We start from the raw sequence: 55,586 nt of genomic DNA on the forward strand, positions 1-55,586 counted from the left end.
GACTCGTAGAAGCTCGGCCACCCGCAGTGCGAGTCGAACTTGGTGCCGCTCTGGAACAGCTCGGCGCCGCAGGCGGCGCACGTGTAGAGGCCGGCGCGGCTCTCGTCCAGGAGCTCACCGGTCCACGCGCGCTCGGTCCCCGCCTGGCGCAGCACCGCGTACTGCTCGGGCGAGAGCTCCTCGCGCCACTGGTCGTCGGACTTTTCGACGGCATAAGTCATTGGAAGGTCCCCTTCTTTCGCGTCCTATTCTCTCGTGCCGGACGCCGATCAGGTCGGCGAGAGAGAATTCTCGGATGCATCAGGATGCCGCGACCTCCGTCGTCGATCGCTACCGCCGTTTCGCGCGCGACGAGGCTCCCGGCCGGTCGGTGTTGTACACGATCTGGGCGGAGCGCGTCATCGCCGACGCCGAGGTGACCGAGGTCGTGGCGCGCATCGCGGAGACGCACCGCCAGCCGCCGCTCGTGTTCGCCGTGATGCGACTCCTCGGTGCACCGGACGGGGTCGACGCCTGGGCGGACTGGGTGGTCGCTCACGCGGACGCCCTCGTCGCGGAGTGCGATCGTCGGAGCGTGCAGACGAACGAACCCCAGCGCTGCTCGGCGTTGCTGCCGGCGCTCTCGCTCATCGAGGGGCCGATCGCGCTCCTCGAGGTCGGCGCGAGCGCGGGTCTGTGTCTGTACCCCGATCGCTACTCCTACCGCTATCGCCGTGGCACGGAGGTGGTCTCTCTCGATCCCGTCGACGGACAGAGCCCGGTCGTGCTCGACTGCGCCCTCGACGGTGCCCCGGCCCTGCGGATGCCCGAGATCGTCTGGCGCGCGGGCATCGACCTGAACCCCCTCGACGCCCGCGACGCGGAGGACCGGGCGTGGCTCACGGGACTGGTGTGGCCGGGGGAGGAGGGGCGGCGCGAGCGTATCGTCGCCGCGCTCGACATCGCGGCATCCGATCCTCCGCTCCTCGTCGAAGGTGACGGCGCCGCCGCGCTACCGGCGCTCGCCGCGGACGCGCCCCGAGAGGCGACGCTCGTCGTCACGACGCCCGGCGTCCTCGCGCACGTTCCTCGCGCGCGGCGCGGCGACGTGATCGCCGCCGCACAGCGGGCCGGACGCTGGATCACCCTCGACGCACCGGGACTCCACGACGGGTGGACGAGCCCGCCGGACGTGCGCTCGGACGGCTTCGCGCTCGCGCTCGACGGCGAGGTGCTCGGGGGCGTGGATCCTCTCGGTGCGTGGGTGGCGTGGCATCCGGAGATCGGCTCCGCCGCGCAGTAGCGTGGCGCCGTGCCTCTCTCCGACCGCGACCGCGAGATCCTCGCCTTCGAGGGTGAATGGCGTCGGCACGGGGGTGCGAAGGAGGAGGCGATCCGCAGCGCCTTCGACATGCCACCCGCGCGCTACTACCAGCTGCTCGGGCGACTGATCGACCGCCCCGAGGCCCTCGCGCACGACCCGATGCTCGTTCGTCGTCTGCGGCGTCTGCGCGACGGCGACCCGCGCACGCGGCTCGATCGCGCCGCCACCCTGTGACGGGGCGCAAAGGCAACGACCGGTAGCATCGTCCAATGGCCAGATCGACCTTCCCTCGGGATCGCTTCGACGACCTCCCCGCCGAATCCGGCCGCGTCGGTGCGCACCGCGCTGAGAACCCGCATCTCCGGGGTTGGGTCGTGTTCCTGTGGGCCGCGGTGGCCACCGTGGTCCTCATCGCCGTCGGCATCTTCGGAACGCTCGTGGTCTCGGGGCGCATCTCGTTCGGCTCCGAGCCCGTCGCGACGCCGACGATCGCCCCCACGACCCCGGCGGTGATCGACCCCTCTTACTCGGTCGTGGTGCTCAACGGCACGTCCGACGAAGGTCTCGCCGGCAACCTGCGCGATCAGATCATCGCGGCGGGGTGGGCGGCGGACACGGTCCAGACCGGCGATTCCGACACGACCGACTTCGCGACGACGACCATCTACTACCTGCGCCCCGAGGACGAGCAGGCCGCCCGCGGGCTCGCCGACGCCATCGGAGGGGCCGAGGTCGCGCAGAGCGACTTCCTCCAGCCCACCGATGACCCGAACACGCCCGACGACGAGAGTGCCGAGAAGCGATTGATCGTCGTGATCGGTCTCGATCGCGCGGCGGCCCAGCCCACCCCCTGAGGCCCCCGCGGCCCGCGTGTTTCCGCGGCGTAAAAAGTTGGGTGCACGCACGTCAACAATGCCGCTGACGGCCGATTTCGCGTGTCACCGCGTGCTTACGTTGACCTCGTCATCCAGCAGCACAGGAGATTCGCATGACGCAGGGCACCGTCAAATGGTTCAACGCCGAGAAGGGTTACGGCTTCATCACCGTGACGGACGGCCAGGACGTTTTCGTTCACTACTCGAACATCGAGATGTCGGGCTTCCGTGTTCTCGAGGAGGGGCAGGCGGTCGAGTTCACCGTCGGTTCCGGCCAGAAGGGCCCGCAGGCCGAGTCGGTGCGCCTGATGGCGTAACACGACGTTTCACACGCCGTGGCATCCGTTGGACGGATGCCACGGCGTCGTGCTGTGCGGCGCGGCTCGCGGCTTGCACTCCCTAGGGGCGAGTGCCAGAATGAGTTAGCACTCGCTTTCGTCGAGTGCCAAAATCTGGAAGTCACCCGTCCGGGAGGGACGACACACTTATGGCAAAGATCATCGCTTTCGACGAGGAGGCCCGCCGCGGCCTCGAGCGCGGCCTCAACACGCTGGCCGACGCCGTCAAGGTGACGCTCGGCCCCCGCGGTCGCAACGTCGTGCTCGAGAAGAAGTGGGGCGCCCCCACGATCACGAACGACGGCGTCTCGATCGCCAAGGAGATCGAGCTCGACGACCCGTACGAGAAGATCGGCGCTGAGCTGGTCAAGGAGGTCGCCAAGAAGACCGACGACGTCGCGGGTGACGGCACCACCACCGCTACCGTCCTCGCTCAGGCGCTCGTTCGCGAGGGCCTGCGCAACGTCGCCGCCGGCGCCGACCCCATCTCGCTCAAGAAGGGCATCGAGAAGGCCGTCAAGGCCGTCACCGACGAGCTTCTCGCCTCGGCGAAGGAGGTCGAGTCGAAGGAGCAGATCGCCGCGACCGCCTCCATCTCGGCCGCCGACCCCGCGATCGGCGAGCTCATCGCCGAGGCCATCGACAAGGTGGGCAAGGAAGGCGTCGTCACCGTCGAGGAGTCGAACACCTTCGGCACCGAGCTCGAGCTCACCGAGGGCATGCGCTTCGACAAGGGTTACATCAACCCGTACTTCGTCACCGACCCCGAGCGTCAGGAAGCGGTCTTCGAAGACCCGTACATCCTGATCGCGAACCAGAAGATCTCGAACATCAAGGACCTTCTGCCCATCGTCGACAAGGTGATCCAGGAGGGCAAGGAGCTCCTCATCATCGCCGAGGACGTCGAGGGCGAAGCTCTCGCGACGCTCGTGCTCAACAAGATCCGCGGCATCTTCAAGTCGGCGGCCGTCAAGGCTCCCGGCTTCGGCGACCGTCGCAAGGCGCAGCTCCAGGACATCGCGATCCTCACCGGCGGCCAGGTCATCACCGAAGAGGTGGGCCTCAAGCTCGAGAACGCGACCGTCGACCTGCTCGGCCGTGCCCGCAAGGTCATCATCACCAAGGACGAGACCACGATCGTCGAGGGTGCCGGTGAGTCGGAGCTGATCGAGGGTCGCGTGACCCAGATTCGCCGCGAGATCGAGAACACCGACAGCGACTACGACCGCGAGAAGCTCCAGGAGCGCCTCGCGAAGCTCGCCGGTGGCGTCGCCGTCATCAAGGCCGGCGCGGCCACGGAGGTCGAGCTCAAGGAGCGCAAGCACCGCATCGAGGACGCCGTCCGCAACGCGAAGGCCGCCGTCGAAGAGGGTGTCGTCGCCGGTGGTGGCGTCGCGCTCATCCAGGCGGGCAAGACGGCGTTCGCGTCGCTCGAGCTCTCGGGTGACGAGGCCACCGGTGCGAACATCGTCAAGGTCGCCATCGAGGCCCCGCTCAAGCAGATCGCGCTGAACGCCGGTCTCGAGCCCGGTGTCGTCGCGAACAAGGTCGCGGAGCTCGAGGTCGGTCACGGCCTCAACGCCGCAACCGGCGAGTACGGCGACCTCTTCGCGCAGGGCATCATCGACCCCGCGAAGGTGACCCGTTCGGCCCTGCAGAACGCCGCGTCGATCGCCGGTCTGTTCCTCACGACCGAGGTCGTCGTCGCCGACAAGCCCGAGAAGGTCGCCGCTCCCGCGGGCGACCCGACGGGTGGCATGGACTTCTGATCCACGCCTGACGCGTCATGAGAACGCCCCCTCCTTCGGGAGGGGGCGTTCTTTCGTTCTCGAACAGAACGCTCCCGCCCGCGAGCCAGACCCCCGTGCTCTTCCGCCGGACGCCGCGTGCGCGTCCCACCGGGCCTGGAGCGCGCGCGGGACGCGGAAGGGTTACGCGGTGGGTGGCTCGGGCCGGTAGTCCTCGGGGAGGCGCTCGAGAGGCTGCGTCTCGATCAGGGCGTGTTCCTGCGCGTCGCGTCGATCGGCGAGGGGGAGAGAGACCCGGAAGGTCGCTCCTCCGCCGGGGGTGTCGACGACCTCGACCTTCCCGTGCAGGAGATCGACGATGGATGCCACGATCGACAGGCCGAGGCCCGACCCACCCGTCTCCCGCGTGCGCGAGGTGTCCGCCCGCCAGAAACGCTGGAAGATCTGGTCGCGAATCTGCTCGGGAACCCCTTCGCCGTGGTCGATGATCTCGATCCACCCCATGTCGGCGTCGGCATCCACTCCCACGCGCAGTCCGATGGGGGAGTCGTCGGGGGTGAACCGCCGCGCGTTGCCCAGGAGGTTCGTCACGACCTGTCGCACCTTGTTCTCGTCTCCCAGCACGATCGGCGCGAGGCGGGGCGACGGACGAACGGGGCTCGCCGGGCTCGCGGCGGAGGGCGAGGTCTCGGCTGCGGGCTCGACGACCGGGCCGTCGCCGGTGTCCTTGGCTCGACGCCTCAGACGCGACAGCGTCGCACCCGCGATCGCCATCGCCGAGGTCGTCGGAGCGACTCTGCGACGACCGTTCGCGCCCGTGGCATCCGTCTCCGTCGTGGGCGGCACGTCGAGGCTCATGACGGGCAGCACGATCTCGTTGCGGCTGGTCGTGTCGTCGACCGTGACCTCGCGCTGCGGTGAGGTCACGCGGAGGTCGAGGGCGGCGTCGCGAGCGATGGGCCGCAGGTCGATCGCGGTGATGCTGACATCGCGCCGCTCATCCAGCCGTGCCAGTGCAAGGAGGTCCTCGACGAGGGCGCCCATGCGGATCGCCTCCTTCTCGATCCGCTCCATCGACTGGGCGACGTCTTCGTCGGAGCGGATGGCACCCATCCGGTACAGCTCGGCGTAACCGCGCATCGTGACGAGGGGAGTGCGCAGCTCGTGGCTCGCATCGCCGATGAACCGACGCATCTGCCGCACGGTGGCATCCCGCTGTCCAAGGGCTCCGTCGATCCGCGCGAGCATCGCGTTGATCGCCGTCTTCAGGCGACCGACCTCGGTGTCGGGGACGATGTCGGTGAGACGTTGGCTGAAGTCGCCGGCGGCGATGTCCATCGCGGTGGTCTCGACCTGATTCAGACTCCGGAACGTCAGGGTCACGAGCCAGCGGGTCAGCAGCGCACTGGCGATGAGGATGAGCAGGGCGACGAAGCCGTAGATGCCGACGTAGGCCGCGACGATCCGATCCGTCGGACCGAGCGGCTGGATCACCATCTGGGTGTACGAGCCGCTGTTGGGCACTTCGAAAAGACCCACGCGCGCGATGAAATGCTGCCCCGTGACCGGGTCATCCAGGTCGATGCGCTTGTCGAGCTGCGTGTAGGTCTGCGGCGTCGTGAAGGTGTCGGGCAGCTGCGGCGTGGCCTTGGTCGATGTGCCGTTGAAGAAGGCCTCCCGCTGGCCCTCGGCGTTGTAGACGACGACCATCGACCCGATCTGCGGGGCGTTCTCGACCGGCGTGAACACCATCCGACCGTCTTCGTTGGTCGTCGTGAAGATGGTGTTGGCGATGTTGCCCGCCGCCTGCTGTGCCAGCTGCTCGTCGAGGTTGTTCACGAGCGTGGTGCGCAGGAAGACCATCGTGCCGATGCCGGCGGCGAACAGCCCGACCGCGAGGAGCGTGACAGTGACGCCGGTGACCTTGGCCCGCAGGCTCAGTCGGCGCCACCAGCGCGTCACGGCATCGTCGGAGTGCAGGAGGAGGCTCCGCTCAGACGGTCTTGCCCGACTTCAGCATGTAGCCGAAGCCGCGCTTGGTCTGGATGAGCGGCTCCGAGGAGTGCGGGTCGATCTTGCGACGGAGGTAGGAGATGTAGCTCTCGACGATGCCGGCGTCGCCGTTGAAGTCGTACTCCCAGACGTGGTCGAGGATCTGCGCCTTCGACAGCACACGGTTGGGGTTGAGCATGAGGTAACGCAGGAGCTTGAACTCCGTGGGGCTGAGGTCGATCGAGACGTCGCCGACGCTGACGTCGTGCGTGTCCTGGTCCATCGTGAGCTCACCCGTGCGGATGATCGACTCCTCGTCGGCCTGCATCGTGCGGCGGAGGATCGCCTGGATGCGCGCGACGATCTCGTCGAGGCTGAACGGCTTGGTGACGTAGTCATCGCCTCCGGCGTTCAGCCCCATGATCTTGTCTTCGGTCTCGTCTTTGGCCGTGAGGAAGAGGATCGGAGCGGTGTAGCCGGCGCCGCGGAGACGCTTGGTGACACTGAACCCGTTCATGTCCGGCAGCATCACGTCGAGCACGATGAGGTCGGGTTCTTCTTCGAGCACGGCCGAGATCGTCTGCGCGCCGTTGGCCACGGCTCGCACCTGGAAACCGGCGAAGCGCAGGCTCGTGATGAGCAGATCGCGGATGTTCGGTTCGTCGTCCACGACGAGGATGCGAGGAGCTGTCATGCCCTCATTATCGTGACTGCACCCAGCAAAGTGCTGGATATGGAACGGAAAGCCGCACCCTGGTATGTCTCAGGCGGCCGCGGCGTCGATTCCGTCGGCATCCAGAATCGTGTACGCGTACCCCTGCTCGGCGAGGAAACGCTGGCGGTTCTGCGCGAAATCCTGGTCGACCGTGTCGCGCGCGATGAGCGTGTAGAAGCTCGCCGTGTGGTTCGACTGCTTGGGTCGGAGCAGGCGGCCGAGGCGCTGTGCCTCCTCTTGCCGTGAGCCGAACGACCCCGATACCTGGATCGCGACGGATGCCTCGGGGAGGTCCACCGAGAAGTTGGCGACCTTCGACACGATGAGCAGCGAGATGTCGCCGACACGGAAGGCCTGGAACAGCTCCTCGCGCTCGGCGACCGGAGTCGCGCCCGTGATCTTCGGGGCGTCGAGCGCCTCGGAAAGTTCGTCGATCTGGTCGAGGTACTGACCGATCACGAGGATGCGCTCGTCCGGGTGCCGTTCGACCAGACGCCGGACGACGTCGATCTTCGCGGGAGCCGTCGCGGCGAGCCGGTAGCGGTCTTCGTCGGCGGCGGCGGCGTATTCGAGCCGCTCGCCGGCGGGCAGGTCGATGCGCACCTCGTAGCACGCGGCCGGCGAGATGAAGCCCTGCGCCTCGATCTCTTTCCACGGTGCGTCGAAACGCTTGGGGCCGATCAGGCTGAAGACGTCGCCCTCGCGCCCGTCCTCGCGCACGAGCGTGGCGGTCAGTCCCAGGCGCCGCCGCGCCTGCAGGTCGGCGGTGAGCTTGAAGACCGGGGCGGGGAGCAGGTGCACCTCGTCGTACAGCACGAGGCCCCAGTCGAGCGCGTCGAGCAGGGCGAGGTGGGCGTACTCTCCCTTCCGCTTCGCGGTGAGGATCTGGTACGTCGCGATCGTGACGGGCTTGATCTCTTTGACCTGGCCCGAGTACTCGCCGATCTCGTCGGGGGTGAGAGTCGTGCGGCGCAGGAGCTCGTCGCGCCACTGTCGGGCGCTCACGGTGTTCGTCACCAGGATGAGGGTCGTCGTGCGGGTGTCGGCCATGGCGCCCGCTCCGACGAGGGTCTTGCCCGCTCCGCACGGGAGGACCACGACACCCGAACCGCCCTCGGAGAAGGAGTCGACGGCCTGCCGCTGATAGGGGCGCAGACTCCATCCGTCTTCGGCGAGATCGATCGGGTGCGGGGTGCCGGGTGTGTAGCCGGCGAGGTCTTCGGCGGGCCAGCCGATCTTCAGGAGCTCCTGTTTGATGTGGCCTCGCGCCCACGCGTCGATCAGGTAGGTGTCGGGCGTGGGGTGCCCGATGAGCAGGGGCGAGATGCGCTTGTTGCGCGAGACCTCGCCGAGCACCGCCGGGTCGGTCGAGCGGAGGACGAGCTCGTTCTCGTCGTTGCGCTCGATGACCAGGCGGCCGTAGCGGTTGACGGTCTCGCGGATGTCGGTGCTCACCGAAGCCGGGACCGGGAAGCGCGACCAGCGGTCGAGGGTCTCGAGCATCGCGTCGGCGTCGTGGCCGGCCGCCCGGGCGTTCCAGAGCCCCAGCCGGGTGATCCGATAGGTGTGGATGTGCTCGGGTGCGCGCTCGAGCTCGGCGAAGACCGCGAGCTCATGCCGCGCCGTCTCCGCCTCGGGGTGTGCGACCTCGAGGAGGACGGTGCGGTCGCTCTGCACTATCAAGGGGCCGTCAGCCATAGCGTTCGAGTCTACCGGGGTCGCGGCGGTCGGGCTTCACGCGGCGTCACTCGACGGGAGCGATCCCGTCGATGTGCGAGAGCGGGAGGGTGCGCTCGACGTCGGCACCCCGGTCACGGCCGCGGAGACGTCCGCCGCCCAGTCCCGTCGCCTCCAGTCGGAACACGCGCGTCGAGCCGTCGGGCAGGCGAACGGTCACGTCGATGACCGCGCGGGCACGCACCGCCTGGTCGAGCTCGCGTTCGAGCCAGGCGGCATCCGAGTCCTCCCCACCCGCGCGCACGCGCCCGATGAGCGGCGCGTAGGTCTCCAGGGGATCCGTCGATGGGGTGTCGGCGGCCAGCCGGGCGCGCTCCAGCGTCCTCGGGGCGCCGGACTCGTCGACGGCGACGGCGGGGTAGTGCGCGTCGGTCAGCGCCCAGAAGACGACGTCGGCGGCGACGTGCGACTCGAGGGCGTCGTCGGCGCGGGACAGGGCGACGGATCGCAAGGACTGGTCGACCTCCATCGCCTGGAGGAGAGTCGGGTCGGTCGTCGTGACCCGCGTCAGCCGTGTCTCCGGGTCGCTCGAGACACGGACGCGACCGTGCTGCGCCGAGGTCCGCTCAATCACGTAGGCCAGGGGCTGCGGCAGCCCGGTGAGCGACAGGTCGGTGAGGAAATCGCGCAGGGACTCGGCGGTCTCGCCGCCGGTGATCGCCGCGCCGATCGTCGCGGCACTGAACCGGTAGCTCGACGCCTGCGCCCGGGATTCTCGCGTCGCCATGCTTCGCAGACGCACATCGAGGTGCGGAGCGAGCGGACCCGGGGCGATCGCCGTGAGGTCGTTCTGGAGGTACACGCGGTCGACCTCGGGTGGAAGGAGGTCGCGGAGGGCGGAGACGTCGACCTCGTCGCCCGCCGCGAGTCCGGAACTCCAGGGCGGAGTCTGGTCGGCGGCGTCGATGAGGCCCCACGCCGAGAAACGCTCGCGCCACAGCGCAGCCCGCTCCGCGCCGGACGGGTCGAAGGGCAGCGCGTCCGGCCAGCTCGCGCTCGAGATCCAGCCGCCCTCGGCCGTGCGATACGCCCGGGGCAGGACGTCGCGCAGGGTCTTCGCGGTCTCCTGCCATCGATCGAGGGTGGGCAGGCGCAGCCACGCCTTGCCGGCGGGGGTGACCAGCCATGCGCGGCCCGTGCTGCCCAACAGACCGACGGATGCCGCGATCCCGACGAGCAGATCCGCGTCCTCGGGTGTCTCCACGGCTCCCGCATCCACGAGACGCCGCCGCTCGGTGGCGCCGAGCGATCCCGAGCCGATGCGTCCGAGCGGTGCGTCGAGAGTCAGGAGGAGGACGTCGGCCAGGGCTGCGGCGTTGGTGAACGCGGCTTCGGCGGCGGCATCGGATGCCGCGGCTCGGTCGGGGCGGGAGGGCTCGGCATCCGGGATCCCGTCGGGGAACCTCTCGCCGACGATCGCGGCGACCGCTGCGTAGGCGACGCCGTCGTCGCGCACGAGAGCTCGCGCGACGAGCGCGGCGCGCACCTCGGCGGGTACGGGCGATCCCGTCGAGACGGCCGAGACGAGGGCTTCGGCCTCGATCCGGGTCAGCGGAGGGAGTGCCCGCGAGATCGAGGACGGATCGAGCAGCGCATCCGCCGCGTCGAAGGTGTCGCGCCACGTCGCCGAGGGCGAGACGTCGCGGTCGAGGAAGAGCTGAGCGAGGTCTTCGTCGGCCCGCGCGCTCAACGAGACCGCCAGTGCGCGTTGGTCGGAGGTCTCGGGCACGGTCAACGCCCCTTGTTCGCGCGTGCCCTTCGCACGAAGCTCATGATGAGCACGGCCACCAGGCACGCGAACGCGACCGGGGGTGCGATGTAGAGCAGAACGCCCACCGTCGGCCAGATGCCTGTGCTCATGTCTGCCTTGGCCGTCGACGCGATGATGATCGCGAAGAAGCTCACGACGGACAGGATGAGCAATCCGAGCGACATGAATGCCAGGATGCGATCGACGCGGCGGATCGGGACGTCGCCGTCGGGGGTGCGTGTGCTCATCGCGCTCAGCCTACTGCCTGGCACGGGTGGCGTAGGCTGAAGGGCCGGGATCCGTTCGGGTCCCGGGTTCCACCGCGCGTTCGCGCATGTCTTTCAGCGAGGTTTCCATGCCCACCGGCAAGGTCAGGTTCTACGACGAAGAGAAGGGCTTCGGCTTCATCGCCACCGATGACGGCCAGGACGTGTTCCTGCACGCCACCGCCCTGCCCGCCGGAACCCCCGCGCCCAAGGCCGGCACGCGCCTCGAGTTCGGCGTCGCCGACGGTAAGCGTGGTCTGCAGGCCCTGTCGGTGCGCGTCCTCGAAGCGCCCGTGAGCATGGCGAAGCGCTCGCGCAAGCCCGCCGATGACATGGCGATCATCGTCGAGGACCTCGTCAAGCTCCTCGACGGCATCGGCGGCGATCTGCGTCGTGGCCGCTACCCGAGCGGTGCGCACGCCAGCAAGATCGCCGCGGTTTTGCGCAAGGTCGCCGATGACTTCGAAGCCTGAGCAGCCTGTCGACGACCGACTGCTCCACGCCCACGACCTCGCGCTGAGCGCGCTGCACGAGATCACGCCTGCCGACACGGTGGGGCCGCCGGCGGACTACCTCCTCGAGGACGACGGTGTCGTTTCGCTGCGTTTTCACACGCGCCTGCTCGGGTACCCCGGGTGGTACTGGACGGTGAGCGTGGCCGTCGTCGACGACGCCGAGCCGACGGTTCTCGAGGCGGAGTTGATGCCCGGCGAGGGCGCTCTCCTGGCGCCCGAGTGGGTTCCCTGGGCGACGCGCCTGGCGGATTACCAGGCGGCGCAGGCCGCCGCGGCGGAGAGCGACGAGTCGGATGACGACGTCGACGACGATGATGACGATGATGACGATGACGATCTCGACGGCGAGGACGATGACGCCGAAGACGACGACGAGTCCGAGGATGAACCGAAGGCGCGGTTCCACGCCGGTGACCTCGACGGCGTCGACATCGATGAGTTCGACGAGCCGGGTGACGACGAGCCGGGTGACGAGGAGCCGGGTGACGACGAGCCGGAGTCCGAGGACGACTCGGAAGGCGACGAAGGCGAAAACGAAGAAGACGACGACGAGGACGAGCACGAACGCAGCTACTGATCCCATGAACGACGAAGGCCGTCCCGCGCGTGTGCGGGACGGCCTTCGTCGTTCGATCAGGCGCCGGGCAGCCGTTCGATCGTGTAGTCGATCGCGCCGATGAGGCGGCGGACGTCGTCGGGCTCGATCGACACGAAGGTCGCGACGCGCAGCTGGTTACGCCCGAGCTTGCGGTAGGGCTCGGTGTCGACGATCCCGTTCGCGCGCAGACTCTTGGCGATCGCGGCGGCGTCGATGCTCTCGTCGAAGTCGATCGTGACGACGACGGGGGAGCGGTCGGCCGGGTCGGTGACGAACGGCGTCGCCACCGCGCTGGCATCCGCCCACTCGTAGAGTGCCGACGACGACTCCGCGGTGCGGGCGCCGGCCCATGCCAGGCCGCCGTTGTCGAGGATCCAGCCGAGCTGGTCGTCGAGGAGCAGGAGGGTCGCGAGTGCCGGGGTGTTGAGCGTCTGCTGCAGTCGCGAGTTGTCGAGCGCGTTCTTCAGGCTGAGGAATTCGGGGATGTACCGATCGGATGCCGCGATGCTCTCGATGCGCTCGATCGCCGCCGGTGACACGACGGCGTACCAGAGTCCGCCATCGGAGCCGAGGTTCTTCTGCGGCGCGAAGTAGTACACGTCCGCCTGGGTCACGTCGAAGTCGATGCCGGCCGCGGCGCTCGTGGCGTCGATCACGGTGAGCGCACCGGCGTCTCCATGGACGCGTTCGACGGGGGCGGCGACACCCGTCGAGGTCTCGTTGTGCGGCCAGGCGTACACGTCGACGCCCTCGACGGCCTCGGCGACGGTGCGCGTGCCCGGTGCGGCCTTGCGCACATCGGGGGCCTGCAGCCACGGGGCGGCCGCGGCCGAGGCGAACTTGCCGCCGAACTCGCCGAAGACCAGATTCTGGCTGCGGTTCTCGATCAGGCCGAAGGCGGCGGCATCCCAGAAGGCGGTCGATCCGCCGTTGCCCAGGATGATCTCGTAGCCCTCGGGCAGGCGGAACAGCTCGGCGAGCCGCTCGCGCGTGCTGGCGACGAGGTTCTTCACGGGGGCTTGGCGGTGCGAGGTGCCCAGGATGCTCGCGCCACGGGTGACGAGAGACTCGAGCTGCGCTCCGCGCACCTTCGAGGGGCCGCATCCGAAGCGGCCGTCGGCGGGCAGGAGGTCGGTGGGGAGGTCCACGTGCGGCATGGGCTCGATTCTAGGGCGCGGGGCTGCGGCATCCGGAGTCTGTGTCGGACGGGGTCGGTAGGCTGTCCTTACCAGCCGCGCGACGCCGAGGACTCCTGAATGACCGATCTCATCGACACCACCGAGATGTACCTGCGCACGATCCTCGAACTCGAGGAAGAGAACATCGTTCCCCTCCGGGCCCGCATCTCCGAGCGTCTCGGGCACTCCGGCCCCACCGTTTCGCAGACCGTCGGTCGTATGGAGCGCGACGGTCTCGTGGTCGTCTCGGAGGATCGCCGCCTCGAGCTCACCGGCGACGGGCGTCAGAAGGCCGTCGACGTCATGCGCAAGCACCGCTTGGCGGAGCGCCTGCTCAGCGACGTGATCGGTCTCGACTGGGCCTACGTGCACGACGAGGCCTGCCGCTGGGAGCACGTCATGAGCGAGCAGGTCGAGCGCCGCCTCGTCGAGCTTCTCGGACACCCCACCGAATCGCCCTACGGCAACCCGATCCCCGGTCTCGATCAGCTCGGCGACGTCGCCAGTTCGACGTTCGAAGAGGGTGTCGTCGGCCTGGTCCGCAAGCTCAACGACGCGGGCGGGCCCATCACCGGCACGGTGCGCCGCCTCGCCGAACCCGCCCAGGTCGACCCCGAGCTGCTCCAGCAGCTCAAGGCGGCGGGGGTCATGCCCGGTGCGCGAGGCGACTACCGGTTCAACGAGGGATACGTCCTCGTGCAGATGGAGGGCGCCGACGAGGGACTCGAACTCCCCGTCGAGGTGGCGTCGCACATCTTCCTCGTCGACGAGGCCTGACGCCGTTCCCGCAGCTCCGATTTGTCGCATGACGTCCCACGATGTCGTCGCGCGGCCGGGCGGGCGCGGCTCGGCCGAGCATCTCCTGTACGCGATGTCCTTTGCGTGACTTGTTCGTTATCTTCGGGTAGCCTCTGAGGGTCCACAGGCGAGAAGCCCGCCGTCGGACCCCTCGCGGTTTGCCTCCCCGGCTCGTCGTCCGCAGAGGGTGAAGCCCGCACATCGTGCCCCCAATATCGAGTGCTGACGAGCCAGCGTCTTCACGGACGCAGAGGCGCCGGAGGAAATTTGGCTGAACACACCGATCCTGTCGACGACCGACCCGAGGTCTCCTCGACGGGGCTGACCCGAAAGAGCGCGCGCGCAGCGGCTACCCGACCCTCGCGTGGCACCATTCGACCCACCGCTCCCGCGGCATCCCCGGTTCCCCGGACCGCGCCGCCCGCCCGTTCGCTTCCCGCGGCTCGCCGCGTCGGAAAGCCCCTGCGCAGCGCCGTCATCCTGTCGATGGTGGCCGGTCTGGTCGCCACGGTCGCGATCCCGGCCTATGCGGCGACGGTGCCGCCCTCGAACACGGTGACCCTGGGTGAGATGTCCGCTCCCGACAACCAGTCGATGGTCGTCGCCTCGGACGTCGCCAGCGAGACCCTCGATCGCAGCAGCTACTCGGCGACCACCGCCGACGAGATCCAGAAGAAGAAGGATCAGGAAGCCGCCGCTGCCGCCGCCGCGGAGCGCGCGCGTCAGCTGGCCGCCAGTGCCGGCGCGTCGCTGTCGAACATCGACCTCAACATGACCGCTCCCGGTTCGGGAGAGGTGCGCTGGCCGCTGACGAGCTACGTGCTCGGTCGTGGTCTGTGGGACTCCGGATACCACCAGGGCGTCGACCTGCTCGCTCCGGGCGGACAGCCGATCTTCGCCGCCGCCGCGGGCGTGGTGAGCACCTCGTCCGAGAGCTTCGGCGGCTACGGCGTGGGTATCGTCATCGAGCACGTGATCAACGGTCAGAAGGTCTCGACCACCTACGGCCACATGACGTACGGCAGTCGTCAGGTCCAGGCGGGCGACACCGTCGCCGCGGGCCAGCTCATCGGTCTCGTCGGTTCGACCGGAAGCTCGACCGCCAACCACCTGCACTTCGAGGTGCACATCAACGGCCAGGTCGTCGACCCCTACGCCTGGTTGCAGCAGAACGCGGGCTGACCGCTTCCTGCTCGACAGCTCGACCTCGACACGGCGTGTCGGAGACTCCTGTTCTCCGACACGCCGTTTCTTGTTTCCCGATCTCACGGACCCGGGCGTGTCGGTCGTGGGTTAGCCTGTCAGCGACGTCGGGAAGAACCGAAGGGAAAAGCCGATGAACGCCAGGCCACGCATCCGCACCATGGATGCGCTCGGGCTGCTCGTTCTTCGGCATCGTCTGTTCGGATGCCACGGTCTCACCGTGACTCCTCGGGCGCTGTCTGTCTAGACAGCGCCTTTTTTCATACGCCTGCGCACCTTCCTCTCGTCGCGAGTCGAACATCCGAGAAGCCGTCTCGGCCATTCGAGAGGAGACCTCATGCGTACTCTGGTGCTGAACGCGGGCTACGAACCGCTCGCCGTCGTGTCGTTCAAACGAGCGCTCGTGCTCGTGATGAACGAGAAGGCCACCGTCGTCGAGCGCGTCGACGAAGATCCGGTCTGGGCGGCGGGAGGGACCTACGATCGCCCGGCCGTGATCATCCTCACGCGGTATATCCGGGTGCCGGGTGCGCGCCAGGTGCCGGTCACCCGGCGCGGGGTGCTCCGCCGCGATGCCCACCGGTGCGGGTACTGCGGCAAGACGGCCTCGACCATCGACCACATCCTGCCGCGTTCGCGCGGGGGGAAGGACACGTGGGAGAACCTCGTGGCCTGCTGCCTGCGATGCAACAACGTCAAGGGCGACCGCACGCCGCAGGAGATGTCGTGGGAGCTGCGGGTGATCCCCGCCCCGCCGCGGGGGTCGTCGTGGACGGTGCGCGGTGTCGACAAGAGCGACCCGCGGTGGGAGCCGTATCTCGCACTCGCAGCGTGATGGCGCTCGTGCATCGGTGATCGTCCGTCTCCCGCAGCCCCGGTGTCGGCGCTCGGTGATGGAATGGGGCCATGACACGTGCTCTGGTCGTCATCGACATGCAACGGGGTTTCGACGACCTCGCGTTCTGGGGCCCCACGGCCAATCCCGACTGTGAGGCGAACGTCGCCGCCCTCATCGAGAGGTGGGGCCGCAAGGGTGAGCCGATCGTGATCGTGCGTCACGATTCCCCGAAGGAAGGCTTGCCGTTGCACCCCGCGGCGCCGGGGAACGCCCTCGTCCCGGCGGTGGCCGCCGTCGAGCCCGACGTGCTGGTGAGCAAGAGCGTGAACTCGGCGTTCTACGGCGACCCCGACCTGCGGGTATGGCTCGACGAGCGTGGCATCCGGGATCTGGTGATCTGCGGCATTCAGACGAACATGTGCGTCGAGACGACCGCGCGGATGGCCGGGAACCTCGGGTACGGCGTCACCGTCGCTCTGGATGCCACGCGCACCTTCGATCTGGCGGGCGAGGTCGCGGGGCTCGGGACGGTCAGTCGTACGGCGGCGGAGTTGATGGCCGACACCGCTCTGGTGCTCCAGCAGGGCGGGTTCGCGCGGATCGTACGGACGGCCGAGCTGCTCTGAGCGGCGACGATCGTCGCGTCGACGGCGATGTCGGAGGTAGATCGTATCTTCGAACCACAGGGATTGAGAGTGTAGAACACATGTTCTAACCTGTGGGAGTGAGGGCGATCGTGCGAGACCAGGTGCAGGCGGTGCCTGACATCCACGCGCTGCGAGACCGTCTCGAGCGCATGCAGGGCCGGCGGATGGACGCCCCCGTGCTGCCGACGCACCCGGCTTTCACCTCTCTCCTTCCCGGCGGGGGGCTGCGGTCGGGCTCGGCCTATGCGATCGCCCGGTCTTCGTCGCTGCTGCTCGCCCTCATGGCGCGCCCGTCGCAGGACGGCGCCTGGTGCGGAGTCATCGGCATGCCCGAACTGGGGGCGGAGGCCGCCGAAAAGTACGGGCTCGATCTCGACCGTCTCGTTTTCATCCCCGACCCCGGGCCGCGCTGGTTGGCGGTCACCGCGACGATCACGGAGGTGCTTCCCGTCGTCGCCGTGCGTCCTCCCCAGGGCTCGAACGCGGCACGCGGTGGGGCCGAGGCCACGCGGTTGGCCGCGCGTCTGCGTGACCGGGGGACCGTTCTGCTGGTGCAGGGATCGTGGCCGCAGGCGGAGGCCGTCATCGATGTGACCGACCCGCGTTGGACGGGACTGGGGCAGGGGAACGGATACCTGGCCGGTCGCGAGCTGACGGTGTCGGTGAGCAGCCGACGCTCTCCGAACGCCCGCCGGGCGCGCATGCTGCTGCCCGCGGCCGACGGCACGATCGAGATGCTCGGCGCTCCGACCGAGCGTCTCGTCCCGCGCACGCGCGAGACGTCCCCCGTGCGGGCGGTGGGCTGATGCAGGCGCCCACGCGCAGCCTCGTGCTGTGGTTTCCCGACTGGCCGATCACGGCGTTCGCCCGCGAAGCATCGTCGCCCCCGCGCGATGACGCCCCCGTGGCGGTGTTCGCGAACAACGTCGTCGTCGCCTGTTCGGCCGTCGCCCGTGCTCACGGAGTGCGGCGCGGGCAGCGTCGACGCGACGCGCAGGCGCTCTGCCCTACCTTGGTGGTGATCGCCGCCGACCCGGTCCGTGACGCGCGGGTCTTCGGTCCCGTCGTCGCACGCATCGAGGACCATGCTCCGGGGGTTCAGGTCGTCCGGCCCGGGCTCTGCGCCCTGCGCGCCCGCGGCCCCGCGCGGTACTACGGCGGCGAAGCCGAGGCGGCGCGCACGCTCATCGACCTCCTCACCGCCGACGGCTTCTTCGGGGTGCGCGCGAGCGTCGCTGACGGGATCTTCACCGCCGGCCATGCGGCCCGCGCGGCGTCTTCCGATGAACCCGTGCGGGTGGTTCCTCCCGGCGACGCCGCGTCCTTCCTCGCTCCGCTGTCGGTGGCGGCCCTCGACGACGACGAGATGGCGAGTCTGCTCGCGCGACTGGGAGTCCACACCCTCGGCGCTTTCGCCGCGATGCCCGTCGAGCGGGTGCTCGAGAGGTTCGGGCCGCGTGGAGCCCGACTTCATGCACTGGCCGGTGGGCGCGACTCCCGACCCGTCGAACCGCGTGTCCCTCCTCCCGAACTCCACCGCGACGTCGCGTTTGAACCCCCGCTCGATCTCGCCGACCAGGTCGCCTTCGGCGTCCGCGTGGCGGCCGAGGAGTTCATCGCCCGCCTCGGTGCCCAGAATCTCGTCTGCACCGAGCTGCGCGTCGTGCTCTCCGGAGAACGGGGAGAGCGCAGCGAGCGTGTATGGCTGCATCCGGGGTCTTTCGACGCGGCGGCCGTCGTCGACCGCGTACGCTGGCAGCTCGCCGAAGACGGTCAGGGCATCTTCGGCAGCGGGGTCGCCGGAGTGCACATCGCACCCGAGGCCGTCGACGACGCCGCGCACCACAGCAAGGGGCTCTTCGGCGCCGGGCCCGACGAACGGGTGCATCACGCGCTCTCGCGTGTCCAGGCCATGCTCGGCCATCGCGGGGTGGTGACGCCGACGATCGGCGGGGGCCGGTGGCTCGCGGAGCGCCAGGTGCTGGTCCCGTGGGGCGATCGCGCGGTGACGGCCAAGGATCGCACCCGCCCCTGGCCGGGCAGTCTGCCGGATCCTCTGCCGGCGACCGTCTATCCCGAGCCGCGGCTGGTGGAGGTCACCGACATCGCCGGGGCACCCGTGACGGTGGGGGAGCGCGATGCGTTGAGCGCCCCGCCCGCCGTGCTCGTCACGGGCGAGCAGCGCCGCCGCATCCTCGAGTGGGCGGGACCGTGGCCCATCAGCGAACGGGGATGGGACCCTCTGCGTCGTCGCCGGGCGCACCGGTTCCAGGTCGTCGACGCCGACGGGGGTGCGTGGCTGCTCGTGGTCGAAGAGGGGGAGTGGCGAGCGGAGGGGCGTTATGACTGAGTGCGTGGCCCCGCGGGTCGCCGCCCCGCCCATCGAGTGTCCAGAACACGCCGTAACGCGGGGCGGGGATACGGCGTTTCTCGGACACTCGACGGCGCTGGCGGGGGCCGGGCGGTGCGTGCGGGCGGGGGCACCCTGATGGGGTGGAACAACCCACCGGTGAAGTGGTCGGAGCTCGAGCGCCTGCTGAGCGATGCGCGGCGTCCGACCGGGGCTCCGCCGAACGGTGACGGGGGCGACAGCCCGGCGTGGTCGCACAAGCGCGGAGCCTACGTCCCGCCGGAGATCGAGCGCCCCGCGGACGCCGTGCCCTACGCCGAGCTGCACGCGCATTCGTCGTACTCGTTCCTCGACGGGGCCTCCTCTCCCGAAGAGCTCGTCGAAGAAGCAGAACGACTAGGTCTCCACGCGCTGGCGGTCACCGATCACGACGGTTTCTACGGGATCGTGCGTTTCGCCGAGGCGGCTGAGGCGCGAGCGGTGCGGACCGTGTTCGGGGCCGAGCTCTCGCTCGAGTTGCCCGGACCCCAGAACGGTGAGGCCGACCCCACGGGTTCGCATCTTCTCGTGCTCGCCCGGGGCGAGGAGGGATACCACCGTCTGGCCGCAGCGATCACTCACGCGCAGCTCACGGGGGCCGAGAAGGGCCGCCCGGTCTACGACCTCGCGGAACTGGCGGAGCGTTCCGGCGGCGCTGGGGATCCGCACTGGGCGGTTCTCACCGGATGCCGGAAGGGGGCCGTGCGGCAGGCGCTGGCATCCGAAGGCCCGGCGGCGGCCGCTCGTGAACTCGACGCACTCGTCGACCTCTTCGGCGTCGAGGCCGTGTACGTCGAACTGATGGATCACGGGAACCCTCTCGACTCACGCCACAACGACGTGCTGGCGGCCCTCGCCGCGGAGCGCGGACTACCGACCCTCGCCACCAACAACGTGCACTACGCCGTCCCCCGGAAAGAACTGCTCGCCGCCGCCGTCGCGGCGGTGCGGGCGAACCGCGGTCTCGACGAACTGGACGGGTGGCTCCCGGCCCACGCCGGTGCGCATCTGCGCTCGGGGGCCGAGATGGCGGCCCGGTTCGCGCGCCACCCCGGCGCAGTGGCGCGCACGGTGACGCTCGCCGATGAGCTCGCCTTCCCCTTGCGTCGCGCCAAGCCCGCGCTGCCGAAACAGGCGGTGCCCGAGGGACACACGCCCATGTCGTGGCTTCGCCATCTGGTGTGGGAGGCCGTGCCGCGCAAGTATCCGAACCTCTCCGCCGACGACCGCGACCGCATCGAGCGCGAACTCGGTGTCATCGAGATGAAGGACTTCCCGGGGTACTTCCTCATCGTCTACGGCATCGTCGCCGAGGCCCGACGTCGCGGCATCCTGTGTCAGGGACGCGGGTCGGCCGCCAACAGCGCGGTCTGCTACCTGCTCGACATCACCGCGGTCGACTCGATCTTCTACCGGCTGCCGTTCGAGCGCTTCCTGTCGAGTCTGCGCGACGAGGAGCCCGACATCGACGTCGACTTCGACTCGGACCGGCGCGAAGAGATCATCCAGTGGGTATACGAGACGTACGGGCGCGAGCGGGCGGCGCAGGTCGCCAACGTCATCCAGTACCGGCCGAAGAACGCGGTGCGCGACATGGCCCGCGCGCTCGGGCATTCGCCGGGTCAGCAGGACGCGTGGTCGAAGCAGGTCGAACGGTGGGGAGCCACGCTCGAGACCGGAGCCGATCACGACATCCCCGATCAGGTCATCGAGTTCGCGGCCGAGTTGCTGAAGGCACCTCGGCATCTCGGCATCCACTCCGGGGGCATGGTGCTCACCGACCGGCCGGTGGGCGAGGTCGTGCCGATCGAGCACGCGCGCATGGAGAATCGCACGGTCATCCAGTGGGACAAAGACGACGCCGCGTGGATGGGGCTGGTCAAGTTCGACCTGCTGGGGCTCGGCATGCTCGCGGCGCTGCAGTACTGCTTCGACCTGATCCGGGATGCCACGGGCGAGGCGTGGGAGCTGTCGACGCTGCCGAAAGAAGAGAAGGCCGTCTACGACATGCTGTGCCGAGCCGACTCGATCGGGGTGTTCCAGGTGGAGTCGCGGGCCCAGATGGGGCTCTTGCCCCGCCTGCAGCCGCGGAAGTTCTACGACCTCGTGGTGCAGATCGCGCTCATCCGTCCCGGGCCGATCCAGGGCGGAGCCGTGCACCCCTTCGTGCGGCGGAAGCTCGGTCAGGAGCCGATCACGTACGTGCACGAGAAGCTGCGACCCGTGCTCGAGCGCACCATGGGGGTGCCGGTGTTCCAGGAGCAGCTCATGCAGATGGCGGTCGCGATCGGCAACTGCACGCCCGAGGACGCCGACCTGCTCCGGCGGGCGATGGGGTCCAAACGCGGGCTGGAACGGATCGACTCGCTGCGCGAGAAGCTGTACGCAGGCATGGCCGAGAATGGGCTCGTCGGCCAGGTCGCCGACGACCTCTACGCCAAGATCCAGGCGTTCGCGAACTTCGGTTTCGCGGAATCGCATTCGCTCTCGTTCGGACTTCTGGTCTACGCGAGCTCGTGGATCAAGCTGCATTACCCGGGCGTGTTCCTCGCCGGGCTCCTGCGGGCCCAACCCATGGGGTTCTACTCGCCCGCCACGCTGACCGCCGACGCACGGCGGCACGGGGTGCGGGTTCTCCGGCCTGATCTGCTGCGCTCGGGCGTCGAGGCGGGGATGGAGCCTCTCGACGACGCGAGTCCCCACGGCCCCACGGGTCTCGACGCCTGCGTCGACGCGCACCAGCCGCCGACGGGGGAGTTCGACCGATCTGCGCCCGACGAGACCGCCGCGCATCGGCGGGACGGAGCGTTCGCGGTGCGGCTCGGACTGGCGGGAGTGACCGGGATCGGCGTGAAGGTGGCGGAACGTATCGTCGCCGAACGAGAGCGGAACGGTCCCTATCGCGACATGCGCGACCTGGTGCGGCGCACGGGGCTGATCGCCTCGCAGCTCGAGGCGCTCGCGACCGCGGGAGCCTTCGAGAGTCTCGGCCATTCGCGCCGAGAAGCGATCTGGCTCTCGGGGTCGGCGGCCCAGGACCGCCTGGAGTTCCTTCCTGACTCGCTCGTAGCCGTGCAACCCCCGCTGTTCACCGACCCGACGAGCTACGAACTGCTCGCGTCCGACCTGTGGGCGACGGGTCTCTCCACCGACGATCACCCCCTTACGCACTTCCGATCGGCGCTCGACGCGCGCGGAGTCCTCACCTCTCGCGAACTGCAGACGGCCGAGACCGACCGCCGAATCGAGGTGGCGGGGCTGGTCACCCATCGGCAACGTCCGGCGACGGCATCCGGGATCACCTTCCTCAACCTCGAAGACGAACACGGCCTCATGAACATCATCTGCTCGGTCGGGGTCTGGAATCGCTACCGTCGGATCGCGCGCGAGTCGCCCGCATTGATCGTCCGGGGCATGCTCGAACGCTCGGTCGAGGGCGTGACGAACGTGGTGGCCGATGGCTTCACCGACCTCCGCGTGGGCGTCTCGCACGCATCGAGGGATTTCCGATGATCGCGAACCCGCTCACTAGACTCGGGGAACTCGCATGAACCGCCCGCATCACCATCCAGGGGGACGACCATGACCGACACGCCCACTCCGCCCGAAGGCTGGTACCCCGACCCCGCAGGCAGCGGCGGGACGCGACGCTGGGACGGCACCGCGTGGACGGACGAGGTGCGTCCGGCGGTCACCGAGCACGCGGATGCCGCACAGGTCGATGCGCCGAGCCCGGCCGGAGCCGAGGCGACAGAGGCCGCCGCAGCGGGTGAGAGCCGGGACGAGACCGAGGTCGCGGCTCCCGCCACCCCCGCGGCTCCCGTCGCGCCCGCGGCTCCCGCCGCTCCCGCGGCCCCCGCCGGCACTCCGGCCTACTCCACCGCACCGGGCTACCCGGGTGCGGCCGCCGCCTCGACCCCGGGTTTCCCTGCGTCTCCGGGCTACGGTGCCGCGCCGGGGTATCCCGCGGCGCCGGGATACCCGGCCGCCCCGGGCTACGCCGGAGCGTCCGCCCCCGCGAGCCCCGCGAAGAGCGGTGTTCCCACCGACACGGTCTGGGTGTGGCTGATCGTCGCCCTGCCCCTGGTGCAGTTGCTGTCGTTGTTCCTGGTCGACTGGCGGTCGATCCTGGAACAGGCGATCTACTCGGCGGCGTTCTCCGAGAGCAGCGGCTACTCGTCTTCCATGCTGAGCGCGTCGCTCGGAACGACCCTCGCCACGCTGGGGGTGAGCGTCCTCTCGCTCGTGATCGCGGGTCTCAGCATCCTCTTCGCGTTCCTCGACTGGCGTCAGCTCCGTGCGCGCGGAATCCAGAACCCGTTCCACTGGGCATGGGCGTTCTTCGTCTTCCTGATCTCGTCCGGCGTCTACGTCATCGGCCGCGGGATCGTCCTGCGCCGGCAGACCGGCAAGGGACTCGGCCCGATCTGGGGTTTCATCGCCGTGACCGTCGTGTCGCTCATCGCCGCGACGATCTGGGCCGTGGTCGTCCTCCGCGAGGTGTTCGCCCTCATCGAGCAGGTCGCGTACTACTACAGCTACTGATCGCCCATCGCGATCAGCCCTGTCGGTGGGCGACGATCGCATCGAGTAGCGCGTGGGCGGTGTCGTCCTTCGAGCCGGATGCCACCGCCACGACCTCGCCCTCGCGTTCGACGATCACGAGCGCGTTGTCGGTCGACTCGAACCCCTGCGTCCAGCCGACCGCGTTCGCCGCCAGCAGGTCGACGCCCTTGCGCGCGGCTTTCGCTCGCGCGCGTTCGAGCAGTTCGTCGTCGTCGCGGACCGTCTCGGCGGCGAATGCGACGATCGTCTGCCCGTCACGGCGCGCGGCGACGAGACCGGCCACGATGTCGCGGTTCTCGACGAGCTCGAGAGTGAGTCCTCCGGGGGCGTCCTGCTTGCGGATCTTGTTCTCCGACACAGAGGCCACGGAGTAGTCGGCGACCGCCGCGGCCATGACGACGACGTCGGCGTCGGGGGCCGTGGCATCCATCGCCCTGCCCAGTTCATCGGCGGTCGCGACGGCGATGACCTCGACCCGCGGATCGGGGACGACTTCGGCGTCGAGGTGCGCCGCGACGAGGGTCACGCGGGCGCCGCGGTCGGCGGCGGCTCGCGCGATCGCGACGCCCTGTCGACCGCTCGAACGGTTGCCGAGGAAGCGGACCGGGTCGATGGGCTCGCGCGTGCCGCCGGCGCTGACGACCACCGATACACCCTCGAGATCGCGAGGTTGTTCGACGAGGGCGAGAGCTGCGGCGGCGATGTCCTCGGGCTCCGACATGCGACCCGGACCAGAGTCGCCGCCCGTGAGGGCTCCGTCCGCGGGGCCGACGACGTGGACCCCACGTTCCCTCAGCACCCGCATGTTGTGCGTGGTCGCCGGGTGCCGCCACATCTCGGTGTGCATCGCCGGGGCGACCACCACGGGCGCGGTTGTCGCGAGAAGGGTCGTGCCGAGGAGATCGGATGCCAAGCCCGCGGTCATCGCGGCGAGGGTGTTCGCCGTGGCGGGGGCGACGATCACGAGCTCGGCCGATTGCCCGAGCGCGACGTGGCGGACCCGCGCGACATCGTCGTGAACCGACGTAGTGACGGGGTTGCGGCTGATCGCCTCCCACGTCGGAGCCCCCACGAAGCGCAGGGCGTCGTCGGTCGGGATGACGTGCACGTCGTGCCCCGCTTTCACGAGGAGGCGCACGAGCCCCACGGTCTTGTAGGCGGCGATTCCCCCGGTGACCCCGACGACGATGAACATCGCCCCAGTCTTCCAGGTGGGGGCTCTTCCCGGTGTCTGGGCTCTTCCGATGCCCTGCTCTTCCGATGCCCTGCTCTTTCGGATGCCGGTCGGGAAGGAGGGAGGGGGAGCGGTTCGGGGGCGCGACGCGACCACCGTTCGCGTGGCGCGGGTAGCGTGGAGCGGGTGTGCACCGTCGTGATCGATGTCCCCGCCGTGGAGGGCGAGCCGGTGCGGCTCCTCGCCGTCCGGGACGAGGATCGTGAGCGTCCCTGGCGCGGCATCGGGCCCTGGTGGCCGGATCGACCGCGTGTTCTCGGCGTGCGCGACGACCGCGCCGGTGGCGCGTGGCTCGCGGTCGACCCCGACCGCCGTCGATTGGCGGTGCTGCTCAACCGCGAGGACCTCTCGGCCCGCGGCGACGACGAGGTGGTCAGCCGCGGCGCGATCGCTCTCGACGCGCTGGCCGACGGGATTCCGGAGAATCCTCCGACCCGGGGGTTCAATCTCGTCGAAGTGGATGCCACGGGTGCATACCTCGTCGAGTGGGACGGTCTGCGGACGCAGCGCACGCGGCTGGAACCCGGGACCCACATGATCGCGCACCACGCGGCGGATGACCCGGGAACTCCGCGGATCGCCCGATGGCTCGACGAGTTCCGTCGCGCCGGAGTGGGCGCGGGACCGAACTGGTTCGAGCCGTGGCTCGCGGTCGTCGAGAACTCGACACACGATCCCGGATCGTCGGTCCTCCGGCGAGATGCGCATGACGGTCTCGTGCTCGAATCGCTGCTCGTGTGCACGGCCCGCATCGGAGCGGACGGTGTCGAGGTGAGGGAGGCGGCCCTTCCCGAACCGGGGCGATGGGACGAAGGTCTGCCGACGCGGCTGTTCTCGGGCGACCCCCTGTCGCGACGGTAGGCTGGTGGCATCCCGCCTCCGTAGCTCAGGGGATAGAGCGCCGCACTCCTAACGCGGGCGTCGCAGGTTCGAATCCTGTCGGGGGCACCACTCGACGACGACGACCGTGCCGCGGGCGACGAGAAACGGCGACGCGCGAAGCCGGCTCCGGTTCCGCGCGTCGCCGCACGACCTCACTCGGCGGCGTCGCGGACGAGTGCCGTGTCGACGAACTGCTCGAAGCGCACGATGAGGCCGCCGCGGACGACGAAGTGGTGCGCGACGCGGACCGCGAGCGCTTTGCCCGTGGTGCGGTGGGTGGCGGTGTAGCGGGCCAGGACGACGACGTTCTCGCCGTCGACGACGTAGGTGTCATCGTGGGCGGTCCACCCCTCCCACTCCTGCCCCAGGCGCTCCATGACGTTCGAGGTCACGCCCTCGGGCGTGCGGTAGGTACCGGCGAGCGGGAAGCCGGCCATCTCGGTCCACTCGACGTCGGGCGCCAGGGTAGCGCGCAGCGCGTCGAGGTCGCCCGCAGCGGAGGCGAGGTACTGGCGGCGGACGACGTCGCGCGGCGCGTCCGAGACGCTGTATTCGTTCAGCCCCATGACATCTCTCCCTTGGCGACCTTCGGACCGATCTGAGCGGCGATCAGCATTCCCGCCGCAGGGTACCGCTCGATGAGGGTCGCGGTCACGGCCGCGCCGTCGGCCGATTCGTCGAGGATCTGCTCGAACGCCCGCAGGTAGTCCCGCGTGTAGGCGATCGCGCTCGCGTCGGTCGCGGTGTCGGGCAGGCGGTGACCGGGAACCACGAACGCGGGGTGCAGGGCATCCATCTCGTCGAGCAGGGCGATCCACGCGGCGCGCTTCTCGGGGGTGGCGGTGTCGGCGGTCCAGACATGCTCCTGCTGGAAGATCAGGACGCCGCCGAGGATCGCGCGGTGCCCCGCGTTCCACAGGTACTGGCGGTCGGGCAGGATCTCCGAGCTGCCGCGCAGTTCGAGGCGCTCGCCGTCGACGACGAGGGCGTCGGCCGTCAGCGGCGAGATCTCCACGAGACGCGTGGGGAGGTTGGTGCCGAGCGCCGCCCAGGCCTTCAGCTTGCCCTCGAAGGAGTGGCGGATGTGGTCGATGACGATCGGGGTCGCCACGATCGCGGCATCCGGGAACGCGTCGGCGATGGCCTCGAGACCGAAGTAGAAGTCGGGGTCGGCGTGGCTGACGAACACTGTCGTCAGCTTCTTGCCCGAGTCGAGCACGGCGGCGACGAGGCGATGCCCGTCGGCGCGCGTGAAGCCGGCGTCGACGAGGACGGCCTCGGTCTCGCCGGTGACGAGGGTGGCGGTCTTGTTCTTCGACCCCGCGGGGAAGTCGAGATCGAGAACGGTGAAGTCCAGAGCCATGGTTTTTCCTTCCGAGTGGTGCCGCGATCGCGGCGTACCGAAGAGAACATTAGCTGAGTAGTCAGCTATTCCCATCTCTCCGAACTTTTCCGACGGGGCCGCCCCTACGCTGTGAGGATGTCCGCCCCGACCCCCTTCGACTCCGCCACCGACGCCGCGTACGACCCCCGGATCCTGCTGTTCGGACGTCTGCTGGCCGCGGCGAACGGGTTCGAGTACCTCCTCGCGAAGGAACTCGAGGATGCCACTGGCCTCACGCACCCGATCTTCGAACTGCTCCTCATCGTCGCCCGCGGCGGCGAGACCGGCGTCTCGCTCAAGGACATCGCCCAGGCCAAGGTCGTGACCTCCGGCGGTGCCACGCGCCTCGTTCACCGCGGCGTCGAGCAGGGGCTTGTCGAACGGCACGCCTCCGCGGAAGACGGTCGAGTGCAGCTCGTGCGCCTGACGCCCCTCGGTGAGCGAACCGTGCGCGAGGCGAGCGCCGTGCACGCGCGGAACATCCAGACGTTCCTGATCGATGCGCTCCCCGAGGGGAGCGTCGAGGCGTTTGCGGCGGGCGTGCGTGCACTGAGCAAGACGGCGTCGGCCAGGCTTCCTGTCATGCCCTGACCAGGCGGTCGGAGACCGCGCGGGGCCTCAGAGCACAGTCATTCCGCCATCGACGAAGTACGTGCTGCCGGTCGTGAACGACGCCTCGTCGGAGGCGAGGTACACCATCATCGCGGCCACGTCGTCAGGGGTTCCGGCGCGACCGAGGGGCACGCGCGACACGATGTCGGCGCGCGAGGCCGCGTCGTCCGCCAGCGCGGCGACGAGGGGCGTGGCGGTGAAGCCGGGCACGACACTGTTGACGCGGATGCCGACCGGGGCGTAGGCCGCGGCGACCGTGCGCACGAGTCCCATCCCGCCGGCCTTCGTCGTGGAGTACGCCGTATACGGGGCACCCTCGCCGGTCAGGGCGGTGGGGCTGCCGGTGACGAGGATCGCCCCGCCCGTGGCGAGCATCGCCCGGACGGCGTGCTTCACGGTGAGGAAGGTGCCGGTGAGGTTGATGTCGACGGTGCGCTGCCACACCTCGAGATCGAGGTCGGCGATGGGCGCGTCCGCGCCGAACAACTGCACTCCGGCGTTGGCGACGACGACGTCGAGCCGACCGTGCGCATCGTGCACCTGCCGGAAGGCCGCGGCGACGGAGTGTTCATCGGTGATGTCGGCGACGAGCGCGCGCCCGGTCCCGTCGAGTGCCGCAGAGAGTCGGTCGCCGTCGCGGTCGAGCCCGAACACCCGCGCCCCCTCCCGTGCGAAGCGCTGGGCGGTCGCGAGGCCGATTCCCGACGCGGCGCCGGTGACGAGGGCCACCTTGCCCTCCAGGCGGCCGGTCATGCGGGTGCCTCTGTCGCGGCGTCGTAGTAGCGCTCGGACCCGTCGAGGTGACGGCGCATCGCCCGTCGCGCCGCCTCCGGATCACGCGCGCGGACCGCGTCGAGGACGGCGGCGTGTTCGGCCAGCGCGATCGGCAGGCGACCCTCGGTGGACAGGCTCGTCGAGCGGATGGCCTTCATCGTGGCGTTGATCGATTCGATGAGGGTGAGCATGAGGGCGTTGTGCGTCGAGCGCGCGAGAAGTCGATGGAACTCGGCGTCGTGGACGGCGGCGGTGTCCGCGTCGCGTGCGGCCGCCATTCGCTCGTGGGCGGCCGAGATGGCGTCGAGGTCGTCGTCGGTCGCGCGCGCGCACGCCAGCTCGACGAGACGGGTCTCCAGCGTCTCGCGGACCTCGGCGATGTGCTCGGGGCGGAGGAGGTCCTGGGACTGCGCTCCACGCAGATAGACCTCGAGGGCTTCGGTGACGCGGCTCGCCGAGACGGTGGCGATCTGCGTCCCGCGGCCCTCGGACACCTCGAGCACTCCCTTGGCGTAGAGGGTGCGTATCGCCTCTCGGATGACCGTGCGCGACACCCCGAAGCGTTCGCTCATCTCGCGCTCGCTGGGCAGGCGCTCACCCGCGCGGAAACGTCCGGAGGCGATCGCCTCCAACAGCTCGTCCGACACGCGGGTCGCCAGGGACGGTTGCCGCGTGAGGGGGCCGAAGTCGCTCATGACTCTCGCTTTCGCTTTCGAACCATCATCGATGATGGGCGAGCCAAACGGTAGCAGTGTTTTTGGTATACCAAATACCAAATAGGCCAAATGGCGCGTAAAACTTGCGGTTTGTAGAAACCGTGGCTACGTTTCGAGAGAACCGACGGCAGCAATGGTTTGCCGTATTTCGAGTCAAGGAGGCCTCGTGATCCGTTACCGTGCACTGGGCGCTGCCGCCGCAGCGCTCGCCCTCGTCAGCGCTCTCACCGCGTGCGGAACCACCGGCGGAGGGGCGGGGGGCAACTCCGCCGCTGCGGAGCAGGACATCAGCGTCGAGGTCGGATCCGACCTCAGCGGCAAGCGCATCTGCTTCGGTTTCTCGGGCAGCGAGACGGAGTTCTGGGCAGCGGGCATCAAATCGATCGGCGACTCGCTGGCCGCCGCGAACGCGACCGTCATCGAGCACAACTCGAACGAGGACCCCAACCGCCAGCTCGAGCAGGTGCGGGACTGCATCACGCAGGGCGTCGACGGCATCATCGTCATCCCCGAAGACGGGTCCAGCGCGAACACCATCATCAAAGAGGCGAACGACGCCGACATCCCGATCGGGATCTTCAACCGACCGCCGGCGTCCGAGGACGGCGCGGCGATCATCTCGGTCGCCGACAACCGCGATGTCGCGGCCCAGACGATGCAGTACCTCGCCGACGAGGCCACCAAGCTCGGCCGAAAGGTGCAGCCGCTCATCATGGTCGGAAACCTCAGTGACCAGAACGCCGTCCAGCGGCGCAACGGGTTCATGGACGTGATCGAGGCCAATCCCGACCTGTTCCTCGCGCCGATCGAGGTGCAGACCAACTGGGACGCCGCCACCGGACAGTCCAACCTGCAGGCAGCGATGCAGGCGAACCCGAACGTCGATGTGCTCTTCACCTCGAGCGACTTCCTCTTCCCGCAGATCCAGGCGGTCCTCGAGCCGCTCGGCAAGTGGAAGCCGGTGGGCCAGGAGGGGCACGTGATCATGGGCGGCCTCGACGGCGACAACCGCGCGTGCGGCCTGATCGAATCGGGCTACGTCGACGCCACGGGCGTGCAGGACCTGTTCTCGGAGGCCTCGGCGATGCTCGGCGCCCTGGGTGCGGCGATCGAGAAGGGCGAGACCGACCCCGACGAGACGATCGTCGACCCCGGGTTCGCCCTCACGGCGAGCAACTTCGCCGACCGCTCACAGGACATGTGGGGTTGCGTCATCACCCCGCCCGCCAGCTGACCCGTACACCGACCAGGAAGGAGCGCCCGCTCGTGTCGACCACCACCCCCACCCCGGCCGCCTCGACGACCTCGTCGTCGAGCGGCTCGGCACCGCCGCCGCGGCATCGGGCGCTCCTTCGCCGGCTCCTCGCCGGTGAGGGGTTCGTCGCGATCCTCATCGTCGTCTTCATCCTGGCCATGGCGCCCTTCGCTCGGGGCCTGCTGACCGAGCGCAACATGGTCAACGTCCTGTCCAACTTCTGGCCCCTCGCGATCATCGTGATCGGGCAGACGTTCGTCCTCGTCCTGGCAGGCATCGACCTCGCGCAGACGGCGATCATCAATCTCACGAACACGGTGGGCGCGCTCCTGGTGTCGCGAGCCCTCGAGCCCGCGCTGTTCCAGAACTCGGTGCTGTGGAACACGGTGATCGGACCGGACGGCGGACCGCTCGGGGGAGGATGGCCCGGCATCCTGTCGGCTCTTCTCATCGTCGTGGTCATCGGGGCACTACTCGGCTCGCTGAACGGGCTGGCCATCGCCCGACTGCGGATGCCGCCGTTCATGGTGACGCTCGGCACGATGCTGCTCTTCAGTGCGGTCGCCGTGTGGCTCACCCGCAGCGAGAACGTCGCGAACCTCCCCGACGATTACGTCGCGATCGGACAGACGTCGCTCTGGGGCGCCCTGACGGTTCCGGCCCTCATCGCCGTCGCGCTGGGGTTCGCGGCCCACTACCTCCTCGGGCGCACGCCCTTCGGCGGCTGGATCTACGCCGCCGGGACCAACCGGGACGCGGCGATCATCTCGGGCGTGCCGTACAAGCGCGTCGTGGTCACGGCCTATGCCCTGTCCGGCGTGTTCGCCACCGTCGGCGGCCTCCTATACTCCGCCCGTCTCGAGGCCGGGCGGCCGACGCTCGCGGACGATCTGCTCCTCGACGTCATCGGCGCCGCCGTGATCGGCGGGGTGTCGCTCTTCGGCGGGAAGGGATCGGTCCTCGGGGCCGCTCTGGGGGCGCTGTTCTTCGTCGTCCTCTCGAACAGCCTGAACCTGCTGAACCTGCCGTTCACGGTCGTCTTCATCGTGAAGGGTCTCGTGATCGTGGCGGCCGCCCTTCTCGACGTCGCCCGGACCCGACTGCTGGGCGGTGCCCGATGACCGCGCCCCGCCTGCGCATCGACGCGGTGTCGCACGGCTTCTACGGCGTCCCCGTGAACAAGGGGATCTCTCTCGAAATCGCTCCCGGCGAGGTCCTCGGCCTCGTCGGCGAGAACGGTGCCGGCAAGAGCACGCTCATGAACATCGTCGGCGGCGTCTTCCGGCCCGACGAGGGCGAGCTCTTCGTCGACGGCATCCTGTACGAGCCGCACAGCCCGGCCGAGGCGCGGCGTGCGGGCATCGCCCACGTGCACCAGGAGCTCAATCTGTTCGCCCCGCTCACCGTGGCCGACAACATGTTCCTCACCGACTCGCCGCGCCGGCTCGGCGTGTTCACCGACCGTCGCGCGGCTCGCGCCCGAGCCGAGGAAGCGCTCGCGCTCATGGACCTGCCGTTCTCGGCATCCACCCTCGTCGAGGATCTGAGCCCCGGGCAGCGCCAGATGCTCGAGATCGCGAAGGCCGCCGTGGGGTCGCCCAAGCTGGTCATCCTCGACGAGCCGACGACCTCGCTCACCTCGCGCGAGACCGCCCGCCTGTTCGAGCTCATCGGCTCGCTCACCGCCGCGGAAACGTCGATCATCTACGTCTCGCACATCCTCGAGGACATCGAGAGGTTGTCGGACCGCATCGCGATCATGCGCGACGGGGCACTCGTCGACGTGCGTCCGCAATCCGAGCTCCCTGTGAGCGAGGTCATCACGCTCATGGTCGGTCGTACCCTCGATGACCGGTTCCCCCGGCGCGGGGGTGCGGCGACGGACACACCGGTCCTCGAGGTGCGGGACCTCTCGGCGAAGGGCGTCGTGGATGCCATCGACCTGACCGTTCACGAGGGGGAGGTCGTGGGACTGTTCGGCCTGATGGGCGCCGGTCGCACCGAGCTGGCACGCATCATCTACGGGTTGGACCCCGCCGACCGCGGCACCGTGCGGGTCGACGGCGAAGACCTCTCCGCGCATTCCACGCGGGGACGCATCGCCCGGGGACTGGCTTTCGTCACCGAGGACCGCCGCGGCGAGGGCCTCCTGATGGACTCTCCGGTGCAGACCAACGCGGCCCTGCCCTCGCTGACACGTTGGGCCGGGGGAGTGCTCGGGCCCGTCCGGCGCCGAGCGCTCGCTCGCGACGTCGCCGAGGTCACCGAAGGCCTGCGCCTGAAGTCCGTCGACCTCGATCGCGCGCCCGTGCGGTCGCTGTCGGGCGGCAACCAGCAGAAGGTCGTCATCGCGAAGTGGTTGCTGACCACGCCGCGCGTGTTCATCCTCGACGAGCCCACTCGGGGCGTGGACGTGGGTGCCCAGTACGAGGTGTATCGCACCACTCTCGAGCTCGCCGACGCGGGCACCGCGGTGCTCGCGATCTCGTCGGAACTGCCCGAACTGATCGGCATCTGCGACCGCATCCTCGTCATGCGGATGGGGCGGCTCGTGGGCTCCTTCGCCCGTCAGGATTTCGACGCGCGTCGCATCCTCGGCGCCGCCTTCGGCGAGAACGCCGCTTCACCGATGGCGTCCGACGATGCCCCGCTCGACGAGGAGGTCTCGCGATGACGCAGAGACTGCGCCAGCTCGCGCTGGCGAACGTGCCGATCATCCTGCTCATCGTGGTGTTCGTCGTGTTCTCCCTGCTGGACCCGCGCTTCTTCGATCTGCAGACGCTCGCGAACGTCGCCCGCAGCACCGCCTACATCGGCATCGTCGCGGTCGGCATGACCCTCGTCCTCATGACGGCGGGGATCGACCTGTCGGTCGGCTCGATGCTGTACCTCACGGCCGTGATCGTCGGGCAGGTCATCAACGCCGCGGCCCTGCCGGTGTTCGTGGTCCCGCTCATCGCCGTCGGCGTCGGCGTGGTGCTGGGGGCCGTCAACGGATTCGCGATCTCGTTCCTCCGGCTCGTGCCGTTCATCGTCACCCTCGCGATGCTGACGGTGTTCCGCGGCGCGGGTCTGGGTCTGTCCCAGTCGCGCGAGGTGAACTACCCCGACGTCATCACCCAGCTCGGCTCCCAGCCGATCCTCGGCATCCCGTTGCCCGTGTGGATCTTCGCGCTCGTCGTCCTCGTCGCCCACCTCGTGGTCACGCGGACACCGTTCGGCCGCCAGCTCCTCGCCACCGGTGAGGACCGCGCGGCGGCCGAGCGGGCCGGCATCCCGGTTCGGCGTGTGCTGTTCACCGTCTACGTCATCGCGGGTGCGCTGACCGGACTCGCGGCCTTCGTGGCGATGACGCAACTGCGCACGGCCGCCCCGGGCTTCGGCTCGGGCGACGAGTTCGACGCCATCGCGGCGGCGGTGCTCGGCGGGACGAGCCTGTTCGGCGGACGTGGCTCGGTCTTCCCGGGGACGGTCGTCGGCGCGCTCCTCATCCAGCTCATCCAGACGGGTCTGCAGTTCCTGCAGGTGGATCTTTACGTGACGCCGATGATCCAGGCGTGCATCATTCTGCTCGCCGTCTTCATCGACGCGCTGCGCACCGGCCGTCTCGAGAAGCTGACCCGCCGGGTCGTCATGTCGGAGAGGACCGAGGGATGACCGCGCCGCAGCCGCCCGCGGACGGGCTCGTGCTCACCTTCTACGGCGACGACTTCACGGGATCCACGGACGTGATGGAGACCCTCGAGGATCTGGGACTGTCGACGCTGCTGTTCCTCGACCCGCCGACGCCCGACGAGATCGCCGCACACGACGGGGTCCGCGCGGTGGGTGTGGCCGGGATCGGCCGGACGATGTCGCCGGAGGAGATGGATGCCGAGCTCCCGCCGGTTCTCGGAGCGCTCGCGCGACTGGGTGCCCCGCTCCTGCACTACAAGATGTGCTCGACGTTCGACTCGGCACCGACGATCGGCAGCATCGGCCGGGCGACCGAGATCCTCCGTGCCGCGGTCGGCTCGGACGACGCCGTCCCGCTCGTCGTGGGCGTGCCGCAGTTGGGCCGCTGGACCGCCTTCGGCACGCTCTTCGCGACTTTCGAGGGCACGGTCTTCCGGCTGGATCGGCACCCGGCGATGACCGTCCACCCGATCACCCCGATGACCGAGGCCGACCTGCGTGCGCATCTCGCCGCGCAGACCGCGCTGCCGATCGCGCTCCTCGATGTCGCGACGCTCGACGGCGCCGACGCCGAGGTCGCCGAACGCGTCGACTCCGTCCTCGGTGAGGAACACGGGGTGGTGCTGCTCGATGTCGACGGCGCGGCCACGCAACGTCAGGTCGGGCGGGCCCTCGATCGTGTCCTCACCCGCGCCGCGGCTCGGGGGACGACGGCGGCGGTGGTGGGATCCTCCGGCGTCGAATACGCTCTCGGCGCCGCGTGGGAGCGACGCGGCCTCGCGCCGGCGGGCGCCGTCCGTGCCCCCGGTGCGACGCTCGTCGTCTCGGGCTCTCGCGCTCCGGCGACGCAGCGGCAGGCCGAGGCGGCGCTCGCCGCCGGCTTCCGGGGCGTCGACCTCGATCCGGTCGCCGTCACCGACCCGATCGCGGGCGAGCAGGCCCGAGAGGAGGTCGCCGCCCGTGCGGCCTCCGCGGCGACCGACGGCGAGCACGTCCTCGTCTTCGCGCCACCGCCCGCTGCCGGTGCCCGTCCCGTCGCGGGCGGAGACCTGTCCCGGGCGCTCGCCGACATCGCGGCGCGCGTCCTCGCCAGGGCCGATGTCTCTCGCCTCGTCGTCGCGGGCGGCGACACCTCCGGTCATGTGGCGCGGGGTCTCGGCATCCGGGCTCTCCGCATGATCCAACGCCTCACCCCGGGGGCGCCGCTGTGCTCCGCGGTCAGCGACGACCCGCGCATCGACGGGCTCGAGCTGTGCCTCAAAGGCGGGGGCGTAGGCGGCCCCGACTACTTCGTCCGGCTGGCCGAGCTGGGCGCCGACGCCCTCGTCGCGGACGCCCCGCGGTGACGGCGAAAGAACCACCAGAAAGGGAACAAATGACCACGATCGCCCTCGTCGGCGCCGGAGGAAAGATGGGCTCGCGGCTCACCGACAACCTCCTCTCCACCGACTACGACCTTCTCTTCGTCGAGCCCAGTGAGGCCGGCGTCGCGCGCCTCGCCGAGCGCGGTGCGACACCGACGAGTCTCGCGGATGCCGTCTCGGTCGCCGACGTCGTGATCCTCGCCGTGCCGGACAACCGCATCGGCGTCGTCGCGGAGCAGGCCGTTCCGCTCATGCAGTCGGGCGCGACGCTCATCGTCCTCGACGCCGCCGCGCCGTACGCCGGCCACCTGCCCGAGCGTGATGACGTCAGCTTCGTCGCGTGCCACCCGTGCCACCCCTCGGTGTTCAACAACTCCGAGACCGACCCGGTGGCGCAGACCGATTACTTCGGCGGGGTCGCCGCCCGGCAGGACGTGGTGATCGCCCTCATCTCCGGGGACGAGGCCGACTACGCTCGCGCTGAGGAGGTCGTGCGGGCCTTCTTCGCCCCCGTGCTGACGGCTCACCGCATCACCGTCGAGAACATGGTGCTCCTGGAGCCGGTGCTGGCCGAGACCACAGCCGCGACCTGCGTCACGATCATCAAGGAGGCGATGGACGAAGCCGTCCGCCGGGGCGTGCCCGCCGAGGCGGCGCGCGCCTTCATCCTCGGTCACGTCAACGTCGAGTTGGCCATCGTCTTCGGGGAGATCGGCTCGCCGTTCTCGGACGGCGCGCTCAAAGCCATCGCCACGGCGAAGGACATCCTGTTCAAGGACGACTGGAAGCGCGTGTTCGACGACGAGATCATCGCGGCCAGCGTCGACGAGATCGTCAACCACTGAGGGCGGGGGAGCGGGACGGATGACGCAGGCGACAGCGGAGCGTTTCTCGGTCGGGCCGTGGGAGTTCGATCTCACCCCGACGGGCGACCTCGCCCACGTGTCCTACGCGGGCATCGAGGTGGCGCGCGGCATCCAGTTCGTCGTCCGGGACGACGCGTGGGGAACGATCGTCGGAGATCGGGACGTCCGTGTGACGCGACGATCCGATCGGGAGGTCGTCGTCGAGATGCGATCGCGGCACGACTTCCCCTCGGGGGCGGTCGAGGCGACCACGCGCATCCGCGTCGGCGGGGATCGCCTGCGGTACTCCGCCGATGCCGTCGTCGACGGCGCGGTCGAGACGAACCGCGTCGGCCTGGTCGTCCTGCATCCGCTCACACAGGCCGGTGCGGAGGTCGACCTGACGCACGCCGAGGGCACCCGCTCCCGTTCCCGCTTTCCCGAGCACGTCTCGCCGCACCAGCCGTGGTCGGCGATCACGGGACTCGCCCTCGACGTCGCCGACGGATGCCGGCTGCACATCGCCCTCGAGGGAGACGTGTTCGAGACCGAAGACCAGCGCAACTGGTCGGACGCGTCGTTCAAGACCTACAGCCGCCCGCTGGCATTGCCCTACCCGTATCGGCTCGAGGCCGGGGAGTGGGTGCGCCAGGCGGTCGATCTGCGCGTCACCGGCATTCGTGCGACGGGGGCCGTCGATGCGGCGGCGGATCCGTTCGGACCGTTCGCGATTCGATCCGATCGTTCTGCCCCGCGTCCCCGCCCGAGCCTCGGCGTTCAGCTCGGACCCCGGGATGCCGACCTCGGCGCCGACGAGGTGCGCTCGCGCGTCGAACGGCTCGGCGTGGACCACGTACGCGTCGACGTCGTGTGCGAGAACGGCGGTGCCCGGGGTCTCGACCAGTTGGACGCGTGCGAGGACCTTCCCGTGGAGCTCGCCCTGCACCTCGAGGATGACTCTGACGCTGCGCTCCGTGCGGTCCGCGAGCGCCTCGCACGGCGACGCGCCGCGCTGCGTGCGGTGCTGGTGTTCTCGCTCCGAGCTTCGGTGACCTCGGGCGGCGCGGTCGCGCTCGTGCGTCGCGCCCTCGCCGACCAGCTCTCGGGGGCGGTCGTCGTCGTGGGTACGGACGACAACCTCGCCGAACTGGGCCGCGGCGAACCCGATCCGGCCGACGCCGACGAGGTGACCTTCAGCCTCACCCCGCAGGTGCACGACGGCTTCGAACGCTCGATCATCGAGACGACCGAGGCGGTGCCCGCGATGATCGACACCGCCCGGCGGCTGGGCGGGGGTCGACCGGTCGGGATCGGCGCCCTCACCCTCCGACCTCGGCGTTCGCTGTACCGTCAGGGGCACCGCATCGACCGTCTCGACCGCGACCCGGAGTCCGTGGATCCGCGTCAGCACGACGAGTTCGCCGCGAGCTGGCTGCTCGCCACTCTCGCGGCCCTCGCCGCGGAGGGCGTCTCTCGTGTGACGGCGCTCGAGGTGAGCGGTCCCCGGGGAGTGACGGATGCCGGCACCGCCCGCCTGACCCCGTCCGGCGAGGTCATCGCCGCCGTGGCCGCGTCCGCGACGATCGGGACGCCGATCCTCGATCTCCGGGCCGGTCTCGTCGCGCTGCCCGTGGAGTCCGGGACGCTCGTCGGCGATCTCTCGGGCCGTGCCCGGCACGGCGAGGTCGACGGCGTCGACATCGACCTCTCCCCGTACGCGGTGCGTCTGGTCACCCCCTTCTCCGCCCCCGATCCGAAAGCGTCATCATGAGCTCCGACCGAATCCACGCCCACTACGTCATCGAGACCTCGATCGGCCTCGAACGCGCCGCGGCCGCGATGGCCGGTGAGCAGTCCACGGGGACGTTCATCGCGCTTCCCGGCGAGACGCCCGAACTGCACCGCCGGCATGCGGCGCGCGTCGAGAGCGTGGTGCTCACGGAGGAGGGCGGTGAGCCGTCGCTGTCGGGCTCGCGAGGCCCCGGTCCCGTGCAGCGCGGCGAGGTCGAACTGTCCTTCCCCCTCGAGAACGTCGGCACCGCGCTTCCCAACCTCTTGGCCACCGTGGCGGGCAACCTCTTCGAGCTGCAGCAGCTCTCCGGCATCCGTCTGACCGATCTCTCGCTTCCCGAGGCTTTCGGACGGGCGCACCCGGGACCGCAGTTCGGTGCCGCGGGAACGCGGGAGGTCGCGGATGTGCGCACCGGTCCGATCATCGGAACCATCATCAAGCCGAGCGTGGGCCTCACACCGGAGCAGACCGGCGTGCTCGCGGAGGATCTCGCGCGCGCGGGCCTCGACTTCATCAAGGACGACGAGCTGATGGCCGACTCGCCGCACTCGCCGTTCGAGGAGCGCCTCGACGCGGTGCTGCGGGGCCTCGACCGTGCGGCGGAGGTCACGGGACGGCGTCCCCTGTACGCGGTCAACCTGAGCGGCGACATCGACGAGATGCGTCGGCGGGCCGATCTCGTCGCCGAGCGCGGTGGCAACTGTCTCATGGTGAGCGTCAACGCGGTCGGCATCGCCGGCCTCCGCGACCTGCGGCTGCACAGCTCTCTGCCGATCCACGCGCACCGCAACGGTTGGGGCGCGATGACGCGCTTCCCGCTTCTCGGCTATTCCTACCGGGTATGGCAGCAGCTGTGGCGCCTCGCGGGCGCCGACCACCTGCACGTCAACGGTCTGCGCAACAAGTTCTGGGAGCCGGACGATTCGGTCGTCGCCTCGGCTCGCGCCGTGCTCGAGCCGATCAACGGCGGGCCCGCGGCCATGCCCGTCTTCTCGTCGGCGCAATCGGCCGAGCAGGCCGCCGACACGTACGCGGCCGTCGGCACGGACGATCTGATGTACGTCTGCGGCGGGGGGATCATGGCGCACCCCGACGGCCCCGCTGCCGGCGTGCGCAGTATTCGACAGGCCTGGGATGCCGCTCTCGCGGGCATCGACCTCGACACGTACGCCGCGGATCATCCGGATCTCGAGGCAGCACTGCGGACGTTTCGCGGGGCGACCAGCGGCTGAGACGGTCTCGGGAGGCCACGCGGGCCGCCGCCCGGGCCGCGCGGGCCTCGCGGGCCTCAGGGCGCGCCGCGGAAGCGCCGGTACTGCTCGGCGTAGTGCCGCAGCCCGTCCCCGAGCGTGGCGAAGGCGGGTTCCACGCCCAGCTGGTCGCGCGCCGGGGACATGTCGACGACCCCGCGGTACCGACTCTCGACCCCCGCGGGGTCCGCGTCCTCGTCGACGGTCCGGATCCGCGCATCGGGGAACGTCGTCCGCACGACGTCGAGGTACTCCGCCGGGGTCGTGAGCGGGAGCCCGGTGGCGGCGAAGAACACGCGGTCGGCGTCAGCGGGGCAGTCGGCTGCGGCCGCGAAGATCGCGGCGACGTCCTCGACCGGCGTGAAGTCGCGGGGCGGACCGCTCGTGGGAATCTCGACCTCGCGCCCTTCCACGATGCCCTCGACGACCGGTTTGACGCCGATGGGCCACTGCATCCCGAACCCGTAGACCGCGCTCGGCCGAACGATCCGCACGTCGAGGGGGAAGGCATCCGCGTAGCCGAGCGCCAGGATCTCGGACACGGCCTTCGAGACACCGTAGAAGCCGCCCGCGGGTCCTTCGCGCGGGGTGACGAGGGGATGGGCCGCATCGATCGGCTCGTAGCGGATGGATGGCAGGACCGCCACGGTCGACGCGAGGACGAACCGTCCGACCCCGTACCGCCGACTCAGCTCGAGAAGTGCGAGCGTCGGTTCGACATTCGCCTCGACCGCCCGAGCGGGGTCGTCGCGGAGGGCCACCGGGTTCACGAAGGCATCGAGGTGGATGATCGCGTCGGGCCGCCGTTCCTCCACCAGGGTCTCGAGCGCTGCGGGGTCGCCGGGGTGCACGCGGGCGAGTTCCGGAAGCTCGGCTCCGAGGACGAACCGTGCCTCGTCGCGCCAGTCGTACCGGCTCACCGCGAGCACCTCGTGACCGCGGTCGCGCACCGCTCGCACGGTGTGCGACCCGATGAAACCGGTCGCCCCGGTGATGAGGATCATCGCCCCTCCTCGTCGAGTGCCCGACGCCGGGCGGACTCCCCGCGCGCGCCCTTCCAGGCTATCGGCGGGTGCGACCGAGTCTCGCCGCCGCGCGACTCGCGGCTCGCGCCACGCCCCGAGGGTGCCGCGGCGCCGGCTCTGCCACACTGACACGGTGACCTCCCCTGCGCGGCCCCGGCGCCGCACCGTCGTCGGCCTCGGCGGTCTCATCGTGGTGATCGTCGCGCTCTACGTCACGGTCGTGGCCCTCTACGCGAGCGGCAGCGAGGTGCTGTCCAGCGGCGAGGAGAACGTCCCCGACGGAGCGGTCTCGCTCGTGCTGAGCCCCGAGAAGATGGATGCCGCGACGAATCGCCTCACCCTGTCGCTGCTGCCCGGTCAGACGGGGGTGAACGACTACACCGACGGCATCGTGGTCGAGAAGCCCTTCTCCGTCCTGGTCTCGGCCATCGCGGGATCACGCGCCGTGCATTACGAGGCTGACACCCTGGTCGCCCCGACGGAGCTGTCCTTCGTCATGGACGGGGCCGTCGAGCAGTGGCCCTTCGACCGGTACTCGGTGCGATCGTTCCTGGTCCCCGTGGTGGACGACGCCCAGGGGGAGTCCGTCCCCCTCCCGTCGACGGTGCACCTCAGCGGTCGAGGGATCTCGGGGTGGGACATCGCGATGACCGAGCGGGACGGGCCGGACGGCTTCGTCACGGTCGAGTTCACGGCCTCTCGGTCGGGAGCCACGGTCGCGTTCGGGATCGTGCTGCTGACGCTCATGGTGATCATCCCGACGCTCGTGCTCGTCGTCGCGATCGCCGTGCTGCGGGGCCGGCGCAAGGTCGAAATCACCGCCCTGGGGTGGATGGGTGCGATGCTCTTCGCGACGATCCCGCTGCGCAACTTCCTCCCCGGCTCGCCGCCCATCGGGTCGTGGATCGACTACCTCATCGTGCTGTGGGTTCTGGCCGCCCTCGTGGCCGGGCTCGTGGTGTTCGTGATCGCCTGGTGGCGGCGCGGCCCGGCCTGACCCCCTCGGTTCCTCCCGACGCACCGGCGGCGACGCCGTGGCGTTGCCCTCGGCGGCATCCTCTGACATGATTACTGAACGATCGGTCGGAAAACCTCGCGGACGAGGTGGAGACGACCCCGCCAGAGCCGGCGGGGGAGAGGATGGCGATGTCGCAGGCGTTTCTCATCGGCGGTGCGCGCACCCCGGTCGGCCGGTACGGCGGGGCTCTGGCATCCGTCCGTCCCGACGATCTCGCCGCCCTCGTCGTCGGCGAAGCCGTGGCCCGCGCGGGCGTTCCGGTCACCGCGATCGACGAGGTGATCCTCGGAGCGGCGAACCAGGCCGGCGAAGACAACCGCAACGTCGCGCGCATGGCCGTGCTGCTCGCCGGGCTTCCGGATGCCGTTCCCGCCCTCACCGTGAATCGCTTGTGCGCCTCCGGGATGAGCGCGATCGCGCTCGCCGCCCAGGCGGTGCGCGCGGGCGACGCCGACCTCGTCGTCGCGGGAGGCGTGGAGTCGATGACGCGCGCACCCTGGGTGGAGGCGAAGCCGTCGAAAGCGTGGGCGAAGCCGGGTGAGGCGTTCGACACCTCGATCGGCTGGCGCTTCACCAACCCGCGCCTCGCCGCTCGCGACAAGGCCACGTTCACCATGCCCGAGACCGCCGAAGAGGTGGCCCGGGTCGACGGGATCTCCCGTGCCGACGCCGACGCGTTTGCTCTCCGCAGCCACGAGAGGGCGATCCGGGCTCAGGATGCCGGACGCTTCCGCGACGAGATCGTCGCCGTCGAGACCGCTCGCGGATCGGTGGACACCGATGAGGGGCCGCGTCGCGACACCTCGCTGGAGGTGCTCGCGGGACTCCGGCCCGTCGTCAAGGGCGGGGAGGTGGTCACCGCGGGCAACGCGAGCTCCCTCAACGACGGCGCCTCCGCGATCGTGGTGGCGAGCGCCGAGGCGGTCGAGCGGTACGGCCTGCGGCCGCGCGCGCGGATCGTCGCGTACTCCTCGGCGGGAGTGGCTCCCGAGGTCATGGGACTCGGTCCGGTGCCCGCGACCGAGAGAGCACTCGCGAAGGCCGGGCTCTCGGCATCCGATCTGGGGGCGGTCGAACTCAATGAGGCGTTCGCATCGCAGTCGCTCGCGTGCATGCGGCGGCTCGGCCTCGACCCCGAGAGCGTCAACGCGGACGGCGGGGCCATCGCGCTCGGACACCCGCTCGGCTCGAGCGGGTCGCGGTTGCTCGTCACTCTGCTCGGTCGGCTGGAGCGAGAGGACGCGCGGTACGGCCTCGCGACGATGTGCGTCGGCGTGGGCCAGGGCACCGCGATGATCGTGGAGCGGGTCGATGGTTGAGACGACGCACGCAGCGACCGACGTCCCCGAGCCCGGCGGAGGGGCTCCCGCAGCCCCCACCCTGCGTGTCGACGCGCGCGACGACCGCGTCGTCGCGACCCTCGACCGCCCCGAACGCCGCAACGCGATCGACCAGGTCATGGTCGACGAACTGCACGCGCTGTGCGCCGAGCTCGAGGAGCGCCCGCGCACGCTGATCCTCACCGGAGCGGGCGGTATCTTCGCGGCCGGCGCCGACATCGTGCAGTTGCGCGAGCGCACCGGCGACGACGCCCGCCGCGGCATCAACGCGACCGTCTTCGACCGCATCCGCCATCTGCCGATGCCGGTCATCGCCGCCGTCGACGGGTACGCGCTCGGCGGGGGAGCCGAGCTCGCGTACGCCGCGGACATCCGGCTCGGCACCCCGCGCGTGCGCTTCGGCAATCCCGAACCCGGCCTCGGCATCATCGCCGCAGCGGGCGCCGCGTGGCGCCTGCCCGAGATCGTCGGCCACGCGCGCGCGAGCGAGCTGCTCCTCACCACCCGCGTGATCGACGCCGACGAAGCCCTCGCCTGGGGCCTGCTGTCGAGCGTCCACGAGCCGGACGCCCTGCTCGCCGCCGCCCACGCGATCGTCGACCGCATCGCCGCGAACTCCGTGCGGGCGACGATCCTCACCAAGCGTGCGCTGCTCGCCCCGCGCACGGAACATCCCGCTATCGACGGCGAGCTGCAGGCCGAGCTGTTCGACAGTGCCGACAAGCGCGCACGCATGACCGCGTTCCTCGAGAGGAAGAAGAAGTGACCACGCTCCCCGAGACCGTCGGCGTGCTGGGTGGGGGCCGCATGGGCGCCGGTATCGCCCACGCCTTCCTGCTCGCCGGTGCCCGCGTCCATGTCGTCGAACGCGACGCCGAGTCAGCCGATGCCGCCCGCGAGCGGGTCCAGACCGCTCTGGTCCGCTCGGCGCAGAAGGGCATCGAGATCCCGGATGCCGACAACCTCACGACCGGCGTCGCAACCGACGCGTTCGCCGACGCCGGTCTGGTGATCGAGGCCGTCCCCGAAGACCGCGCGTTCAAGCTCGAGGCGCTCGCGCGGATCGAGGGAGCGGTGCGCGACGACGCGGTCGTGGCATCCAATACCTCCTCCATCTCGATCGACGCGCTCGCCGGAGCGATGCGGGGTCCGCAGCGCTTCCTCGGTCTGCACTTCTTCAACCCCGTGCCCGCGTCGGCTCTCGTCGAGGTGGTGACCGGCGTCGCCACGACTCCCGAGGTCGTGCACGCGGCGACCGGCTGGGTCGAGGCCACCGGCAAGACCGCCGTCGTCGTGCGCGATGCCCCGGGCTTCGCCTCCAGCCGCCTCGGTGTCGCACTCGGACTCGAAGCCATCCGCATGCTCGAAGAAGGAGTGGCGAGTGCTCACGACATCGACACGGCGATGGAGCTGGGGTACCGGCATCCGATGGGCCCCCTGCGCACGACCGACATCGTCGGACTCGACGTGCGTCTGGGGATCGCCGAAGAACTCGAGCGCGCGTTCGGAGCGCGCTTTACCCCGCCCGCGCTGCTGCGCGATCTCGTCGCACAGGGGCACCTGGGCCGTAAGACCGGCCGCGGATTCTACGAATGGAGCGAACGATGACGTTTCTGCCGAGCTACGTGAACGGCGCGTGGTGGACGCCGGCCGACGATCCCGATGCGGCGATCGTCCGCGACGCCTCGACGGGGGACGAGATCGTGCGCGTCAGCACCCGCGGGCTCGATCTCGCGCGCGCCGTCGCCTACGCGCGACGGGAGGGCCAGAGAAGCCTCGGCGCCCTCACCTTCCCCCAGCGCGCGATGATGCTGAAGAACCTCGCGATCGCGCTGAACGAGCGCCGCGAGGAGCTCTACGCCCTGTCGGAGCGCTCCGGCTCCACCCGACGTGACTCGCTCAGCGACGTCGACGGCGGTATCGGCGTGCTCTTCACCTTCTCATCGAAGGCGCGCCGCGAGCTGCCCGCGGGGAAGGTCGTGCTCGACGGGCCCATCGAGCCGCTGTCGAAGGACGGCTCGTTCCTCGGGCGGCACGTGTACACGCGCCTTCCCGGTGTGGCGGTGCAGATCAACGCCTTCAACTTCCCCATGTGGGGTGCGCTGGAGAAGTTCGCGCCCGCGTTCCTCGCGGGACTCCCCACGATCGTCAAGCCCGCGACCCCCACGGCCTACATCGCCGAAGCGTGGGTGCGCATGGTCGTCGAGACCGGGCTCCTGCCCGAGGGCTCGCTGCAGCTGGTGAGCGGCAGCGTCCCGGGTCTGTTCGATCTGCTCGATCTCGGCGACACCGTCGGTTTCACCGGCAGCGCCACGACCGCCGAGCGTCTTCGCGCCCAGGCGAAGCCGGGCGTGCGCTTCACGAGCGAGACCGACTCGATCAATGCCTCGATCCTCGGCCCCGACGCCGTGCCCGGCACCCCCGAGTTCGACGCGTACGTCAAGCAGCTGCTCGTCGAGATGACGACCAAGGCCGGCCAGAAGTGCACGGCCATCCGTCGCGCGATCGTGCCGGCGGGGATGACGGATGCCGTGGCCGAGGCGTTGCGTGCCAAGATCGCCGAACGTGTCGTCATCGGAGATCCGCGCACCAAGGGCGTGACGATGGGTCCGGTGGTCTCGATCGAGCAGCGCGACGAGGTGCTGCGGCAGGTGCGCAGGCTCACGGACGCCGGGGGACGTTTCGTCGTCGGCGCGGCCGAGGCGCCTTCGGGTGTGTCCGAGGACGGTGCGTTCCTGCAGCCCATGCTGCTTGCCTTCGCGGATGCCGCGACCCCGGCCGTCAACGACATCGAGGCGTTCGGCCCGGTCGCGAGCATCGTCGAGTACGCCGATGTCGCGGAGGCGGCGGCCATCGTGGCGCGCGGCGGCGGCTCGCTCGTCACGAGCGTCGCGACCCACGACCCCGGAGTCGCGACCGAGCTGCTCACCCGTATGGGTGCGATGAACGGCCGGGTGCTCTTCCTCGACCGCGACGACGCGCGCACCTCGACCGGGCACGGTGCTCCCGTGCCGCACCTCGTACACGGCGGCCCGGGGCGCGCGGGCGGCGGTGAAGAGCTCGGCGGCATCCGCTCCGTTCTGCACTACATGCAGCGCACGGCGATCCAGGGCTCGCCGCGCATGCTGACCGCGCTCACGGGGGTGTGGCATCCGGGAGCCGAGACCGACTCCGGGGGGACGCACCCGTTCCGCAAGCCCCTCTCGGACCTCCGGATCGGGGATGCCGTGGAGTCGGCCGAACGCGAAGTCACCCTCGACGACATCGAGGTGTTCGCGAGATTCACCGGCGACACCTTCTATGCGCACATGGACGAGGAGTCGGCGGCCGCGAACCCCTTCTTCCCGGGGCGTGTGGCCCACGGCTACCTGCTGGTGTCGTGGGCGGCGGGACTCTTCGTCGACCCCGCGCCCGGTCCGGTGCTCGCCAACTCGGGGCTCGAGAACCTGCGCTTCGTCACCCCCGTCTCACCCGGCGACCGTATACGCGTCGCGCTGACGGCCAAGCAGATCACCCCGCGCGAGACCGACGAGTACGGCGAGGTTCGCTGGGATGCCGTCATCCGCAACCAGCACGACGAGATCGTCGCGCAGTACGACGTGCTCACGCTCGTGGCGAAGACGTGGGCGCCCGCGCCCGTGGCGGTGCCCGCGTGACCCTGCGCCCGATGATGCGGAACGATCGGGCGTCGGCGATGCTCGGCATGGTCGTCGAACACGACGCGCCGGGGGAGTCGCGGGTGTCGATGACCGTGCGCGACGACATGCTCAACGGCTTCGCCATCACCCATGGCGGACTCGTCTTCACGCTCGCCGACACCGCGTTCGCGATCGCCTGCAACGAGGACGAGCGGGTGACCGTCGCCGGCGGCGCCGACATCACGTTTCTGAAGTCCACGACGGCGGGTCAGACGCTCACGGCGACCGCCGCCCGCCGAGCGCGCAGCGGGCGCACCGGCCTCTACGACATCCGCGTGACCGATGAGACGGGTGACCTCGTCGCCGAGGTGCGCGGCCGCAGCATCACGACCGACCGGCGTCCGCCCGCGGCGCCCCCGGTCCCTTCGACGAGCTCAGGGACCTCCACCGCGGCAGGGACCTCCGCCGCGACCGAATCACACGCCCACGAGCGCAACGCCGCGCTCTCCACCACGGAGGTGTCTCGATGACCATGACCGTTCCCTCGCGCCCTGACCTCTCGGCATCCGTGGATCCGACCGGCATCCCGCTCGAGAGCCTGCGTGCCCTGCAGCTCGAGCGCCTGAAGTGGACGGTGCGGCACGCCTACGAGAACGTCGCGTTGTACCGCCGGACCTTCGACGAAGCCGGCGTCCACCCCGACGACATCCGCAGCCTCGACGACATCCGGCTGCTGCCCTTCACGACGAAAGCCGACCTGCGCGAGACCTACCCCTTCGGCATGTTCGCCGTTCCGATGCCCGACGTCCGCCGCATCCACGCTTCCTCCGGAACCACCGGTCGTCCCACCGTCGTGGGATACACCGCCGGAGACCTCGACCGGTGGGCCGACCTCGTCGCCCGCTCGCTGAGCGCAGCCGGCATCCGCGCGGGGGACCGCGTGCACAACGCGTACGGCTACGGCCTCTTCACCGGCGGCCTCGGCGCCCACGCCGGGATCGAGCGGCTCGGCGCGACCGTCATCCCCATGTCGGGCGGGCAGACCGCGCGGCAGGCGCAGCTCGTCCAGGACTTCGCGCCGGATGCCATCCTCTGCACCCCGAGCTACCTCCTCACGATCGCCGACGCGCTCGAAGCCGCCGGGGTCGATCCCCGGTCGACGTCGCTGAGAGTCGCCGTGCTGGGAGCCGAGCCCTGGACCAACGAGATGCGCCGTGAGATCGAGCGTCGCCTCGACCTCACCGCCGTCGACATCTACGGCCTGAGCGAGGTGATGGGTCCGGGTGTGGCATCCGAGAGCGCCCTCACCAAGGACGGTCCCCACATCTGGGAGGACCACTTCCTCCCCGAGACGATCGACGGCGACACCGGCGAGCCCGTCGCCGATGGGGAGCTGGGCGAGCTGGTGTTCACCTCGCTCACCAAGGAGGCGTTCCCGGTCATCCGCTACCGCACCCGCGACCTCACCCGGCTGCAGCCCGGCACGGCGTTCCCCTCGATGCGACGCATCGAGAAGATCACCGGCCGCAACGACGACATGATCATCCTCCGCGGCGTCAATCTCTTCCCGACGCAGATCGAAGAGATCGTGCTCGGCATCGAGACCCTCACCCCGCACTTCGTCCTCGAGCTGCGTCGCGAGGGACGAATGGATGCCATGACCGTCCGCATCGAGAGGCACCCGGCCCTGGAACGCGAGGTCTGCGAGGCCGCGGGCGTCGTGCTGCAGCAGCGGATCAAGGTGCACATCGGCACCAGCGTCGATGTCCGTGTCGAGGAGCCGGGCTCGCTCCCGCGCAGCGAGGGCAAGTACAAGCGCGTGTACGACCTGCGCTGACCGCGCGCGCCGGCGTCCCGCCCGTGCTCCCCGCCGCTTCAGGCGCGGGCGCGCGCGAGCGGGGTGTCGTCGAGGCCGGTGATCAGGTCGCGGAGGCTGTCGAACACGTGCGCGGCGCCGGCGTCCCGCAGTTCCTCGGGTGAGAAGCCGCCGGTGCGCACCGCGATCGTGGAGACCTCCGCGCGGGCGGCGGCGATGGCATCCCACGGGGAATCCCCGATCATGATCCCGCTCGAGCCGGGCAGACGATCGAGCGCCGTCTGCACGAGATCGGGAGCGGGCTTGCTGGCCTCGACGTCGTCGGACGAGGTCCATGCGTCGGCGAGACCGCGCGCATCGACGAGGTCGAGGAAGTGCTCGACGTGCTCGCTCTTGCCGGAGCTGGCGAGCACGACCTGGAAGCCTCGCCGCTTCACCTCGGCGAGAAGGTCGTGCGCCCCGTCGAACGGCTGCACCTCGTCGATCATCGGCTCGAACTCCTCGGTCCACGCCTCGCGCAGGGCGTCGCCGTGGCGCTCCTCGACCTCGTCGCTCGTGAGGGAGGGGACGAGCTGGTCTCCGCCCATGCCGATCGAGCGATGGATGCGCCAGATGGGCAGAACGATGTCGAAGCGCCGGAACGAGCGGTACCACGCGAGCGCGTGCTGGTAGTTCGTGTCGACGAGGGTGCCGTCGACGTCGAAGATCGCGGTGTCTGCCATGCCCCCACTTCACCCGTCCGCGCGGGAATCCGCAGCACCGTTGCGGCACCCCTCGCCCTCGGGTACAGTTTTACTGAACGATCGGTCTGTAAAGGAGTCGACGATGACCATGACCGCACCCAGCCCGGATGCCCTGGATGGCGAGGCGATGTTCGACGCGCTCATCGAGGCCGACGGCCGCATCGAACCGCGCGACTGGATGCCGGAGGGCTACCGCCGCACCCTGATCCGTCAGATCTCCCAGCACGCGCACTCCGAGATCATCGGCATGCAGCCGGAGGGGGCGTGGATCACGCGCGCGCCGAGCCTCAAGCGCAAGTCGATCCTGCTGGCGAAGGTGCAGGACGAAGCGGGTCACGGCCTCTACCTCTACTCCGCGGCGCAGACCCTCGGTATCACGCGCGACGAGATGACGCAGCAGCTCGTCGACGGCAAAGCGCGCTACTCGTCGATCTTCAACTACCCCACGCCCACGTGGGCCGACATGGGCGCGATCGGCTGGCTCGTCGACGGTGCCGCGATCTGCAATCAGGTGCCCCTGTGTCGCGCCTCGTACGGCCCCTACGGTCGCGCGATGGTGCGCATCTGCAAAGAGGAGTCGTTCCACCAGCGCCAGGGGTTCGAGATTCTGCTCACCCTCATGCAGGGAACCGACGCGCAGCGCGAGATGGCTCAGGATGCCGTGAACCGCTGGTACTGGCCGAGCTTGATGATGTTCGGGCCCCCGGATGACGACTCGCCCAACTCGGCGCAGTCGACGGCGTGGAACATCAAGCGCTTCAGCAACGACGTGCTGCGTCAGCGCTTCGTCTCGATGCTCGTGCCGCAGGCGGCCGTGCTCGGCGTGACGTTGCCCGATCCCGACCTGCGCTTCAACGAGGAGACGGGTCAGTACGACATGGGCGAGATCGACTGGAGCGAGTTCCACGAGGTGCTCGCCGGGCGCGGACCGCTCAACACGATGCGGCGTCAGCACCGTCGCGACGCGCACGAAGAGGGCGCATGGGTGCGCGAGGCCGCAGCGGCGTACGCCGCGAAGAAGAGCGCCGCCCGCACCGAAACGGCGGCTGCCTGATGGCGACGCCGGGTGGGAGCTCCACCGAGACCTGGCCCCTCTGGGAGGTGTTCGTGCGCGCGAACCGCGGTCTGAGTCACGTGCACGTCGGCTCGCTGCACGCCCCCGACGCGGAGCTCGCCGTGCGCAACGCGCGCGACCTGTACACCCGTCGGGGCGAGGGCGTCTCGGTGTGGGTCGTGCCCTCGGATGCCGTGACCACGAGCGATCCGGGAGCGAAGGGCGCGTTCTTCGAGTCGCCGGCGGGTAAGAACTACCGCCACGCGGTGTACTACACCGCGTCCGAGGGGGTGCCGCACCTGTGAGCACCTCGACCGATCACGGCGGAGCGTCGGTGGCCGAGCACGCAGCGTCGGTGGCTGAGCCTGTCGAAGCCCCCGACGCGGGACACCACGGCGACGATCCGCACGGCGACGATCCGCACGGAGACGTCTCGCTCGACGCCCGCGAGCTCGGGGCCGAACTCGCCGGGGGAGAGGGCCGCGCCACCGATCCCGACGTCGCCGCCTACGCGCTGCGCCTCGGTGACGACGCGCTGATCCTCGCCCAGAACCTCTGCGGCTGGATCGCCCGCGCCCCCGAGATCGAGGAGGACGTCGCCCTCGGCAACATCGCCCTCGACCTGCTCGGCCACGCCCGCTCCCTGTTGCGTTACGCCGGCAGCTACGACGGACGGACCGAAGACGACCTCGCCTACTGGCGCGACGAGCAGGAGTTCCGCAGCGCCTGGCTCTTCGAACTGCCGAACGGCGACTTCGCCCACACGATCGTCCGCCAGCTCCTGGCATCCGCGTACCTCGTCGAGCTGTACCGCGACCTCACGGCATCCACCGATCCGGTGCTCTCCGCCGTCGCCGCGAAGGCCGAGAAAGAGGTCGACTACCACCGCGACCACGCCGTGCAGTGGACGCTCCGCCTCGCCGGCGGCACCGACCAGTCGCGGCGCCGCTTCCTCGTCGCCCTCGACGACACCTGGCCGTACCTCGACGAGCTGTTCCGCGACGAACCGGTCCACGACCGACTCGACGGGGTCGCTGTGCGTCCCTCGACGCTGCGCGCGCGGGTCGACGAGGTCGTCGCGACGGTGTTCGCCGAGGAGGACGTCGAGGTTCCCGGCATCCCGTTCTCGTCCGCCGGAGGTCGCCGTGGCATCCATCACCCGTCGTTCGGACCCCTGGTCGCCGAGATGCAGGTGCTGGCCCGCCGCCACCCGGGGGCGACATGGTGACCGCGACCGTCGAGTACGCGCGCGAGGTCGCCGCCGCCGTGGTCGACCCCGAAGTCCCGGTGCTCACGATCGACGACCTCGGCGTGCTCCGCGACGTGCGGGTCGACGGCGAAACGGTGACCGTCACGATCACCCCCACGTACTCGGGCTGCCCCGCGGTCGAGGCGATCCGCGACGACATCGTCCTCGCCCTCACCTCGGCCGGTTTCAACCGTGCGGTCGTGCAGACCACCCTCACCCCGGCCTGGACCACGGAGTGGATGAGCGACGAGGGCAGGCGAAAGCTCACCGAGTACGGCATCGCCCCGCCGACCGGGCGTGCTCCCGCCGGCCCCATCCGACTGAAGCTCAGCGTCGCGTGCCCCCGCTGCGGCTCGCTCGACACCCACGAGCTCTCGCGCTTCGGCTCCACCTCGTGCAAGTCACTGTGGGAATGCCGCGCCTGCCTCGAGCCCTTCGACCACTTCAAGGCCCTCTGATGACGATGACGGATGCCACGCCCTCGCGCTCCTCGGCCTCGAGTACTCGCGCGCGAGTCGGCGCCCCTTCGCCGACGGATGCCATTCCGACGGGTACCGCCGCGACACCCGCCCCGCGCGCCCGCGCGCGCTTCCACACCCTGCGCGTCGCGGACGTGCGGCCCCTCACCCCGACCGCGATCGAGGTGACGTTCGCGGTTCCCGACGAGATCGCCGACGCCTTCGACTACGCGCCCGGTCAGTACGTCGCCCTGCGCGCCACGGTCGACGGGGAGGAGCTCCGCCGCTCGTACTCGCTGTGCCGTCCGCCGGTCCGCGGCGCGATCAGCGTCGGCATCAAGCGCGACCCCGACGGACGCTTCTCGTCGTGGGCGCACGAGGGCCTGCGTCCGGGCGACGAGATCGACGTCATGAGCCCGCAGGGCACGTTCGTGTCGAAGGCGTCCATCGCCACCGGTCACGTGGTCGCGATCGCCGCGGGGTCGGGCATCACCCCGATCATGGCGCTCGCCGCGGGTGTCCTCGAGCGCTCCGCCGACAGCCGCATGACGATCGTCTACGCCAATCGCTCGTCCACCGACGTCATGTTCGTCGACGAGCTCGCCGACCTCAAGGACCGCTACCCGTCCCGCCTCACGCTCCACCACGTGCTCTCGCGCGAGCAGCGTGCAGCCCCGGTGTTCTCGGGTCGGCTCGACGAGGAGCGGCTGCGCCTGATCCTGTCGCGACTCATCGACCCGGCATCCGTCGACGAGTGGTTCCTCTGCGGGCCGTTCGCCCTGGTCGAGGTGTGTCGCGAGACGCTCGCCGAGGCGGGCGTTCCGCGCGACCGCGTGCGGTTCGAGCTGTTCACCGCCGGTGACGGCGACGCCCCCGCGCAGACCGGGGGAGCGCGGCCCGTGCGCGTCCGCGCCGACGAACCCGTGCGCTCCATCGACTTCACGCTCGACGGTCAGTCGGCGCACGTCGACAGCCCGGTCGCCGCGAATGAGACGATCCTCGCCGCCGCCCTCCGCGTGCGCCCGGACGTGCCGTTCGCGTGCGCGGGAGGGGTGTGCGGCACGTGCCGCGCTCGGGTGATCGAGGGGTCCGTCTCGATGACCGAGAACTACGCGCTCGAGCCCGACGAGATCGAACGCGGGTACGTGCTGACCTGCCAGTCGCACCCGACCTCCGACGCCGTGCGCGTCGACTACGACGGATGAGGATGCCGTGATCGACTACTCCTTCGCCGACGACCTCGCGATCATCACCCTCGACGCGCCCGCGAGGCGCAACGCGCTCGGTCTCGATGCGCTGCGCGCGCTCGCCGAGGCGTACGAGCGCGCCGAGGCGGACGGCGCCCGCGCCGTGCTCCTCCGCGGTGAAGGGCCGTCGTTCTGCGCGGGACGAGACATCTCAGGCGTCGACCCGGTGACCGACGACGTCGCCGGATACCTCGACGCCACGCTCGCGCCCCTCCTGCGTCGCATGGCGTCTTTTCCCGCGCCGACGTTCGCCGCCGCTCACGGCGCGTGCCTCGGCGTGGGCCTGGGTGTGCTCATCGCCACCGACGTCGTCTTCGTCGCCGACGACGCGAGAATCGGTTCGCCCTTCGCCGCCCTCGGGGCGACCCTGGATTCGGGTGGTCACGCCCTGTTCGTCGAGCGCCTCGGCACCCACGCCACGCTCGACCTCATCTATACGGGCCGCATGCTGACGGGCGACGAGGCCGTGCGCGCCGGGCTCTTCTCGCGGGTGGTCCCGGCATCCGAGGTCCAGGATGCCACCGAGCTCGCCGCCCGCCGGGCAGCGGCCGGCCCGACCGAGGCGTTCCGCGCCAGCAAGCGCATCGTCGCGGCGATCCGCGACGAGCGGCTGGGACTGTGGGAGGCGATGGCGCTCGAGAATCGCGCGCAGGCCGCCCTCGCCGCGACAAACGACTACCGCGAGGGCTTCGCCGCGTTCCAGGCGAAGCGCGCGCCGGAGTTCACGGGCCGCTGACGCCCGGACGGCCGCGGCTGGTTGAATCGGCTCATGTCGATCGACGAAGAAGACGAACTCGCGCAGTTGCGTCGCCGGGCGTACTCGCCTTCCGCCGACATCGCCTCCGACCCCGATGCGCTCCGTCGTCTGATGGAGCTCGAGGCCCGGGCGACTTCGACCGGGCCGACGCCCGAACGGGCCCCGGCAGCGCCCGAAGAATATCTCGCTCCCACCGAGGACGAGATTCCGGATGCCACCCCCGAGCGGCCGCGGTTCACTCTGCCGCGTCCGCGCCGGTCGACGGTGATCATGGTGGGGGCGGCTGCGCTCGTGGTGGCGACGCTCGCCACGCTGCTCGTGGTCGTGCAACGTGTGCAGACCGATCCCCTCCAGGCCGGGGCGACGCAGATCGCGCGCCTTGCTCCGGACCCCGCTTTCGAGGTGCCGAGCTCGCTCACGATGGGGATCACGGGCAACGTCACGGCCTTCGAGGAGTTCGAGGGCTTTCGCGTGATCTCTCAGCCGTCGTACTACGACGCGGAGGGCGCTGCGCGCTGCATGACGGTGTGGCAGCCGGAACTGCTCGACAGGGCGGGCGGCGGCGGGTTCTCCTATGACGGCGAGTTCTTCATGAGCACCTGCGGTGCCGGCTCTTTCCCCGCGAACATGACCATGCTGCTGCGAGAGGACACCCCGGAGCGCGCGCAGACCGACTTCCCCGCGGGAACCGCCCTGCAGTTCGTGTACGACGCGACGAACAACGAGATCGTCGTCTTCCGCGGCTGAGATCGGAAACGACGATGCCCCGGCACGCGGCCGGGGCATCGTCGAGCGGGGCGATCGTCAGGCCGCGATGGTCACCGCGAACTGCACCGAGCCCTGGGGGTCGATCTTCGCGTCGAGGACGCGGTCATCGAGCACTGCGGCGGCATCGGTGTCGAGGAAGACCCGCGCACCGGCGTTCTCGACGACAGCGTCCTGGGGCTCCGGGCCGTCGACGACCGACAGCGTGAACTGCGACTCGGGCGAGCCCGCGCCTTCGATGCGCACTCCGCCCTGAACGGCGTCCGGGTACTGCGCGGTGATGGTCTTGACGGCCGTCGTGGCCTCTTCGGTGAGCGTCAGCATTCGTGGCTCTCCTTCTTTGTCGACGACAGGAGCCAGCCACGATGCCGAGAATCCCCGCGGCTCTCAACCCCCGGCATCCATTTCCAGGGGATTCCCACGGAGCGTCCAGAGAGCGCTCACGGCACATTCGCCGGGGTCAGGGCAGCAGACCCGCCCGCCGCGCCCGTGCGACGGCGGCGTGCCGCGTCGAGGCGTCGAGCTTGGCCATCGCCGATGCGAGGTACGACTTCACCGTGGTCTCACGGAGGTGGAGGGATGCCGCGATCTCGCCGTTCGTCGAGCCCACGGCCGCGCACGCCAAGACGTCGATCTCGCGGCGCGACAGGTGGATTTCGGCGTCCTCGCCGGAGCGGGGAGCGTCGCCGGTGAGCGCGGCCAACCGCGACTCGAGCTCCTCGAGTCTCCGGCGCACGTCGTCGTCCCCGACCGTCGCGGCGATACTGCGCAACTGCGCGTAGCTCTCGCGGATCTCCTCACGCACGCCGACGCTCAGCCCGGTGTCGCCCACCGGCATGCTCGAGAGGCGCCGATCCACTTCTTCGCGGACGCGCAGTTCGGTGCCCAGCTCTCCGGCGACGTCGAAGGCCGGTCGCGCCTCGAGCTCACCGACCGGGGCCTGCGCCCACGATCCGCAATACAGCACCCCTCGCGCATGGCCGCGGACGAGGACGGGCACGGCGAAGAGCGTCGCGATTCCCTCGCCCAGGATGGCCCGGTCGTAATCGTGGGTGATGGACCGCGCCGTGCGGTAGTCGAGGGTCATCCTCGGCCGCCGTTCGACGAGGGCCCGTCCGCCGAGGCCGCGCTCGGCGCGGACGACCAGGCCTTCGATGCTCCGCGTGCGCGCACCGACGATGGTCGACACGTGGACGGCTCCGTCGTGCTCCAGGCCGCCGAACGCGAGGGGGAAGTG

At 70.1% G+C, this 55,586-nt stretch carries 55 protein-coding genes and 1 tRNA gene (2 of these 56 running past the window's edge); 40 read left to right on the forward strand and 16 right to left on the reverse strand.

Translation table 11 applies throughout. The annotated features are described in order from the left end of the window. Window positions 1-221: the 5' portion of a peptide-methionine (R)-S-oxide reductase MsrB gene (gene msrB / locus ACMW4R_RS17955; protein WP_058597318.1), read on the reverse strand. 187 nt of this gene lie to the left of the window's left edge; only the first 221 of its 408 coding nucleotides appear in the window; it begins with the start codon at window positions 219-221; its stop codon lies off the left edge, out of view. A 74-nt stretch (window positions 222-295) separates the two neighbouring features. On the opposite strand from msrB, the gene ACMW4R_RS17960 reads away from it, so the two are divergent. From ACMW4R_RS17960 to groL, 5 genes are all read left to right on the forward strand, one after another. Beyond that, a complete protein-coding gene (locus tag ACMW4R_RS17960) occupies window positions 296-1,282 on the forward strand; it encodes a DUF2332 family protein (RefSeq protein WP_418300575.1) in 987 nt (328 codons plus the stop codon). A 9-nt stretch (window positions 1,283-1,291) separates the two neighbouring features. Beyond that, a complete protein-coding gene (locus ACMW4R_RS17965; protein ID WP_418300576.1) occupies window positions 1,292-1,537 on the forward strand; it encodes a DUF3263 domain-containing protein in 246 nt (81 codons plus the stop codon). Between the two features lie 35 nt (window positions 1,538-1,572). Then, complete coding sequence (locus ACMW4R_RS17970) at window positions 1,573-2,157, forward strand: LytR C-terminal domain-containing protein (protein ID WP_058597321.1); 585 nt, start codon at window positions 1,573-1,575, stop codon at window positions 2,155-2,157. 134 nt (window positions 2,158-2,291) lie between these two features. Continuing rightward, complete coding sequence (locus ACMW4R_RS17975) at window positions 2,292-2,495, forward strand: cold-shock protein (RefSeq protein WP_013585848.1); 204 nt, start codon at window positions 2,292-2,294, stop codon at window positions 2,493-2,495. A gap of 170 nt (window positions 2,496-2,665) precedes the next feature. Continuing rightward, complete coding sequence (gene groL, locus ACMW4R_RS17980) at window positions 2,666-4,285, forward strand: chaperonin GroEL (RefSeq protein ID WP_418300577.1); 1,620 nt, start codon at window positions 2,666-2,668, stop codon at window positions 4,283-4,285. Between the two features lie 162 nt (window positions 4,286-4,447). On the opposite strand, the gene ACMW4R_RS17985 is transcribed toward groL, so the two are convergent. The 5 genes from ACMW4R_RS17985 to ACMW4R_RS18005 form a co-directional block, all read right to left on the reverse strand. Continuing rightward, window positions 4,448-6,127 carry a sensor histidine kinase gene (locus tag ACMW4R_RS17985; protein ID WP_058597330.1) on the reverse strand — a complete coding sequence of 560 codons (1,680 nt, stop codon included), beginning with the start codon at window positions 6,125-6,127 and terminating at the stop codon, window positions 4,448-4,450. A gap of 130 nt (window positions 6,128-6,257) precedes the next feature. Then, on the reverse strand, window positions 6,258-6,950 hold the full coding sequence (locus ACMW4R_RS17990) for a response regulator transcription factor (protein WP_013585852.1): 693 nt from the start codon (window positions 6,948-6,950) through the stop codon (window positions 6,258-6,260). Between the two features lie 69 nt (window positions 6,951-7,019). Then, window positions 7,020-8,669 carry a DNA repair helicase XPB gene (locus ACMW4R_RS17995; protein WP_058597323.1) on the reverse strand — a complete coding sequence of 550 codons (1,650 nt, stop codon included), beginning with the start codon at window positions 8,667-8,669 and terminating at the stop codon, window positions 7,020-7,022. Window positions 8,670-8,715: 46 nt separating this feature from the next. After that, the gene (locus tag ACMW4R_RS18000; protein ID WP_418300578.1) at window positions 8,716-10,437 is read right to left on the reverse strand and encodes a helicase-associated domain-containing protein; all 1,722 of its coding nucleotides are present in this window, start codon (window positions 10,435-10,437) and stop codon (window positions 8,716-8,718) included. Between the two features lie 2 nt (window positions 10,438-10,439). After that, window positions 10,440-10,706: a hypothetical protein gene (locus ACMW4R_RS18005; RefSeq protein ID WP_058597325.1), complete on the reverse strand. Its 267-nt coding sequence runs from the start codon at window positions 10,704-10,706 to the stop codon at window positions 10,440-10,442. Between the two features lie 107 nt (window positions 10,707-10,813). Here ACMW4R_RS18005 and ACMW4R_RS18010 point away from each other — a divergent pair, with 107 nt between their 5' ends. Beyond that, window positions 10,814-11,197: a cold-shock protein gene (locus ACMW4R_RS18010; protein ID WP_013585856.1), complete on the forward strand. Its 384-nt coding sequence runs from the start codon at window positions 10,814-10,816 to the stop codon at window positions 11,195-11,197. Further along, window positions 11,181-11,816 carry a DUF3027 domain-containing protein gene (locus ACMW4R_RS18015; protein WP_418300579.1) on the forward strand — a complete coding sequence of 212 codons (636 nt, stop codon included), beginning with the start codon at window positions 11,181-11,183 and terminating at the stop codon, window positions 11,814-11,816. The genes ACMW4R_RS18010 and ACMW4R_RS18015 overlap by 17 nt, the downstream gene beginning before the upstream one ends. Before the next feature lie 56 nt (window positions 11,817-11,872). On the opposite strand, the gene serC is transcribed toward ACMW4R_RS18015, so the two are convergent. Continuing rightward, window positions 11,873-12,994: a phosphoserine transaminase gene (serC, locus tag ACMW4R_RS18020; RefSeq protein WP_418300580.1), complete on the reverse strand. Its 1,122-nt coding sequence runs from the start codon at window positions 12,992-12,994 to the stop codon at window positions 11,873-11,875. Between the two features lie 99 nt (window positions 12,995-13,093). On the opposite strand from serC, the gene ACMW4R_RS18025 reads away from it, so the two are divergent. The 8 genes from ACMW4R_RS18025 to ACMW4R_RS18060 all read left to right on the forward strand — a co-directional run bounded on the left by ACMW4R_RS18025 (window position 13,094) and on the right by ACMW4R_RS18060 (window position 23,435). Next, window positions 13,094-13,792 (forward strand): metal-dependent transcriptional regulator, encoded by a 699-nt coding sequence (locus tag ACMW4R_RS18025; protein ID WP_058598196.1) that lies wholly within the window; start codon window positions 13,094-13,096, stop codon window positions 13,790-13,792. A gap of 288 nt (window positions 13,793-14,080) precedes the next feature. After that, entirely contained in the window at window positions 14,081-14,995 is a 915-nt protein-coding gene (locus tag ACMW4R_RS18030; protein WP_241492285.1) for a M23 family metallopeptidase, read from the forward strand. A gap of 358 nt (window positions 14,996-15,353) precedes the next feature. Further along, on the forward strand, window positions 15,354-15,851 hold the full coding sequence (locus ACMW4R_RS18035) for an HNH endonuclease (protein ID WP_058598194.1): 498 nt from the start codon (window positions 15,354-15,356) through the stop codon (window positions 15,849-15,851). A gap of 71 nt (window positions 15,852-15,922) precedes the next feature. After that, window positions 15,923-16,480, forward strand: a complete 558-nt coding sequence (locus ACMW4R_RS18040; protein WP_418300581.1) for a cysteine hydrolase family protein — start codon at window positions 15,923-15,925, stop codon at window positions 16,478-16,480. A 98-nt stretch (window positions 16,481-16,578) separates the two neighbouring features. Continuing rightward, window positions 16,579-17,307, forward strand: a complete 729-nt coding sequence (locus ACMW4R_RS18045) for a hypothetical protein (RefSeq protein ID WP_418300582.1) — start codon at window positions 16,579-16,581, stop codon at window positions 17,305-17,307. After that, window positions 17,307-18,851 carry a DNA polymerase Y family protein gene (locus ACMW4R_RS18050; RefSeq protein ID WP_418300583.1) on the forward strand — a complete coding sequence of 515 codons (1,545 nt, stop codon included), beginning with the start codon at window positions 17,307-17,309 and terminating at the stop codon, window positions 18,849-18,851. The genes ACMW4R_RS18045 and ACMW4R_RS18050 overlap by 1 nt, the downstream gene beginning before the upstream one ends. Window positions 18,852-18,989: 138 nt before the next feature. Next, window positions 18,990-22,403, forward strand: a complete 3,414-nt coding sequence (locus tag ACMW4R_RS18055; protein ID WP_418300584.1) for an error-prone DNA polymerase — start codon at window positions 18,990-18,992, stop codon at window positions 22,401-22,403. 69 nt (window positions 22,404-22,472) lie between these two features. Next, window positions 22,473-23,435 carry a DUF2510 domain-containing protein gene (locus tag ACMW4R_RS18060; protein WP_418300585.1) on the forward strand — a complete coding sequence of 321 codons (963 nt, stop codon included), beginning with the start codon at window positions 22,473-22,475 and terminating at the stop codon, window positions 23,433-23,435. A gap of 13 nt (window positions 23,436-23,448) precedes the next feature. Here the strand turns inward: ACMW4R_RS18060 and coaBC are convergent, their stop codons facing one another. Next, the gene (gene coaBC / locus ACMW4R_RS18065; RefSeq protein WP_058627544.1) at window positions 23,449-24,651 is read right to left on the reverse strand and encodes a bifunctional phosphopantothenoylcysteine decarboxylase/phosphopantothenate--cysteine ligase CoaBC; all 1,203 of its coding nucleotides are present in this window, start codon (window positions 24,649-24,651) and stop codon (window positions 23,449-23,451) included. 165 nt (window positions 24,652-24,816) lie between these two features. Between coaBC and ACMW4R_RS18070 the strand changes: the two genes are divergently transcribed. Next, window positions 24,817-25,551: an NRDE family protein gene (locus ACMW4R_RS18070; RefSeq protein ID WP_058595003.1), complete on the forward strand. Its 735-nt coding sequence runs from the start codon at window positions 24,817-24,819 to the stop codon at window positions 25,549-25,551. A gap of 14 nt (window positions 25,552-25,565) precedes the next feature. After that, a tRNA-Arg gene (locus ACMW4R_RS18075) sits at window positions 25,566-25,641 on the forward strand. Between the two features lie 83 nt (window positions 25,642-25,724). Here the strand turns inward: ACMW4R_RS18075 and ACMW4R_RS18080 are convergent. Then, a complete protein-coding gene (locus ACMW4R_RS18080; RefSeq protein ID WP_058627542.1) occupies window positions 25,725-26,138 on the reverse strand; it encodes a nuclear transport factor 2 family protein in 414 nt (137 codons plus the stop codon). After that, a complete protein-coding gene (locus tag ACMW4R_RS18085) occupies window positions 26,129-26,935 on the reverse strand; it encodes an MBL fold metallo-hydrolase (RefSeq protein ID WP_418300586.1) in 807 nt (268 codons plus the stop codon). The genes ACMW4R_RS18080 and ACMW4R_RS18085 overlap by 10 nt, the downstream gene beginning before the upstream one ends. 117 nt (window positions 26,936-27,052) lie before the next feature. On the opposite strand from ACMW4R_RS18085, the gene ACMW4R_RS18090 reads away from it, so the two are divergent. Continuing rightward, entirely contained in the window at window positions 27,053-27,547 is a 495-nt protein-coding gene (locus ACMW4R_RS18090; protein WP_418300587.1) for a MarR family winged helix-turn-helix transcriptional regulator, read from the forward strand. A 27-nt stretch (window positions 27,548-27,574) separates the two neighbouring features. On the opposite strand, the gene ACMW4R_RS18095 is transcribed toward ACMW4R_RS18090, so the two are convergent. Together ACMW4R_RS18095 and ACMW4R_RS18100 are read right to left on the reverse strand one after the other, a co-directional pair. After that, window positions 27,575-28,321: an SDR family NAD(P)-dependent oxidoreductase gene (locus tag ACMW4R_RS18095; RefSeq protein ID WP_058595007.1), complete on the reverse strand. Its 747-nt coding sequence runs from the start codon at window positions 28,319-28,321 to the stop codon at window positions 27,575-27,577. After that, window positions 28,318-29,037, reverse strand: a complete 720-nt coding sequence (locus ACMW4R_RS18100; protein ID WP_058595008.1) for a FadR/GntR family transcriptional regulator — start codon at window positions 29,035-29,037, stop codon at window positions 28,318-28,320. Before ACMW4R_RS18100 ends, ACMW4R_RS18095 begins: the two co-directional genes overlap by 4 nt. A gap of 187 nt (window positions 29,038-29,224) precedes the next feature. Between ACMW4R_RS18100 and ACMW4R_RS18105 the strand changes: the two genes are divergently transcribed. From ACMW4R_RS18105 to ACMW4R_RS18140, 8 genes are read left to right on the forward strand one after another with little or no spacing between them, the layout of a single operon-like run. Beyond that, a complete protein-coding gene (locus ACMW4R_RS18105; protein ID WP_206597820.1) occupies window positions 29,225-30,292 on the forward strand; it encodes a sugar ABC transporter substrate-binding protein in 1,068 nt (355 codons plus the stop codon). A gap of 32 nt (window positions 30,293-30,324) precedes the next feature. Further along, a complete protein-coding gene (locus ACMW4R_RS18110; RefSeq protein WP_418300588.1) occupies window positions 30,325-31,434 on the forward strand; it encodes an ABC transporter permease in 1,110 nt (369 codons plus the stop codon). Then, window positions 31,431-32,987, forward strand: a complete 1,557-nt coding sequence (locus tag ACMW4R_RS18115; RefSeq protein WP_418300589.1) for a sugar ABC transporter ATP-binding protein — start codon at window positions 31,431-31,433, stop codon at window positions 32,985-32,987. Before ACMW4R_RS18110 ends, ACMW4R_RS18115 begins: the two co-directional genes overlap by 4 nt. Continuing rightward, on the forward strand, window positions 32,984-33,970 hold the full coding sequence (locus ACMW4R_RS18120) for an ABC transporter permease (protein ID WP_058614151.1): 987 nt from the start codon (window positions 32,984-32,986) through the stop codon (window positions 33,968-33,970). Before ACMW4R_RS18115 ends, ACMW4R_RS18120 begins: the two co-directional genes overlap by 4 nt. Beyond that, entirely contained in the window at window positions 33,967-35,334 is a 1,368-nt protein-coding gene (locus ACMW4R_RS18125) for a four-carbon acid sugar kinase family protein (RefSeq protein ID WP_058614150.1), read from the forward strand. Before ACMW4R_RS18120 ends, ACMW4R_RS18125 begins: the two co-directional genes overlap by 4 nt. A gap of 29 nt (window positions 35,335-35,363) precedes the next feature. Beyond that, window positions 35,364-36,197, forward strand: a complete 834-nt coding sequence (locus ACMW4R_RS18130) for a phosphogluconate dehydrogenase C-terminal domain-containing protein (RefSeq protein ID WP_058595013.1) — start codon at window positions 35,364-35,366, stop codon at window positions 36,195-36,197. Window positions 36,198-36,216: 19 nt separating this feature from the next. Then, window positions 36,217-37,968, forward strand: a complete 1,752-nt coding sequence (locus ACMW4R_RS18135; protein WP_418300590.1) for a hypothetical protein — start codon at window positions 36,217-36,219, stop codon at window positions 37,966-37,968. Then, window positions 37,965-39,221: a ribulose-bisphosphate carboxylase large subunit family protein gene (locus ACMW4R_RS18140; protein WP_418300591.1), complete on the forward strand. Its 1,257-nt coding sequence runs from the start codon at window positions 37,965-37,967 to the stop codon at window positions 39,219-39,221. Before ACMW4R_RS18135 ends, ACMW4R_RS18140 begins: the two co-directional genes overlap by 4 nt. A 56-nt stretch (window positions 39,222-39,277) precedes the next feature. Here ACMW4R_RS18140 and ACMW4R_RS18145 read toward each other — a convergent pair whose 3' ends face one another. After that, a complete protein-coding gene (locus tag ACMW4R_RS18145; protein ID WP_418300592.1) occupies window positions 39,278-40,243 on the reverse strand; it encodes an NAD-dependent epimerase/dehydratase family protein in 966 nt (321 codons plus the stop codon). Between the two features lie 154 nt (window positions 40,244-40,397). Between ACMW4R_RS18145 and ACMW4R_RS18150 the strand changes: the two genes are divergently transcribed. The 7 genes from ACMW4R_RS18150 (at window position 40,398) to paaK (ending at window position 48,097) form a co-directional block, all read left to right on the forward strand. Then, complete coding sequence (locus tag ACMW4R_RS18150) at window positions 40,398-41,261, forward strand: DUF4436 family protein (protein ID WP_058627532.1); 864 nt, start codon at window positions 40,398-40,400, stop codon at window positions 41,259-41,261. Window positions 41,262-41,410: 149 nt separating this feature from the next. Beyond that, on the forward strand, window positions 41,411-42,601 hold the full coding sequence (locus ACMW4R_RS18155; RefSeq protein ID WP_418300593.1) for a thiolase family protein: 1,191 nt from the start codon (window positions 41,411-41,413) through the stop codon (window positions 42,599-42,601). Then, the gene (locus tag ACMW4R_RS18160) at window positions 42,594-43,388 is read left to right on the forward strand and encodes an enoyl-CoA hydratase/isomerase family protein (protein ID WP_418300594.1); all 795 of its coding nucleotides are present in this window, start codon (window positions 42,594-42,596) and stop codon (window positions 43,386-43,388) included. Before ACMW4R_RS18155 ends, ACMW4R_RS18160 begins: the two co-directional genes overlap by 8 nt. Continuing rightward, window positions 43,385-44,230: a 3-hydroxyacyl-CoA dehydrogenase family protein gene (locus ACMW4R_RS18165; RefSeq protein WP_418300595.1), complete on the forward strand. Its 846-nt coding sequence runs from the start codon at window positions 43,385-43,387 to the stop codon at window positions 44,228-44,230. The genes ACMW4R_RS18160 and ACMW4R_RS18165 overlap by 4 nt, the downstream gene beginning before the upstream one ends. Then, window positions 44,227-46,278, forward strand: a complete 2,052-nt coding sequence (gene paaZ / locus ACMW4R_RS18170; protein WP_418300596.1) for a phenylacetic acid degradation bifunctional protein PaaZ — start codon at window positions 44,227-44,229, stop codon at window positions 46,276-46,278. Before ACMW4R_RS18165 ends, paaZ begins: the two co-directional genes overlap by 4 nt. Window positions 46,279-46,289: 11 nt before the next feature. Then, window positions 46,290-46,790 (forward strand): hydroxyphenylacetyl-CoA thioesterase PaaI, encoded by a 501-nt coding sequence (gene paaI / locus ACMW4R_RS18175; RefSeq protein ID WP_418300597.1) that lies wholly within the window; start codon window positions 46,290-46,292, stop codon window positions 46,788-46,790. Beyond that, window positions 46,787-48,097, forward strand: a complete 1,311-nt coding sequence (paaK, locus tag ACMW4R_RS18180) for a phenylacetate--CoA ligase PaaK (protein ID WP_418300598.1) — start codon at window positions 46,787-46,789, stop codon at window positions 48,095-48,097. The genes paaI and paaK overlap by 4 nt, the downstream gene beginning before the upstream one ends. A gap of 38 nt (window positions 48,098-48,135) precedes the next feature. Here paaK and ACMW4R_RS18185 read toward each other — a convergent pair whose 3' ends face one another. After that, entirely contained in the window at window positions 48,136-48,798 is a 663-nt protein-coding gene (locus tag ACMW4R_RS18185) for an HAD family hydrolase (RefSeq protein WP_418300599.1), read from the reverse strand. A gap of 103 nt (window positions 48,799-48,901) precedes the next feature. Here ACMW4R_RS18185 and paaA point away from each other — a divergent pair, with 103 nt between their 5' ends. From paaA to ACMW4R_RS18220, 7 genes are read left to right on the forward strand one after another with little or no spacing between them, the layout of a single operon-like run. Beyond that, window positions 48,902-49,873, forward strand: a complete 972-nt coding sequence (gene paaA / locus ACMW4R_RS18190; protein ID WP_418300600.1) for a 1,2-phenylacetyl-CoA epoxidase subunit PaaA — start codon at window positions 48,902-48,904, stop codon at window positions 49,871-49,873. Beyond that, complete coding sequence (paaB, locus tag ACMW4R_RS18195) at window positions 49,873-50,178, forward strand: 1,2-phenylacetyl-CoA epoxidase subunit PaaB (RefSeq protein ID WP_058595024.1); 306 nt, start codon at window positions 49,873-49,875, stop codon at window positions 50,176-50,178. The genes paaA and paaB overlap by 1 nt, the downstream gene beginning before the upstream one ends. A 50-nt stretch (window positions 50,179-50,228) precedes the next feature. Continuing rightward, complete coding sequence (paaC, locus tag ACMW4R_RS18200; protein WP_418300649.1) at window positions 50,229-51,101, forward strand: 1,2-phenylacetyl-CoA epoxidase subunit PaaC; 873 nt, start codon at window positions 50,229-50,231, stop codon at window positions 51,099-51,101. Then, window positions 51,095-51,580: a 1,2-phenylacetyl-CoA epoxidase subunit PaaD gene (paaD, locus tag ACMW4R_RS18205; RefSeq protein ID WP_418300601.1), complete on the forward strand. Its 486-nt coding sequence runs from the start codon at window positions 51,095-51,097 to the stop codon at window positions 51,578-51,580. Before paaC ends, paaD begins: the two co-directional genes overlap by 7 nt. A gap of 5 nt (window positions 51,581-51,585) precedes the next feature. Next, window positions 51,586-52,785 carry a 1,2-phenylacetyl-CoA epoxidase subunit PaaE gene (paaE, locus tag ACMW4R_RS18210; RefSeq protein WP_418300650.1) on the forward strand — a complete coding sequence of 400 codons (1,200 nt, stop codon included), beginning with the start codon at window positions 51,586-51,588 and terminating at the stop codon, window positions 52,783-52,785. A 7-nt stretch (window positions 52,786-52,792) separates the two neighbouring features. Beyond that, window positions 52,793-53,563, forward strand: a complete 771-nt coding sequence (locus ACMW4R_RS18215; RefSeq protein WP_418300602.1) for an enoyl-CoA hydratase/isomerase family protein — start codon at window positions 52,793-52,795, stop codon at window positions 53,561-53,563. 33 nt (window positions 53,564-53,596) lie between these two features. Beyond that, window positions 53,597-54,331: a hypothetical protein gene (locus ACMW4R_RS18220; RefSeq protein ID WP_418300603.1), complete on the forward strand. Its 735-nt coding sequence runs from the start codon at window positions 53,597-53,599 to the stop codon at window positions 54,329-54,331. Window positions 54,332-54,388: 57 nt separating this feature from the next. On the opposite strand, the gene ACMW4R_RS18225 is transcribed toward ACMW4R_RS18220, so the two are convergent. Both ACMW4R_RS18225 and ACMW4R_RS18230 read right to left on the reverse strand, forming a co-directional pair. Next, entirely contained in the window at window positions 54,389-54,673 is a 285-nt protein-coding gene (locus ACMW4R_RS18225; protein ID WP_418300604.1) for a Fe-S cluster assembly protein HesB, read from the reverse strand. 136 nt (window positions 54,674-54,809) lie between these two features. Continuing rightward, window positions 54,810-55,586, reverse strand: the 3' portion of a protein-coding gene (locus ACMW4R_RS18230; RefSeq protein WP_418300605.1) for a response regulator transcription factor. 75 nt of this gene lie beyond the right edge of the window; the window shows 777 of its 852 coding nt (coding positions 76-852); its start codon lies beyond the right edge, outside the window; its stop codon occupies window positions 54,810-54,812.

Source organism: Microbacterium sp. S1037 (genome assembly GCF_048381605.1).
Lineage (GTDB): Bacteria > Actinomycetota > Actinomycetes > Actinomycetales > Microbacteriaceae > Microbacterium > Microbacterium testaceum_B.

Bases quoted from the DNA above. Each gene is read 5' to 3' on its own strand.
- ACMW4R_RS17960 (WP_418300575.1), top strand. From the start codon at position 296: ATGCATCAGGATGCCGCGACCTCCGTCGTCGATCGCTACCGCCGTTTC.
- ACMW4R_RS17970 (WP_058597321.1), top strand. From the start codon at position 1,573: ATGGCCAGATCGACCTTCCCTCGGGATCGCTTCGACGACCTCCCCGCC.
- ACMW4R_RS17975 (WP_013585848.1), top strand. From the start codon at position 2,292: ATGACGCAGGGCACCGTCAAATGGTTCAACGCCGAGAAGGGTTACGGC.
- groL (WP_418300577.1), top strand. From the start codon at position 2,666: ATGGCAAAGATCATCGCTTTCGACGAGGAGGCCCGCCGCGGCCTCGAG.
- ACMW4R_RS17985 (WP_058597330.1), bottom strand. From the start codon at position 6,127: ATGGTCTTCCTGCGCACCACGCTCGTGAACAACCTCGACGAGCAGCTG.
- ACMW4R_RS17990 (WP_013585852.1), bottom strand. From the start codon at position 6,950: ATGACAGCTCCTCGCATCCTCGTCGTGGACGACGAACCGAACATCCGC.
- ACMW4R_RS17995 (WP_058597323.1), bottom strand. From the start codon at position 8,669: ATGGCTGACGGCCCCTTGATAGTGCAGAGCGACCGCACCGTCCTCCTC.
- ACMW4R_RS18005 (WP_058597325.1), bottom strand. From the start codon at position 10,706: ATGAGCACACGCACCCCCGACGGCGACGTCCCGATCCGCCGCGTCGAT.
- ACMW4R_RS18010 (WP_013585856.1), top strand. From the start codon at position 10,814: ATGCCCACCGGCAAGGTCAGGTTCTACGACGAAGAGAAGGGCTTCGGC.
- ACMW4R_RS18015 (WP_418300579.1), top strand. From the start codon at position 11,181: ATGACTTCGAAGCCTGAGCAGCCTGTCGACGACCGACTGCTCCACGCC.
- serC (WP_418300580.1), bottom strand. From the start codon at position 12,994: ATGCCGCACGTGGACCTCCCCACCGACCTCCTGCCCGCCGACGGCCGC.
- ACMW4R_RS18025 (WP_058598196.1), top strand. From the start codon at position 13,094: ATGACCGATCTCATCGACACCACCGAGATGTACCTGCGCACGATCCTC.
- ACMW4R_RS18035 (WP_058598194.1), top strand. From the start codon at position 15,354: ATGCGTACTCTGGTGCTGAACGCGGGCTACGAACCGCTCGCCGTCGTG.
- ACMW4R_RS18040 (WP_418300581.1), top strand. From the start codon at position 15,923: ATGACACGTGCTCTGGTCGTCATCGACATGCAACGGGGTTTCGACGAC.
- ACMW4R_RS18050 (WP_418300583.1), top strand. From the start codon at position 17,307: ATGCAGGCGCCCACGCGCAGCCTCGTGCTGTGGTTTCCCGACTGGCCG.
- ACMW4R_RS18055 (WP_418300584.1), top strand. From the start codon at position 18,990: ATGGGGTGGAACAACCCACCGGTGAAGTGGTCGGAGCTCGAGCGCCTG.
- ACMW4R_RS18060 (WP_418300585.1), top strand. From the start codon at position 22,473: ATGACCGACACGCCCACTCCGCCCGAAGGCTGGTACCCCGACCCCGCA.
- coaBC (WP_058627544.1), bottom strand. From the start codon at position 24,651: ATGTTCATCGTCGTCGGGGTCACCGGGGGAATCGCCGCCTACAAGACC.
- ACMW4R_RS18080 (WP_058627542.1), bottom strand. From the start codon at position 26,138: ATGGGGCTGAACGAATACAGCGTCTCGGACGCGCCGCGCGACGTCGTC.
- ACMW4R_RS18085 (WP_418300586.1), bottom strand. From the start codon at position 26,935: ATGGCTCTGGACTTCACCGTTCTCGATCTCGACTTCCCCGCGGGGTCG.
- ACMW4R_RS18090 (WP_418300587.1), top strand. From the start codon at position 27,053: ATGTCCGCCCCGACCCCCTTCGACTCCGCCACCGACGCCGCGTACGAC.
- ACMW4R_RS18095 (WP_058595007.1), bottom strand. From the start codon at position 28,321: ATGACCGGCCGCCTGGAGGGCAAGGTGGCCCTCGTCACCGGCGCCGCG.
- ACMW4R_RS18100 (WP_058595008.1), bottom strand. From the start codon at position 29,037: ATGAGCGACTTCGGCCCCCTCACGCGGCAACCGTCCCTGGCGACCCGC.
- ACMW4R_RS18115 (WP_418300589.1), top strand. From the start codon at position 31,431: ATGACCGCGCCCCGCCTGCGCATCGACGCGGTGTCGCACGGCTTCTAC.
- ACMW4R_RS18120 (WP_058614151.1), top strand. From the start codon at position 32,984: ATGACGCAGAGACTGCGCCAGCTCGCGCTGGCGAACGTGCCGATCATC.
- ACMW4R_RS18125 (WP_058614150.1), top strand. From the start codon at position 33,967: ATGACCGCGCCGCAGCCGCCCGCGGACGGGCTCGTGCTCACCTTCTAC.
- ACMW4R_RS18130 (WP_058595013.1), top strand. From the start codon at position 35,364: ATGACCACGATCGCCCTCGTCGGCGCCGGAGGAAAGATGGGCTCGCGG.
- ACMW4R_RS18135 (WP_418300590.1), top strand. From the start codon at position 36,217: ATGACGCAGGCGACAGCGGAGCGTTTCTCGGTCGGGCCGTGGGAGTTC.
- ACMW4R_RS18140 (WP_418300591.1), top strand. From the start codon at position 37,965: ATGAGCTCCGACCGAATCCACGCCCACTACGTCATCGAGACCTCGATC.
- ACMW4R_RS18145 (WP_418300592.1), bottom strand. From the start codon at position 40,243: ATGATCCTCATCACCGGGGCGACCGGTTTCATCGGGTCGCACACCGTG.
- ACMW4R_RS18155 (WP_418300593.1), top strand. From the start codon at position 41,411: ATGTCGCAGGCGTTTCTCATCGGCGGTGCGCGCACCCCGGTCGGCCGG.
- ACMW4R_RS18160 (WP_418300594.1), top strand. From the start codon at position 42,594: ATGGTTGAGACGACGCACGCAGCGACCGACGTCCCCGAGCCCGGCGGA.
- paaZ (WP_418300596.1), top strand. From the start codon at position 44,227: ATGACGTTTCTGCCGAGCTACGTGAACGGCGCGTGGTGGACGCCGGCC.
- paaI (WP_418300597.1), top strand. From the start codon at position 46,290: ATGATGCGGAACGATCGGGCGTCGGCGATGCTCGGCATGGTCGTCGAA.
- paaK (WP_418300598.1), top strand. From the start codon at position 46,787: ATGACCATGACCGTTCCCTCGCGCCCTGACCTCTCGGCATCCGTGGAT.
- ACMW4R_RS18185 (WP_418300599.1), bottom strand. From the start codon at position 48,798: ATGGCAGACACCGCGATCTTCGACGTCGACGGCACCCTCGTCGACACG.
- paaA (WP_418300600.1), top strand. From the start codon at position 48,902: ATGACCATGACCGCACCCAGCCCGGATGCCCTGGATGGCGAGGCGATG.
- paaB (WP_058595024.1), top strand. From the start codon at position 49,873: ATGGCGACGCCGGGTGGGAGCTCCACCGAGACCTGGCCCCTCTGGGAG.
- paaD (WP_418300601.1), top strand. From the start codon at position 51,095: ATGGTGACCGCGACCGTCGAGTACGCGCGCGAGGTCGCCGCCGCCGTG.
- paaE (WP_418300650.1), top strand. From the start codon at position 51,586: ATGACGGATGCCACGCCCTCGCGCTCCTCGGCCTCGAGTACTCGCGCG.
- ACMW4R_RS18220 (WP_418300603.1), top strand. From the start codon at position 53,597: ATGTCGATCGACGAAGAAGACGAACTCGCGCAGTTGCGTCGCCGGGCG.
- ACMW4R_RS18225 (WP_418300604.1), bottom strand. From the start codon at position 54,673: ATGCTGACGCTCACCGAAGAGGCCACGACGGCCGTCAAGACCATCACC.